Source organism: Isorropodon fossajaponicum endosymbiont JTNG4 (assembly GCF_016592615.1).
In the GTDB taxonomy this organism is placed as follows: Bacteria; Pseudomonadota; Gammaproteobacteria; order PS1; family Pseudothioglobaceae; genus Ruthia.
Genome location: NZ_AP013043.1, coordinates 975,158 through 1,032,216 on the forward strand (window position 1 = coordinate 975,158; position 57,059 = coordinate 1,032,216).

63 protein-coding genes, 2 tRNA genes and 2 pseudogenes (2 of these 67 running past the window's edge) are annotated in these 57,059 nt (G+C 36.1%); 33 read left to right on the forward strand and 34 right to left on the reverse strand.

What is annotated here, in order from left to right; genetic code table 11:
- Positions 1 to 286, forward strand: partial view of a hypothetical protein gene (locus CVFO_RS05770; protein WP_201339133.1) — the 3' portion only. It extends 218 nt beyond the left edge of the window; only the last 286 of its 504 coding nucleotides appear in the window; its start codon lies off the left edge, out of view; its stop codon occupies positions 284 to 286.
- 204 nt (positions 287 to 490) lie between these two features.
- Here CVFO_RS05770 and CVFO_RS05775 read toward each other — a convergent pair whose 3' ends face one another.
- The 7 genes from CVFO_RS05775 to CVFO_RS05805 all read right to left on the reverse strand — a co-directional run bounded on the left by CVFO_RS05775 (position 491) and on the right by CVFO_RS05805 (position 6,541).
- The gene (locus CVFO_RS05775) at positions 491 to 826 is read right to left on the reverse strand and encodes a hypothetical protein (RefSeq protein WP_201339134.1); all 336 of its coding nucleotides are present in this window, start codon (positions 824 to 826) and stop codon (positions 491 to 493) included.
- A 167-nt stretch (positions 827 to 993) separates the two neighbouring features.
- Positions 994 to 1,584: a restriction endonuclease subunit S gene (locus CVFO_RS05780; protein ID WP_201339135.1), complete on the reverse strand. Its 591-nt coding sequence runs from the start codon at positions 1,582 to 1,584 to the stop codon at positions 994 to 996.
- Between the two features lie 103 nt (positions 1,585 to 1,687).
- A complete protein-coding gene (gene recJ, locus CVFO_RS05785) occupies positions 1,688 to 3,403 on the reverse strand; it encodes a single-stranded-DNA-specific exonuclease RecJ (protein WP_201339136.1) in 1,716 nt (571 codons plus the stop codon).
- Entirely contained in the window at positions 3,393 to 3,944 is a 552-nt protein-coding gene (locus CVFO_RS05790) for an Lcl C-terminal domain-containing protein (protein ID WP_201339137.1), read from the reverse strand. The genes recJ and CVFO_RS05790 overlap by 11 nt, the downstream gene beginning before the upstream one ends.
- Positions 3,937 to 4,923 (reverse strand): NAD(P)/FAD-dependent oxidoreductase, encoded by a 987-nt coding sequence (locus CVFO_RS05795; protein ID WP_201339138.1) that lies wholly within the window; start codon positions 4,921 to 4,923, stop codon positions 3,937 to 3,939. Before CVFO_RS05795 ends, CVFO_RS05790 begins: the two co-directional genes overlap by 8 nt.
- Positions 4,920 to 5,378, reverse strand: a complete 459-nt coding sequence (gene lspA / locus CVFO_RS05800; protein WP_201339139.1) for a signal peptidase II — start codon at positions 5,376 to 5,378, stop codon at positions 4,920 to 4,922. Before lspA ends, CVFO_RS05795 begins: the two co-directional genes overlap by 4 nt.
- Positions 5,375 to 6,541 (reverse strand): MFS transporter, encoded by a 1,167-nt coding sequence (locus CVFO_RS05805; protein ID WP_201339140.1) that lies wholly within the window; start codon positions 6,539 to 6,541, stop codon positions 5,375 to 5,377. Before CVFO_RS05805 ends, lspA begins: the two co-directional genes overlap by 4 nt.
- Positions 6,542 to 6,632: 91 nt before the next feature.
- Between CVFO_RS05805 and CVFO_RS05810 the strand changes: the two genes are divergently transcribed.
- Entirely contained in the window at positions 6,633 to 7,415 is a 783-nt protein-coding gene (locus tag CVFO_RS05810) for an enoyl-ACP reductase FabI (RefSeq protein ID WP_201339141.1), read from the forward strand.
- 198 nt (positions 7,416 to 7,613) lie between these two features.
- On the opposite strand, the gene CVFO_RS05815 is transcribed toward CVFO_RS05810, so the two are convergent.
- The 10 genes from CVFO_RS05815 to CVFO_RS05860 form a co-directional block, all read right to left on the reverse strand.
- Positions 7,614 to 9,461, reverse strand: a complete 1,848-nt coding sequence (locus tag CVFO_RS05815) for a SurA N-terminal domain-containing protein (protein WP_201339142.1) — start codon at positions 9,459 to 9,461, stop codon at positions 7,614 to 7,616.
- 162 nt (positions 9,462 to 9,623) lie between these two features.
- Positions 9,624 to 9,700: transfer RNA gene (locus CVFO_RS05820), tRNA-Asp, on the reverse strand.
- Between the two features lie 11 nt (positions 9,701 to 9,711).
- Positions 9,712 to 9,787 (reverse strand) — tRNA-Val (locus CVFO_RS05825).
- Between the two features lie 53 nt (positions 9,788 to 9,840).
- Entirely contained in the window at positions 9,841 to 10,116 is a 276-nt protein-coding gene (locus CVFO_RS05830; protein WP_201339143.1) for an HU family DNA-binding protein, read from the reverse strand.
- Positions 10,117 to 10,245: 129 nt separating this feature from the next.
- On the reverse strand, positions 10,246 to 10,776 hold the full coding sequence (locus CVFO_RS05835; protein WP_201339144.1) for a DsbE family thiol:disulfide interchange protein: 531 nt from the start codon (positions 10,774 to 10,776) through the stop codon (positions 10,246 to 10,248).
- The gene (gene ccmE, locus CVFO_RS05840; RefSeq protein ID WP_201340420.1) at positions 10,773 to 11,198 is read right to left on the reverse strand and encodes a cytochrome c maturation protein CcmE; all 426 of its coding nucleotides are present in this window, start codon (positions 11,196 to 11,198) and stop codon (positions 10,773 to 10,775) included. The genes CVFO_RS05835 and ccmE overlap by 4 nt, the downstream gene beginning before the upstream one ends.
- Complete coding sequence (gene ccmD, locus CVFO_RS09140; protein WP_201339145.1) at positions 11,198 to 11,368, reverse strand: heme exporter protein CcmD; 171 nt, start codon at positions 11,366 to 11,368, stop codon at positions 11,198 to 11,200. The genes ccmE and ccmD overlap by 1 nt, the downstream gene beginning before the upstream one ends.
- Complete coding sequence (locus tag CVFO_RS05850) at positions 11,365 to 12,108, reverse strand: heme ABC transporter permease (protein WP_201339146.1); 744 nt, start codon at positions 12,106 to 12,108, stop codon at positions 11,365 to 11,367. Before CVFO_RS05850 ends, ccmD begins: the two co-directional genes overlap by 4 nt.
- 38 nt (positions 12,109 to 12,146) lie before the next feature.
- Complete coding sequence (gene tsaB, locus CVFO_RS05855; protein ID WP_201339147.1) at positions 12,147 to 12,806, reverse strand: tRNA (adenosine(37)-N6)-threonylcarbamoyltransferase complex dimerization subunit type 1 TsaB; 660 nt, start codon at positions 12,804 to 12,806, stop codon at positions 12,147 to 12,149.
- Positions 12,807 to 12,810: 4 nt separating this feature from the next.
- Positions 12,811 to 13,467, reverse strand: coding sequence for a biosynthetic peptidoglycan transglycosylase (locus tag CVFO_RS05860; protein WP_225879229.1), 657 nt, complete (start codon positions 13,465 to 13,467; stop codon positions 12,811 to 12,813).
- Between the two features lie 181 nt (positions 13,468 to 13,648).
- Here CVFO_RS05860 and rpsF point away from each other — a divergent pair, with 181 nt between their 5' ends.
- The 9 genes from rpsF to CVFO_RS05905 all read left to right on the forward strand — a co-directional run bounded on the left by rpsF (position 13,649) and on the right by CVFO_RS05905 (position 20,480).
- On the forward strand, positions 13,649 to 13,990 hold the full coding sequence (rpsF, locus tag CVFO_RS05865; protein WP_201339148.1) for a 30S ribosomal protein S6: 342 nt from the start codon (positions 13,649 to 13,651) through the stop codon (positions 13,988 to 13,990).
- The gene (gene rpsR / locus CVFO_RS05870; protein WP_201339149.1) at positions 13,990 to 14,244 is read left to right on the forward strand and encodes a 30S ribosomal protein S18; all 255 of its coding nucleotides are present in this window, start codon (positions 13,990 to 13,992) and stop codon (positions 14,242 to 14,244) included. Before rpsF ends, rpsR begins: the two co-directional genes overlap by 1 nt.
- 9 nt (positions 14,245 to 14,253) lie before the next feature.
- Entirely contained in the window at positions 14,254 to 14,706 is a 453-nt protein-coding gene (rplI, locus tag CVFO_RS05875) for a 50S ribosomal protein L9 (RefSeq protein WP_201339150.1), read from the forward strand.
- A 42-nt stretch (positions 14,707 to 14,748) separates the two neighbouring features.
- Positions 14,749 to 16,194: a replicative DNA helicase gene (dnaB, locus tag CVFO_RS05880; RefSeq protein ID WP_201339151.1), complete on the forward strand. Its 1,446-nt coding sequence runs from the start codon at positions 14,749 to 14,751 to the stop codon at positions 16,192 to 16,194.
- A 14-nt stretch (positions 16,195 to 16,208) separates the two neighbouring features.
- Positions 16,209 to 17,258, forward strand: a complete 1,050-nt coding sequence (gene alr / locus CVFO_RS05885; RefSeq protein WP_201339152.1) for an alanine racemase — start codon at positions 16,209 to 16,211, stop codon at positions 17,256 to 17,258.
- Complete coding sequence (locus CVFO_RS05890) at positions 17,255 to 17,956, forward strand: metallophosphoesterase family protein (RefSeq protein WP_201339153.1); 702 nt, start codon at positions 17,255 to 17,257, stop codon at positions 17,954 to 17,956. The genes alr and CVFO_RS05890 overlap by 4 nt, the downstream gene beginning before the upstream one ends.
- 244 nt (positions 17,957 to 18,200) lie before the next feature.
- Complete coding sequence (locus tag CVFO_RS09510; protein WP_425352128.1) at positions 18,201 to 18,398, forward strand: DUF1249 domain-containing protein; 198 nt, start codon at positions 18,201 to 18,203, stop codon at positions 18,396 to 18,398.
- Positions 18,383 to 19,288: a 5'-nucleotidase gene (locus CVFO_RS05900; RefSeq protein ID WP_201339154.1), complete on the forward strand. Its 906-nt coding sequence runs from the start codon at positions 18,383 to 18,385 to the stop codon at positions 19,286 to 19,288. The genes CVFO_RS09510 and CVFO_RS05900 overlap by 16 nt, the downstream gene beginning before the upstream one ends.
- A gap of 283 nt (positions 19,289 to 19,571) precedes the next feature.
- Positions 19,572 to 20,480 (forward strand): tetratricopeptide repeat protein, encoded by a 909-nt coding sequence (locus CVFO_RS05905; protein WP_225879230.1) that lies wholly within the window; start codon positions 19,572 to 19,574, stop codon positions 20,478 to 20,480.
- A 342-nt stretch (positions 20,481 to 20,822) separates the two neighbouring features.
- Here the strand turns inward: CVFO_RS05905 and CVFO_RS05910 are convergent.
- The 7 genes and pseudogenes from CVFO_RS05910 to hflK form a co-directional block, all read right to left on the reverse strand.
- Positions 20,823 to 21,615: pseudogene (locus tag CVFO_RS05910) on the reverse strand (DNA cytosine methyltransferase); the annotation flags it as partial.
- Entirely contained in the window at positions 21,564 to 22,034 is a 471-nt protein-coding gene (locus CVFO_RS05915) for a hypothetical protein (RefSeq protein WP_225879231.1), read from the reverse strand. The pseudogene CVFO_RS05910 and the gene CVFO_RS05915, both read right to left, overlap by 52 nt.
- Positions 22,035 to 22,309: 275 nt before the next feature.
- A complete protein-coding gene (rnr, locus tag CVFO_RS05920; protein WP_201339156.1) occupies positions 22,310 to 24,427 on the reverse strand; it encodes a ribonuclease R in 2,118 nt (705 codons plus the stop codon).
- 4 nt (positions 24,428 to 24,431) lie between these two features.
- On the reverse strand, positions 24,432 to 25,748 hold the full coding sequence (locus CVFO_RS05925) for an adenylosuccinate synthase (RefSeq protein WP_201339157.1): 1,317 nt from the start codon (positions 25,746 to 25,748) through the stop codon (positions 24,432 to 24,434).
- 55 nt (positions 25,749 to 25,803) lie between these two features.
- On the reverse strand, positions 25,804 to 26,760 hold the full coding sequence (locus tag CVFO_RS05930) for an ATP phosphoribosyltransferase regulatory subunit (RefSeq protein WP_201339158.1): 957 nt from the start codon (positions 26,758 to 26,760) through the stop codon (positions 25,804 to 25,806).
- Positions 26,761 to 26,765: 5 nt separating this feature from the next.
- Complete coding sequence (gene hflC, locus CVFO_RS05935) at positions 26,766 to 27,623, reverse strand: protease modulator HflC (RefSeq protein WP_201339159.1); 858 nt, start codon at positions 27,621 to 27,623, stop codon at positions 26,766 to 26,768.
- The gene (hflK, locus tag CVFO_RS05940) at positions 27,623 to 28,795 is read right to left on the reverse strand and encodes an FtsH protease activity modulator HflK (RefSeq protein WP_201339160.1); all 1,173 of its coding nucleotides are present in this window, start codon (positions 28,793 to 28,795) and stop codon (positions 27,623 to 27,625) included. The genes hflC and hflK overlap by 1 nt, the downstream gene beginning before the upstream one ends.
- A 107-nt stretch (positions 28,796 to 28,902) precedes the next feature.
- Between hflK and CVFO_RS05945 the strand changes: the two genes are divergently transcribed.
- Genes CVFO_RS05945 through rlmB form a run of 3 tightly spaced genes read left to right on the forward strand, consistent with a single transcriptional unit; the run spans position 28,903 to position 32,773 of the window.
- Positions 28,903 to 31,131: an LPS-assembly protein LptD gene (locus tag CVFO_RS05945; RefSeq protein WP_225879232.1), complete on the forward strand. Its 2,229-nt coding sequence runs from the start codon at positions 28,903 to 28,905 to the stop codon at positions 31,129 to 31,131.
- Between the two features lies 1 nt (position 31,132).
- Positions 31,133 to 32,029 carry a peptidylprolyl isomerase gene (locus CVFO_RS05950; RefSeq protein ID WP_201339161.1) on the forward strand — a complete coding sequence of 299 codons (897 nt, stop codon included), beginning with the start codon at positions 31,133 to 31,135 and terminating at the stop codon, positions 32,027 to 32,029.
- Positions 32,030 to 32,773 (forward strand): 23S rRNA (guanosine(2251)-2'-O)-methyltransferase RlmB, encoded by a 744-nt coding sequence (gene rlmB / locus CVFO_RS05955; protein ID WP_201339162.1) that lies wholly within the window; start codon positions 32,030 to 32,032, stop codon positions 32,771 to 32,773.
- Between the two features lie 62 nt (positions 32,774 to 32,835).
- On the opposite strand, the gene CVFO_RS05960 is transcribed toward rlmB, so the two are convergent.
- Positions 32,836 to 33,177, reverse strand: coding sequence for an IclR family transcriptional regulator (locus CVFO_RS05960; protein WP_201339163.1), 342 nt, complete (start codon positions 33,175 to 33,177; stop codon positions 32,836 to 32,838).
- Here CVFO_RS05960 and CVFO_RS05965 point away from each other — a divergent pair.
- The 5 genes from CVFO_RS05965 (at position 33,171) to CVFO_RS05980 (ending at position 34,438) form a co-directional block, all read left to right on the forward strand.
- Positions 33,171 to 33,407 carry an isocitrate dehydrogenase kinase/phosphatase-domain containing protein gene (locus CVFO_RS05965; protein ID WP_245394570.1) on the forward strand — a complete coding sequence of 79 codons (237 nt, stop codon included), beginning with the start codon at positions 33,171 to 33,173 and terminating at the stop codon, positions 33,405 to 33,407. The genes CVFO_RS05960 and CVFO_RS05965 overlap by 7 nt on opposite strands.
- The gene (locus CVFO_RS09145; protein ID WP_281064391.1) at positions 33,404 to 33,703 is read left to right on the forward strand and encodes an RraA family protein; all 300 of its coding nucleotides are present in this window, start codon (positions 33,404 to 33,406) and stop codon (positions 33,701 to 33,703) included. Before CVFO_RS05965 ends, CVFO_RS09145 begins: the two co-directional genes overlap by 4 nt.
- The gene (locus tag CVFO_RS09150) at positions 33,684 to 33,893 is read left to right on the forward strand and encodes an RraA family protein (RefSeq protein WP_281064392.1); all 210 of its coding nucleotides are present in this window, start codon (positions 33,684 to 33,686) and stop codon (positions 33,891 to 33,893) included. Before CVFO_RS09145 ends, CVFO_RS09150 begins: the two co-directional genes overlap by 20 nt.
- An 82-nt stretch (positions 33,894 to 33,975) precedes the next feature.
- Positions 33,976 to 34,203 (forward strand): hypothetical protein, encoded by a 228-nt coding sequence (locus tag CVFO_RS05975; RefSeq protein ID WP_201339164.1) that lies wholly within the window; start codon positions 33,976 to 33,978, stop codon positions 34,201 to 34,203.
- Positions 34,175 to 34,438, forward strand: coding sequence for a hypothetical protein (locus CVFO_RS05980; protein ID WP_201339165.1), 264 nt, complete (start codon positions 34,175 to 34,177; stop codon positions 34,436 to 34,438). Before CVFO_RS05975 ends, CVFO_RS05980 begins: the two co-directional genes overlap by 29 nt.
- A gap of 68 nt (positions 34,439 to 34,506) precedes the next feature.
- Here CVFO_RS05980 and CVFO_RS09035 read toward each other — a convergent pair whose 3' ends face one another.
- The 6 genes and pseudogenes from CVFO_RS09035 to CVFO_RS06015 all read right to left on the reverse strand — a co-directional run bounded on the left by CVFO_RS09035 (position 34,507) and on the right by CVFO_RS06015 (position 38,516).
- Positions 34,507 to 34,797 (reverse strand): rhodanese-like domain-containing protein, encoded by a 291-nt coding sequence (locus tag CVFO_RS09035; RefSeq protein WP_201339166.1) that lies wholly within the window; start codon positions 34,795 to 34,797, stop codon positions 34,507 to 34,509.
- Positions 34,798 to 34,801: 4 nt separating this feature from the next.
- Complete coding sequence (locus CVFO_RS05990) at positions 34,802 to 36,121, reverse strand: vWA domain-containing protein (protein ID WP_201339167.1); 1,320 nt, start codon at positions 36,119 to 36,121, stop codon at positions 34,802 to 34,804.
- Entirely contained in the window at positions 36,118 to 36,372 is a 255-nt protein-coding gene (locus CVFO_RS05995) for a hypothetical protein (protein WP_201339168.1), read from the reverse strand. Before CVFO_RS05995 ends, CVFO_RS05990 begins: the two co-directional genes overlap by 4 nt.
- Positions 36,373 to 36,561: 189 nt before the next feature.
- Positions 36,562 to 36,819 carry an NnrS family protein gene (locus CVFO_RS09515; RefSeq protein WP_225879233.1) on the reverse strand — a complete coding sequence of 86 codons (258 nt, stop codon included), beginning with the start codon at positions 36,817 to 36,819 and terminating at the stop codon, positions 36,562 to 36,564.
- Positions 36,774 to 37,413 (reverse strand): annotated as a pseudogene (locus CVFO_RS09520) (NnrS family protein). The gene CVFO_RS09515 and the pseudogene CVFO_RS09520 overlap by 46 nt, the downstream one beginning before the upstream one ends.
- Positions 37,414 to 37,475: 62 nt before the next feature.
- Positions 37,476 to 38,516 carry an AAA family ATPase gene (locus CVFO_RS06015; RefSeq protein ID WP_201339171.1) on the reverse strand — a complete coding sequence of 347 codons (1,041 nt, stop codon included), beginning with the start codon at positions 38,514 to 38,516 and terminating at the stop codon, positions 37,476 to 37,478.
- 62 nt (positions 38,517 to 38,578) lie between these two features.
- On the opposite strand from CVFO_RS06015, the gene CVFO_RS06020 reads away from it, so the two are divergent.
- Genes CVFO_RS06020 through lipA form a run of 3 tightly spaced genes read left to right on the forward strand, consistent with a single transcriptional unit; the run spans position 38,579 to position 40,403 of the window.
- Positions 38,579 to 38,857: a YbeD family protein gene (locus tag CVFO_RS06020; protein WP_201339172.1), complete on the forward strand. Its 279-nt coding sequence runs from the start codon at positions 38,579 to 38,581 to the stop codon at positions 38,855 to 38,857.
- A 6-nt stretch (positions 38,858 to 38,863) separates the two neighbouring features.
- On the forward strand, positions 38,864 to 39,478 hold the full coding sequence (gene lipB, locus CVFO_RS06025) for a lipoyl(octanoyl) transferase LipB (RefSeq protein ID WP_201339173.1): 615 nt from the start codon (positions 38,864 to 38,866) through the stop codon (positions 39,476 to 39,478).
- Complete coding sequence (gene lipA, locus CVFO_RS06030) at positions 39,456 to 40,403, forward strand: lipoyl synthase (RefSeq protein ID WP_201339174.1); 948 nt, start codon at positions 39,456 to 39,458, stop codon at positions 40,401 to 40,403. The genes lipB and lipA overlap by 23 nt, the downstream gene beginning before the upstream one ends.
- Positions 40,404 to 40,689: 286 nt before the next feature.
- Here the strand turns inward: lipA and CVFO_RS06035 are convergent, their stop codons facing one another.
- Positions 40,690 to 44,181, reverse strand: coding sequence for an efflux RND transporter permease subunit (locus CVFO_RS06035; protein WP_201339175.1), 3,492 nt, complete (start codon positions 44,179 to 44,181; stop codon positions 40,690 to 40,692).
- Positions 44,182 to 44,188: 7 nt separating this feature from the next.
- Positions 44,189 to 45,364 (reverse strand): efflux RND transporter periplasmic adaptor subunit, encoded by a 1,176-nt coding sequence (locus CVFO_RS06040; RefSeq protein ID WP_201339176.1) that lies wholly within the window; start codon positions 45,362 to 45,364, stop codon positions 44,189 to 44,191.
- Positions 45,365 to 45,561: 197 nt separating this feature from the next.
- On the opposite strand from CVFO_RS06040, the gene pdxA reads away from it, so the two are divergent.
- From pdxA to CVFO_RS06060, 4 genes are read left to right on the forward strand one after another with little or no spacing between them, the layout of a single operon-like run.
- Positions 45,562 to 46,560, forward strand: a complete 999-nt coding sequence (pdxA, locus tag CVFO_RS06045; RefSeq protein ID WP_201339177.1) for a 4-hydroxythreonine-4-phosphate dehydrogenase PdxA — start codon at positions 45,562 to 45,564, stop codon at positions 46,558 to 46,560.
- Positions 46,553 to 47,305, forward strand: coding sequence for a 16S rRNA (adenine(1518)-N(6)/adenine(1519)-N(6))-dimethyltransferase RsmA (gene rsmA, locus CVFO_RS06050; protein ID WP_201339178.1), 753 nt, complete (start codon positions 46,553 to 46,555; stop codon positions 47,303 to 47,305). Before pdxA ends, rsmA begins: the two co-directional genes overlap by 8 nt.
- A complete protein-coding gene (apaG, locus tag CVFO_RS06055) occupies positions 47,289 to 47,660 on the forward strand; it encodes a Co2+/Mg2+ efflux facilitator ApaG/CorD (RefSeq protein WP_201339179.1) in 372 nt (123 codons plus the stop codon). The genes rsmA and apaG overlap by 17 nt, the downstream gene beginning before the upstream one ends.
- Complete coding sequence (locus CVFO_RS06060; protein WP_201339180.1) at positions 47,660 to 48,457, forward strand: symmetrical bis(5'-nucleosyl)-tetraphosphatase; 798 nt, start codon at positions 47,660 to 47,662, stop codon at positions 48,455 to 48,457. The genes apaG and CVFO_RS06060 overlap by 1 nt, the downstream gene beginning before the upstream one ends.
- On the opposite strand, the gene dapF is transcribed toward CVFO_RS06060, so the two are convergent.
- Positions 48,454 to 49,269, reverse strand: a complete 816-nt coding sequence (gene dapF / locus CVFO_RS06065) for a diaminopimelate epimerase (protein WP_201339181.1) — start codon at positions 49,267 to 49,269, stop codon at positions 48,454 to 48,456. The two genes, CVFO_RS06060 and dapF, sit on opposite strands and share 4 nt — an antisense overlap.
- Positions 49,270 to 49,359: 90 nt before the next feature.
- Between dapF and CVFO_RS06070 the strand changes: the two genes are divergently transcribed.
- The 7 genes in view from CVFO_RS06070 to murJ are tightly spaced (at most 47 nt apart) and all read left to right on the forward strand, a layout consistent with a single transcriptional unit that may run on beyond the window.
- A complete protein-coding gene (locus CVFO_RS06070; RefSeq protein ID WP_201339182.1) occupies positions 49,360 to 49,713 on the forward strand; it encodes a gamma-butyrobetaine hydroxylase family protein in 354 nt (117 codons plus the stop codon).
- Positions 49,714 to 49,719: 6 nt separating this feature from the next.
- Positions 49,720 to 51,057, forward strand: coding sequence for an RIP metalloprotease RseP (rseP, locus tag CVFO_RS06075; protein WP_201339183.1), 1,338 nt, complete (start codon positions 49,720 to 49,722; stop codon positions 51,055 to 51,057).
- Between the two features lie 47 nt (positions 51,058 to 51,104).
- Entirely contained in the window at positions 51,105 to 53,396 is a 2,292-nt protein-coding gene (gene bamA, locus CVFO_RS06080) for an outer membrane protein assembly factor BamA (RefSeq protein ID WP_201339184.1), read from the forward strand.
- A 41-nt stretch (positions 53,397 to 53,437) separates the two neighbouring features.
- Entirely contained in the window at positions 53,438 to 54,436 is a 999-nt protein-coding gene (gene lpxD, locus CVFO_RS06085; protein ID WP_201339185.1) for a UDP-3-O-(3-hydroxymyristoyl)glucosamine N-acyltransferase, read from the forward strand.
- A 1-nt stretch (position 54,437) separates the two neighbouring features.
- Entirely contained in the window at positions 54,438 to 54,881 is a 444-nt protein-coding gene (gene fabZ, locus CVFO_RS06090) for a 3-hydroxyacyl-ACP dehydratase FabZ (protein WP_201339186.1), read from the forward strand.
- 26 nt (positions 54,882 to 54,907) lie between these two features.
- Positions 54,908 to 55,699, forward strand: a complete 792-nt coding sequence (gene lpxA, locus CVFO_RS06095; protein ID WP_201339187.1) for an acyl-ACP--UDP-N-acetylglucosamine O-acyltransferase — start codon at positions 54,908 to 54,910, stop codon at positions 55,697 to 55,699.
- 17 nt (positions 55,700 to 55,716) lie between these two features.
- Positions 55,717 to 57,059: the 5' portion of a murein biosynthesis integral membrane protein MurJ gene (gene murJ, locus CVFO_RS06100; protein WP_201339188.1), read on the forward strand. It continues 187 nt past the right edge of the window; the window shows 1,343 of its 1,530 coding nt (coding positions 1-1,343); its start codon is at positions 55,717 to 55,719; the stop codon falls past the right edge of the window.

The window sequence follows — 57,059 nt, forward strand, 5'->3', positions numbered from 1 at the left end:
AAATGAGCAGAAAATTCTAAGAGGTATGGCGACTAGCGCCATTGTTACAGCATCATTTTCTCATGAATTAGGAAATTTAAGTAGTGTATTAAATAGTAGAATAAATAACTTAATTGAAATGTTAGAAGAAAATCAACCTCCTAATCTTTATCAAGATACGCCAGATTTTTTAAACCCATATGTATTAATTGAGGAAATGAGAGGGCAAGATGCCAAATTACAAAGCTGGCTAAAATTTTCATTAACATCGGCACGAAAAGATAAAAGAAGAAAAAAATTATATTAGACCAGTATTTTAAAAACCTTCAATCCACCTGGGAAAATGTCCTAGCAAATAGAATGATTTCTTTAGAATATAATCTGAATAATAAAGAATTAGACTTAAGGGCGTTAGAAATAGATTTAGATAGTATATTTAACAATCTAGTTGTTAACTCTATAGATTCTTTTATGAAAAACAAAAGCACTCAGAGGGATATTAAATTAAAAATTAGTAATAATTGTAATAGCGTTCTGTTGCTTTTGAAACATCTAGCATAATAGAAGTAAAGACTTTTAATATGGGAAGTGAGACAGCCAATTCAAGAATAATAGAGCCCGTGGTCGCACCTACAATCTTTATATCTTTTGCTGCCCCTTTATTAGCAATAGTTATACCGCTTCCAATCTTAAACCAAATAATCGCCCATTTTTTAAGACTTTCTATATCATCAATTGAAGCTTCGGATTTAAAGCCAACACGCATAAGTGCATTGTTTTCCAAATCATATTGCTCCTCATCAATATGCCCATCTAAATTAGAGCCAAGAATATCTAATTTTTTCATTCCTTGTTCCATTTTGTCAATTGCAAATTGATTTATATTTTGCAAAATATTTAATTTATCAAGAAATATTTTTTATTCTTTGCTTAATTTTTCTAACTCAATGTTTCTTAAAATGTCAAACAAGGCTTCTTTTGCACTTTCAAAAGATTCTTCATAATTAAGCCTGTCTAAAAGTTCATGATAGTTATTAAGAATGATATTAGTTTGGGTAGTAGTGTATCACGCAATTTTATTAGAACCTGAGTTTGTTTTTGGTTTAAAAGGTTTTGATTATTTATTAATTTTACTTTTAATTCCAAATATCCTAATATTTTTGTTGGTGGTTTAATGATTAAAATATTTTTCAGCATAGTGCTAGAAATTTCTGCAAATGTTGAACCTGTGGCAATGTTCTTTATTTGCTCTGTATTAAACTTTAGAAATTGAAATAAATATTCAGTAAGGATGCTTTTATTTGGCACTAAAGACTTAAAACCTTGATTAGTACATATTTCATTTTCTGCTATTGCCATATAGCCTATCGGTGCTCGTGATGAAAACAAAATTGTTCCTTTTGGCATTAATTTTGCACTACTTTTTTGCAATCCTAATCTTGTAATATCAACCCTGCCTTTTTCAATATACCTCCAACCATAATTAGATAAATCCTTAGGGGATAACCAAGCAATGCCGTTCTTACAATAATATTCCTCTATTTTCGTAGATGGAGTTCCACCACCAATAATGGTTGAAACCCCTTCAATGATTGTTACCTCCAAACCCCCAGGAATCCATTTTTTGAGTTTGTCGTTGAAAACAAAACGATTGGGGAATAAGTCTTGTGCGGTTTTGGGAGAATGGATTTTATGGTTTATGGTTTAATTATATATTGTGAATTTGTTCAATCATAAGTTGTAATGAAGTGCTACCTCGCCATTCATTAATGGACAGTTTGTAGGCAATTTGTACTTTCGTGTCCTTAACAGGTACTTGAAAAAATGCAATGCCGTCATATACAGTGTTATTGTTTGTAAGTTTTAATCGGCATTTTAAGTGTTTTTCACCAACCACTCTTTGCTCAACCAACTCAAACTCACCATAAAAAATTGGCTCGTCAAACCCTTGACCCCAAGGTCCAGCATCAACTAATAATTGTGCGTTGTCTAAAGACAAGTCAAATACTTCTAATTCGCCATCAGTTAATAATTCAACTTTGGGCATTTGATTGTCTAAATGGGCTTGAATAGCATTTGCAAAAGCTTGCTTAAAATCAGTGAAGTTTTCAGACTTGATACTTAACCCTGCTGCCATAGCATGGCCACCAAATTTTAAAATTAAATCAGGGTTTTGTCTATCTACTAAATCTAACAAATCTTTAATATGTACACTAGGAATAGAACGAATAGAGCCTTTTAAGTCACTACCTGATTGGGCAAATACCGCAACTGGACAATGATAATCCTCTTTAAGTTTGCCAGCGACAATGCCGACAATGCCCTCATGCCAAGAGGGGTCAAATAAACTAATGGCAAACCTATCACTGCTTGTGTCTTTTTGTGTACTAGATAATTCTTGCGCATCAACAATAGCTTGTGCTTGGTCTTGCATACGAGCTTGCTCTTGTTTGCGCTGTTGATTGAACACCTCTAACTCTTGAGCGTAGCGCCTAGCATCATTAATATCTTCAGTTAACAAGCATTTAATGCCACGGGAAATATCACTTAAACGCCCCATTGCATTTAGGCGAGGTGCGACTGAAAAACCTAAATCACTAGCGCGCAAAGTGGCACTTGGTCGATTTGAGATTTCCAGTAGTGCCAAAATACCAGGGGCGCATTTTTTTTGCTGGATACGCTTAATACCTTGGTCAACCAAAATTCTATTATTTTGGTCAAGTTTTACGACATCAGCGACTGTGCCAAGTGCAACTAAATCCAGCACATTTCGCAAATCTGGCAGGGTGATTTTATGATTGGTAAAATAATCACACTTAATCAAATGAGTTTTAAAAGCTGAAAACAAATAAAAACACACACCAACGCCTGCTAAATTTTTGCTTAAAAATTCGCAACCTTTAAGGTTAGGGTTGATAATGGCATCTGCTTGTGGCAGGGCTTTACTGGGCAAGTGATGATCAGTGATAATCACTTGAATATTTGATGATTTTGCCAGTTTTACTCCGTCAAAACTTGAAATGCCATTGTCAACCGTAATAATCAAATCTGGTTGTTTTTCTTGAATCGCTAATTTTACAATTTCCTCACTCAAACCATAACCATGCTCAAAACGATTAGGCACTAAGAAATCAACAAATTTTGCCCCCATCATGCGCAATGACTTAACTGCTACAACAGATGCAGTTGCTCCATCACAATCAAAATCGCCAACAATTAAAATACGTTTTTGATTAACTAAGGCTTGTTCAAGTAAAGTAAGTGCGACATCTAGTTGGAGAAAATTAGGTTTTAAAAGATGGTTAAGACTCAAAGACAAGTACGACTCATTAATACCACGAGCGGCGTAAATTTTCTTTAAAAAAGTAGGCATATCATCTGAATATGCATCAAATAAATCTTGGTCTATTGTTCTAGTAAGCATCGCTCACTGCTCGAATATGAGCATCAAAAGATTTGTCAGAACTTTTACTACCACCATAGAAAAATGGCACGTCAATTGCGATATCAACATCTTGCTCGTCTGCACTCCAGTAAGATTTACGCTTGGTGTTTGGAAAAAAATCCGGATTGATAAGCAAATCATCATCGCCATAAATCAATAAAGTTCTGAGTTCTGACTCGCTGGGTAAGCGCCAAGCACTTTGTTTACATAACTTAACTATATTTAACGCCTTAATAAACGCTTGAGTATTGCAATTTTTGCCCCAATGGCAATGATGGCTATAGTCACCATTATCAACCCCTGATTTAGCATCAAACCAAGTATAGGTGTTGTTCGTATCTTGCAATCCTTTATCGCTTAATTTAACCTCCCATACCAACTTAGATTGCTGATCAAGTACACACCGATGATTTTTAGCGTCGCTTTTAAGAATATTTCCTTGCGCTGAAACCTTAATTAACTGCGCATTGACAATTAAAGCACAAGCAAAGAATGACAAAAAAGTGATTATTTTATGCATTGATAATCAGTTGTTTAATTTTATCTGCACTGGCAGGTGCCATATTTAAGCCATTACGAAAATGCCCAGTATTTATTAATAAATGCTCAAATTGCTCATGCCTGCCCAGTATAACTTTACCAGAAAGGCTCGCTGGTCTAAAGCCAGCCCAGTGGTGTTCAATTTTTGCATTAAGTAGGGCTGGAAACCTTTGATAAGCAAATTCATGGAGTGATTTTTTCACACCAATATCAGTACGACCATCAAAACCAACATTTTCCATGGTAGAGCCCACCAATATCCTCCCATCTGCCCTTGGGATAATGTACCTGCCTTGATCTAGCACAATATTCTCTACCACGCCCTTGGTTGATTTTAGAACAATCATTTGCCCTTTCATCGGAAAAACCTCATCAGTAAGTTTTAGCCATTTTGAGCTCCATGCGCCAGAACAAACAACAACGTCCTGTGCAAAATAATCTTTATTTTTGGTTTTTACACCAATCACTTGGTTGTCTTTTATCAATAAATCATTTGCCTGAGCATGCTCAATGATATTCACGCCTTTATTTAAAATATCAACCTTCAAGGCTTGTAATAATCTTGGATTTCGAACCTGAGCGATATTGATAAACAATGCGCCATCAGCATGATGTTGGTAGTTAATGTTGTATTTATCCATCCATTGTGTCGCTAATAACGAGTCATATTCATTCATCATTAACAAGCCAGATTGAATATATTGCGGGTTAATGCCTGTATCTTCAAAAATTTGCAAACATAAATCTGCATACACTGCTTGTGAGGCAAAACTTAATTCATTGGTCAAATCATCATAATGCCAAGGGTACAGTGGGCTAATAATGCCACCACCCGCCCAAGATGACTCTTTGCCACACTCACGCTGGTCTAGCAAGGTGACACTAGCACCTGCCATTGCTAATGTTCTCGCACTCATCATGCCAATAACACCACCACCAATCACCAAACAATCACTCATTTTTTCAAATCCACTGTGATTAATAATATCACACCAATACTGATAAAAACATCAGCAAAATTAAAAATTGGATAATTAAATCCAGAGTAATGAAAATCAATAAAATCAACAACAAAGCCATTGGCAATTCGGTCAATCATATTGCCAATTGCGCCTGACAAAATTAGCACCAAACTGATAAGTTTAAACCGATGCTTTAAAGGGGTTTTTAATATCCAAACACTAATAACAATACTGGCAAGTGCAGAAACACTTGATAAAAAATAACGTTGCCAACCGCCACTATCAGCCAAAAAACTAAATGCTACACCATAATTATGAGCAAAAGTAAGTGACAAAAATTCATTAATAGCAATCGAGTTACCAATGCCTAAATATTCATAAGCCAACAATTTTGTTAATTGATCAAGAACAACTAGTAGAACAACTAATAAAAAATAATGTTTTGTTTTCACGCTTTATTTGGGTTAAATTTTAATATAACAGCAATGGGTATCACAAACCATGTACCAATAACAATCCAAAGCAAACCACCGAGCTCTGTGTAATTTTGTACACTAGTGACAACACCATCTGTAATAATTTTTCTACTGACAACAAAAAATTTGTTTAAGTATTTGGCGAGTAAACCACCAGCAGCAAGTGCAATACCACCACCAATAGCAGACAACTTAGCAAAAAAAGACTCATCAAAGCCAAGTACATCAATTTGCCACCAACTAAGACTAGTATCCACTGATGGCATGGCTCGATAAACAAAAATAACAATCATTGCCATTTTAATATGCCTAATGGTTCGAGTATCCAAATCATTAATTAACCCTCGAAGTAAATACAGAACCACGCCAAGAGAAACAATAAAGACAATTTCTTGCGAATAAGGCACATCGTTATATCCCATTAGCACAATAAAAATAGCAAATACCAAACCACCGAATAACACTTGTTTATTCACAGGTGAAATGGTAACTGTATTCAATTTAACCAAGCTCACACCTAAAATTGACAACAAAGGCACAAATAAGGCAATCATAAATACCGCTTCACGATTATCACTAAAAACATCGGCCAATTCACCGCCAATCCAACCCGTTAAAAAAATAGCCAATCCTAATGAAAGCCTTGATAAAACCTGAATCGTGGCAAGTTCTTGATTAATTTTATCCTGACTTTGAGATTTATCAACAACCTCTGTTGTCATGGTATCAGCAACCACATTTTGTATGACAAATCCTACAATGGCAATGATACTGGCAATCACATAAATAAACTTTTTAGAAAAACCCTGCACAATAGCGTAATCACCAACAACAGTAATCATAAGTACAGAACTCAGTGCAATTAGAATAGCGCCGATATAAACACAAGACTTTCGATTAGAGTCAAAAATTTTAATACTATCGACCATCTGCCCAAAAATCATCTTAACAGTCCACGGGACTGTCAGCCATACAGCAAGCTCGGCCAAGTCAGATGCTGACATGTCCAAAGCATCCTTCACCCAAAAATTCTCAGCAATAGCAGTAAAAACACTACTACCATAAGAAAAATAAATCAATAGTATAGGGATATAGCGCATTCTAAGCGCTCGAATAGGCGTTAAGAAAATATCTAACATTTGTAAAATAATAATAGCAAGAAACAGTTAGTCATTATAGGTGTTGTGTAGGTTATAATTTATTTTTTATAAATAACAAAATTGGAGATTTATGGGCTTCTTAACTGGAAAAAAAGCACTTGTTGTTGGTGTTGCATCAAATCGCTCTATTGCTTGGGGCATTGCACAAGCTATGGCTAATCAAGGCTGTGAGATCGCACTTACTTATCAAAGTGAAAGACTTAAAAAACGAGTTGATAAATGCGCTGTAGCTTGCCACTCAACCATTGTTATTGAATGTGATGTTGCTAGTGATGAAGGCATTGAAAAAACCTTTAAAGAATTAAAAACTTATTGGGATAATTTTGACATCATCATTCATTCAGTTGCCTTTGCACCACGTGAAGCATTAGATGGTAACTATATCCAAGCAACCACTCGTGAAAATTTTGCCACGGCGCATGATATTAGTTCATACAGCTTTACTGCACTTGCAAAAGCCGCTTATTCCATGCTTAATGACAATGGTGCTTTATTAACAGTCAGTTATTTAGGCAGTATTCGCGCCATTCTAAATTACAATGTAATGGGTGTGGCTAAGGCTTCACTTGAAGCTAATGTTCGTTACATGGCAGCAGCCTTAGGACCTGAAAAAGGCATTCGCGTTAATGCAGTCTCAGCAGGACCAATTAAAACTTTAGCGGCATCTGGTATTAAGGATTTTAACAAACTGCTTGATTATGCTGCAGACAGTTCTGCACTTAAACGCAACGTAACCACTGAAGAAGTGGGCAATGCTGCTGCATTCTTATGTTCTGATTTAGCCTCAGGCATCACTGGTGAAGTCACTTATATTGATTCTGGTTATAACTTTTATGATAAGGGTCCAAACTAATAAATAAAAACAAGTGCCCATCAAATAAACCCTTCCTCCTAAAAAAATACAGGGTTTTTTATTGTCTACTGATATCTCTAAAAACCTATAGAGACTAACAAAAGGTTGCTGTTTTAAAGATTCTTTAAATTATATTATAAGAATATAATTATGTTTAAAAAGTTAAAAAAAAAATTAAAGCAAATAACTAATTCTAGATTATAAATTTTTACTAAAAATTTTAATTTTTGCTTGAGATTTAAGCGTTTCAAGGATATTTGCAAATACCTCATTTGACTCAAAACTTAATAAAGACCTTTCAAGAGTAGTGTTAACTGCCTTTGCATCTGTCGTTTTAACACCTGATAATTTGATTACAACCGCATTACTCCCATCCAAGTCTTGAGCGCTATAGCTAGAATTGCCATTAGTTGGTTTAGCCAATGCAAACACTTTATTGATAATAACCCTCTCAACCTTGCTAGAATCTCGTTTCACCCAATTAACATGATGCCATTTAAGTTTGCTCTTATTCATTAATTTTTTAAGTGTGTCTTTATCATTATGAGCCAATAAATCAACAACATTCTTAGCAAGATTATCAACAAAAGTTTTGGCCAGTAGTGTCGTTAAATGTGCATTAATCTCATATTCAACTTCAATAAAGGGTTTTTGTCTTTGTGCTAATTTTTCTCGCACACGGATAACCATTAATTTATCTTTTGATAATTCTAAAATTTCTGAGTTTTCATTTTTGTTAAGAATCACATCACTAAATGCAGTAGCAACAATTTTTTGGTTTAATTGAGTGTTGGCTCTGTCAAAAAAATCACTCACCTGAAGCTTTAAATCCATTTGATCAACAATTTCCTCTAAACTTGCCTCGTAAGCCAAGTTGGCTAATTGTTCAGTTAAGCTGTAAAACACCTTTTGTGCCTGTGCTTGAGTGTATAAATCAAGTAATTCTGATTTAACTAAATCAAATGGTTTAAGTGTTTTAGCTTTAATATTGTTAAGTTTAATAATGTGATAACCAAACTCAGATTTAACCAAATCACTAACTTCACCAAGCTTCATAGCAAATACTTTTTTCTCAAATTCCGGCACCATAACACCACGAGTAAAAAAGCCTAAATCTCCCGCATCAGCTTTAGAGCCTGTGTCTTGAGAGTATTGTTCAGCAAGCTTGGCAAAATCATCACCACCGTTTAATAGGGTGATAACTTTTTGCGCAATTGATTCATCTTCAAGCAAAATATGTTGTGCTTGCCTTTCTTCTTCTGTGGTAAAGCGCTCTTGCTCATCTTCATAAAAAGCAAGTAATTCTTCATCGCTTACTTTAATATTTTTTGAAATTTCACTTAATGACAGTTCGATAAATTCTATTTTTACTTGCTCTGGTGCGAAAAATAACGCCTTTTTGTTATTGTAAAAATCTTTAACACTTTGTACGTCAACCTTAACTTCTTTAACATAATCATCAGCCCGAATAGTAATATAACTAAACTGTCTCTGTTGATCGTTCAATTTTTGTAATCTTACAAGCTGTGATGGCGTTACAAAAGCAGAATCTAATAAATTGTATTTGATTTGAGTTTGGGTTAATTCTTGTAACTTTATCGCCTCATATTTTGCTGTTGTATAGCCATTAAGCCTCAATAATTGCTTATACATTTCTAATGAAAACTGTCCTTCTTCTTTAAATAAATCATTGGCTTGAATAATAGCGTTAAGTTCACTGGCAGTTGTTTCGTACGACAATTCACTGGATAATTGCTCAAGTAAGCGCCTATCAATCATTTGATTAAGAATAGATTGCTTGAGCATAGCATCAAATTCTGTGTCATATTTTTTGTCTAGTTCTTGTTGCAGGCGTCTTTTTTGTGGGTTAAATTCTGCAAGAAATTCTTCCTTCGAGATATCAGTACCATCAACAGAAGCAATAATAATATTTGAAGCACCAATGAAGTATTCACTAATGCCGAATAAAGCAAAAGGAATGGTAATCAAACCAACGATTAAATAAGCGACCCAGCCCTTGGTTTTGTTTCTAATTGAACCTAGCATAATGATATGTATTAACGGCTAATCGATTAATAATCTAAAAAACCATTTTTTTAATAAAAAACAGGAATTATAAACGAAAACCTTTGTATTCTTACATGGGTTTTGTTATGTTTTTAAAATTCGAATGTTGGATAAATCGGAAGCCATAACAAAGAAAAGTTATGGCGGAGCGGACGGGATTCGAACCCGCGACGTCCTGCGTGACAGGCAGGCACTCTAACCAGCTGAGCTACCGCTCCGAATTTTTTTTTGGTGGGCGCTACAAGACTTGAACTTGTGACCCTCGCCTTGTAAGGGCGATGCTCTACCAACTGAGCTAAGCGCCCAAAAAAAAATACCCAGTACTGTGGAAGTACCGGGCACATTATACTTAAAAATCCTAAGAATTAACCGATTCTTTAAGTAATTTACCTGCTTTAAATGCAGGCACTTTAGAGGCCTTAATTTGGATTGCTTCGCCCGTTTGAGGATTGCGACCAGTACGTGCTGCACGATCACGAACAACAAAACTACCAAAACCTGTAATGGCTACATTATCACCACTGGCTAATGCTGAGGTAATTGCGCCTGTCATTGCATCCAATGCACGAGCTGCATCTGCTTTTGTTAAATTGGAAGTTTGTGCAATTGCTGCAACTAAATCTGACTTATTCATTGACTTTATTCTCCTGTGTGTGAATCTTATTTTGATTAAAAAAATATCAAGCTTTAAATTAAACTTCGGTTGAATTATCCATTAAATATCAGCACTGTCAATGGACTTTGATAAAAAATATACTAGATTTTATCTTGTGCTATTTTTTAGTTGGCTAATTAGTGGCAAAATTTGCCTTTCCCAAATTCGCAGCGTTAATTCACCAATACGCTTAAAACGAATAATGCCTTGTTGGTCAATGATAAAAGTTTCAGGCGTGGCATACACGCCTAACTCAAGGCCAAGTTTGCCTAATTGGTCAAATACAATTGAATCATACGGGTTGCCAAGTCTGGTTAAAAAAATGTTGCCATCCTTTTTGGTGTCTTTATAATTGATACCCAATATTTGCAATGAATTAGTTTTGGCTATTTGCATGAGCATTTCGTGCTCTGCTCTACAAGTAACGCACCAAGAGGCCCAAACATTAACCAGAGATATTTTTCCTTGTAATTTATCTTGAATAGCATAAATTTCAGCAGTATTAAAGTCTTCAACTTGTAAATTTGGAAATGTTTTACCAATCAAAGGCGAGGGCAATTTTTTAGGATCAAGCCCAAGACCTATATATAAAAATCCAGCCAATACAACAAATAAAACTAGAGGTAGAAATTTTTTCATTGTTTGTTTTTAGCTTTTTCTAATGCATCAGCCACTTCTGGTGGCATGTAGTTCTCATCGTGCTTGGCGAGCACTTCAGTTGCCATGAAAACACCATTAATTAAAGAACCGGTTGTAATAATACCTTGACCTTCTTTAAATAAATCAGGCAAAATCCCTGAATAATTAACACGAAAGGTGTTGGCATAATCGGTAACATCAAACGTAACTCTAATGCCGTCACGTTTAACACTATCCTTAGTAACCATACCGCCTAAACGAAAGCTTTTACCTTTTGGCGTCTTGCCTTCGGTAACATCAGTAGGGGAAAAAAAGTACAATAAATTTTCGTTAAAGGCTTTTAAGCCGAAATAACCTGCCAAGCTCACACCTATTACCAGTAAAGCAACCAATGTCATTCTATTTTGTCGTTTTGTCATAATTATCCTTCTCTTAAATATTTAATGCGCAACTGTTTGATTGCATTTTTGTGGATAGAACGTGTGCGTATAAATAAAGTTGCAATCACAATCAAGGTTGTCAAATAAGAAAACCAAATATAAAAGGCATACTTTCCATACGGGAGAAAAGAAAAATATTCTGCTAAGGTCACTGTTTATACTCCATAATTATTTTTTTAACCCAACTAGAGTTTTGCTCTGTCACCAACACCTCATCTCTAGCCCTCATCAACATAAGCGCACCATATAAAAACTTAAATGCCATACCCATTAATAATAGTGCGATCAACATATCAGCATCTTGAATGGTCACTTTACTAACACTGACTGACGCTCCTTGGTGTAATGTATTCCACCACTTAACCGAATAATGAATAATAGGCAAATTAACCAAGCCCACAATAGCCAACACTGAAGAGGCCTTAGATGCGGTTTTAGGGTTGTCAAATGCATTGTTAAGTGACATATAAGCCAAATACAAAAACAGCAAAATTAACTCTGAAGTTAAACGCGCGTCCCACACCCACCAAGTGCCCCACATCGGCTTGCCCCAAACTGCGCCAGTAACCAAAGCTAAAAAAGTAAACGCCGCCCCAATGGGTGCTGACACCTTGGCAACCACATATGCTAATTTAATTTGCCAAATCAGACCAATACCGCCCGAAATCGCCAATACCAAATAAATAAACGTACTCATCCATGCAGCAGGCACATGAATAAACATAATGCGATAACTCTCACCTTGCTGGTAATCAATGGGTGCCACAATCAATCCCCAGTACAAACCAACCAGAGCTAAAACAATAAAAGGAAATAAAAACCAAGGGATGATTTTTTGACTAATTTGATAGAAGTTTTTAGGCGAAGCAAACGCTTGAATCCATTTCCACATAAACCAATCCTGTTAGTTATTTAAACTTATAAAACACATTATTTTAGCGACTTATGTGCAACATTATTACGTAAATAAGTTGGCAATGCTAACTTATTGCTAAAATTGATGTTTTTGTTAACATAGATTAAGTAAAGCGCTATAAGGTTTTCAGCCTTTGGATAAAAATCGGCAATATAAGTGTTAATACCTGTTTGTTGAATAAGTTCATTTTCATAAGCACCCCATCCACTGCCCACACCAATAAAATCTTTTCCAAGTGTATCCACCTCATTAGGCTTTTGTAAGCTTTCTTTAGATAGGGCTTGATTTTGATAAATACCCCAATATATCTCGCTCATACGCGCGTCAAGTGCAATCGCAATCTTGTTAGTATTGTATTTTTTAAACGCACCAAATCCAAGCAACTCAAGTGTTGAAAACCCCATTGTCGGAATATTATGTGCCAATGATATACCCTGAACCACACTAACGCACATCCTTACTCCTGTAAAAGCACCAGGGCCTTTGGTGTAAATAATACCATCCAAGGCAGATGGTGATAATTGACCCAACTCAAAAATCTCATCACAAAGTGATAATATTAAACCTGAACTTTTCTCCACACCTTGAACCAAACGAGAAAATGTTTCACCTTGAGTATGTAGACTCACTGAGCACGTATTAGTACACGTATCAATTGCTAATAAATTCATCATTTTGCTATTTTACAATTTTCTCAAACTTATGATAGATAGATAAAACCAATTGCTTGCGTTTAAGCAGCCTTAACGAATGCCTAACTGGATGGTAGTAATCAGGGCCTTTAACCAAAGCCACAAGCATGACCATTTCTTCTAATGATAACAATACTAGATCTTTATTAAAATAAAACCGAGCAGCATTGGTAAAACTATGAATACTTATATTGCCTTTTTGACCTAAATACACAGTATTTATATAACGATTGAGTATGAATTTTTTATCAAACGAATGTTCCAATAATAATGCCATCAATGCTTCTTTGACTTTTCGCCCCAAACTTCGCTCTCTATTTAGTAAGGTATTTTTGATTAACTGCATCGTTATGGTACTCGCCCCGCGAAGCGGCTTGTCATAAAATATATAATCACGAACAACCCTGCTAATTTCTTTAAAATCTACACCAGAATGTTCAAAAAATGATTGGTCTTCCATCAGTAAAAGCATATTAATCATCACTTTCAGCTGCTGCTCAAAACTCAAAGTATCTGTGCTTACCTTGTCAGAAAACGCATCATCAAGTAACTGGCTTAAATGACTTAAATACACAGCAAAAATTACCGTACTTAGCAAAATTAAAATGATGAAAAATTTAGCAATGGTTAGTTGTTTAAACAAAATAAAAACACAAGATAATAAATTAACTGAGTTTTAACAAAATCCATCTGTAAAAGATTTTTTCATGCAATATATAACGTTAAACGATTGTTAAAAACAAATAACTAGTATAAAATATCCCTTCCTTGCTTGAGGGCGCGGTGTTCCAAGCTACTATAATAACCATAAGGAGATACAACTCATGAGACATTATGAGATTACACTTATTGTCCACCCTGACCAATCAGCTCAGGTAGGCACAATGATGGACAAGTACAAAGAAATTACCACCACTGGTGGTGGCAAAATTCACAGAGAGGAAGACTGGGGGCGTAAACATTTAGCCTATCCAATCAAAAAAATTTATAAAGCACATTACTTAATGATGAATATTGAGTGCGACCAAGAAGTGCTTAATAAACTTAATTATAATTTTCGTTTTAATGATGCTATTCTTAGAAATTTAGTCACTTCTGAAGATAAAGCAATCACCACACCTTCAATCATGATGGTTAATAAAGACAAAGAAAAGGGGAAATCATAATGGCCAAACAAGTAAAAAGAAAACGTAGACCTCAAATTAAAATTAACACTTTTTGTCGTTTTACGGCAGCAGGCGTTACAAGAATAGATTATAAAGATGTTGATACACTACTTAAAAACATTGATGAAAGTGGGAAAATCACACCATCAAGAATGACAGGCACCAGTGCTAAATTTCAACGCCAACTAACAACCGCCATTAAAAGAGCTAGATTTTTAGCCCTTATTCCTTATACTGACAAGCACAAGAAATAGGAGTCTATCATGCAAGTAATTTTATTAGAAAAAATCCAAAAATTAGGCAACTTAGGCAATTTAGCCAATGTTAAAGCGGGCTATGCTCGTAACTTTTTAATTCCTCAAGGTAAAGTTAAGCCTGCAACTAAAACAAACTTGGCTGAATTTGAATTGATTAAAGCCGGGCTACAAGCTAGCGAAGCTGAAACACTTAAAAATGCACAAGCGATTGAGGCTAAGATGACAGGTACTGTTTGTACCATTCAAGTTCATGCAGATGAAGAGGGCAAATTGTTTGGCTCTATCAATACCACTAACATTCAAACAAGCCTGGCAACAAGCGGTTTTGAAGTTGAAAGACGCAATATCAACATGCCTGAGGCAATTCGCCATACAGGTGAGTATGAAATTAGTGTTGATTTGCATACAGATATTACAGTGAGTATTAAAGTTGTTATTGAGGCCTCTCAAAAAGCGTAAAAAGCCAACTCATTGTTCATTGTGCGTTAAAATTAAAATCCAATGGATATCAAAAACGCCAAAATACCACCCAATTCAATCGAATCAGAGCAATCTGTTTTAGGTGGCTTATTGCTACACAATGAAGCATGGGATCGTGTTGCAGATATTTTAACCGAGGCAGATTTTTACAACGCCTCGCATAGAATTATTTTTAATGCCATTAGTACCCTATTGCAACACGACCAACCTGCTGACATTCTTACGGTTAAAGAGCAAGTTAAAAAAACAGGCTCTGAAGAAACCATTGGTGGCTTTGTTTATTTAGCCCAAATTGCTGAAAACACCCCCAGTATTTCTAACATTGAAGCCTATGCTAAACACGTACGTGAATTATCAGTTTATCGTCAACTGATTGTTGTTAGTCACGAAATTGCTGACACCGCCTATCACCCAAAAGAAATGGAGGTTCAGGAGCTTATTGATCTTTCTGAGAAAAAAATATTTGAAATTGCCGAACAGGTGACTCGTGGAAAACAAGACATTACCAATGTAAAAGACATTATTAAAGATGTTGTCAATCGCGTACACGAAATGCAAGAATCTAGTGGTATAAGTGGTTTAGAAACTGGCTTTAGCGAATTAGACAAATTAACTTCTGGCTTGCAAAATGGTGATTTAATTATCATCGCCGGACGCCCTTCTATGGGCAAAACTGCTCTTTCAATGAACATTATTGAGCACGTTGCTATTACTGCTAAAGAGCCTAAACCAGTTGCAGTATTTAGTTTAGAGATGCCAACCGAACAGTTAGTAATGCGTATGATTTCATCATTTGGCCACATTGAAGGCTCAAAACTACGCAACACCATGACTGAAACTGACTGGAACAGCTTTAATCATGCCGTATTAGCTTTGGAAAAATCCACTGTTCTTATTGATGAAACCCCTTCCATTACACCAACAGAAATTCGCGCAAAATGTCGGCGGCTAAAACGCCAATATCCTGACTTGGCACTAATTATGGTAGATTACTTACAACTGATGACCGTACATGGAAAAAGTGAAAATAGGGTGCAAGAAATCTCTGAAATTTCCCGTTCACTCAAAGCTTTGGCCAAAGAAATTAACGTACCTGTGCTTGCTTTGTCACAACTTAATCGTGCTGTTGAATCACGCCCTAAAGCTGGTAAAGGTCGTATGCCACAAATGTCTGATTTACGCGAATCAGGCTCAATTGAGCAAGATGCTGATATTATTGGTTTTATCTATCGCGACCAACAATATCATGATGACACCTATTCAAACCCAGAAGAGGTTGGCAAGGCAGATTTAAAAATTGTCAAACATAGAAACGGTGCTACCGGGCTAATTAAACTAGCTTTTATTGGCGAATATGCACGATTTGAAGATTTAGCTAACGAGGACCAATTTCACGACATGGTTGATGAGCAAATAGACACAGCTTATGCTCATAATATGGCTGATTTTGACCAAGAGCCTTTTTAATAAAGACCTTACCTATGCACGCCATTGCCTCAATTTCGCAATCAGCATTAAAACACAATCTCTCAATTGTAAAAAAAAATTCGCCTAATGCTAGAATAGTTTCTATGGTGAAATCCAATGCTTATGGTCACCATATTGATTTAATTAACCCAATTATTAATCAGTCTGATTTGTTAGGTGTTAGTGAAATCTTGGAAGCAGAAAAATTACGAAAAACAACAAGTAAGCCAATTTTACTTCTATCAGGCGTCATTAAAGACCAAGAACTACAACAAGCCATTAAACTAAATTGCCAAATTATGGTACACGACAAAACTCAACTGCCCGTTATTAGCAACACCAAACAAGCTATCAATATTTGGATAAAAATTAACACAGGCATGAATCGACTAGGCTTATCAACTAGTGAATACTTTGATTGTATAAAGTTACTAGAAAACAACCCACTGGTTAACATCCAATGTGTCATGAGTCATTTCGCTTGTGCTGATGAAATTAACCACCCAATGAATCAATTCCAACTCTTTGAGTTTAAAAAATCAACACGCCCTACTATCAAGCGTTCAATGGCAAATTCTGCTGCAATTTTGTCAAATCCAGCCTCACACTTTGATTATGTTCGCCCTGGCATTATGTTGTATGGTGTTTCTCCTTTTGACACTATTGATCACAATCTTAAACCAGTTATGCAACTATCAGCGCCAATTATGTCAATTAAAACCATCAAAGCTGGTGATTCAGTTGGCTATGGTGCTACTTGGATAACTGACAAACTAACAACCATAGCAACTATTGGCATTGGCTATGGCGATGGCTACCCGCGCCATGCTAAAAATGGCACACCTGTACTAGTTAATAACACCTTATGCCCACTTACAGGTCGCGTATCAATGGATTTAATTTGTGTTGATATAAGTAACGTTAATGTCAGTGTTGGAGATAATGTAATTCTCTGGGGTAATCAGCAGTTACGTATCGAAACCATTGCAAAACATAGCGCTACCATTGCTTATGAACTACTAACAGGTGTTAGTTCTCGAGTGACCTTTATCAATGCCCTATGAGCCACAGTTTTATTCAAATTAGTGATTGCCATATTGATGATGTTGAACACGCTATGGGTATTAATACCCATGTCAATTTAAAAAAAATTATCAATAAAATCATCAACATCAATACCGATGCCTTATTAATTAGTGGCGATCTTACCCACAATGGCACAATCACCGCTTACAAAACTTTACAACAAATACTCTCTCCTGTCCAAACAAGGTTGTTAGTTATATCTGGCAATCATGACATTAATAACAATCTGAATGCTATTTTTTCTAAAAATTTATTCAGCCAATTCACACTTGGAAAATGGGCAATTATCAGTGCAAATTCAGTGCAAACATCAAAAACCAGTGGATTTTTAACCAAAGATGAACTCATAAAACTAGACTTTAGTTTAGCGCAATCAACTGCCAAACATATACTCATTGTCTTGCATCACCCGATCGTACCAATGAATAGCGCTTGGGATGATTCACTGTCCTTAGAAAACCCAAAGGCATTGTTTAACATGCTTGATAAATACCCTAAAATACAAGCCATACTATTTGGTCATGCGCATCAAGCAGCTGAATTTAGCAGATTGGGAGTAAAAATTATTTCATGCCCATCAACTGCCTTACAATTTAACAATGAAACTAGGATTGGCTTTAACCATTACACGCTGCATGATAATGGACAACTAACAATTGACACACAATGGATATAGAACAACATTTTTTATAATCTTTATACAATCAGCAAGAGACAAAAAACTTACATCCAAGTTTCGCAGTTGTTTGAATTTAACTATCAAAAAAATTTAAAACTTATGCCACTATTAAAGCAAACCTCTGATGATTGTGTCATTAAGCACAATAGCGAAAACGACTTACACCTTATTGTAGAAGACAGGTGTTTTCACACTAACACACAAACCCAAATCTGACACTGGCAACATCAACAAACCAGACATCAAATTTAAAATCTACTTTGACGCACAATTATTAGAAGTCACCTCTGTATGCAATCAAACCACCCTTAATCGCGTTCACCCATATTTAGCACAATGCTATAATATGAATATACAATTGGAGTTAAATACTTTTATCGACAAATGGATGGATTATTGCTTAAATAAATACCAAGGAAAATCATGGCAAACACTGTAAAAAAAAATCAAACAAAAAACAAATTGGTCATTGCCATTTCGTCAAGGGCCTTATTTAATCTTGACGAATCGCACAAAATCTTTAAAGGGCAAGGGGTTGAGGCTTACGCCAAACATCAAGAAGAAAATGAAGAGGTTGTTTTACAACCTGGGGTTGGTTTTTCGCTAGTTAAAAAGTTACTCGCACTCAACACCAAAAAAAACCCCATTGATGTCATTCTGCTTTCACGCAATAGTGCTGACACGGGCCTGCGTATTTTTAATTCCATTGAACATTACGGCTTAAACATTTCAAAAGCAGCCTTCACTCGTGGTGAAAGTACGCACAATCTTGTGGGTGCATTTGAAGCAGATTTGTTCTTATCAAGCAATTATCAAGATGTACAAAAAGCCTTAGAATCAGGCTTTGCAGCAGCATCAATCATTGGCTCTGGCTCACAAGAATCACACGAAACTCAACTGCGCATTGCCTTTGATGGTGATGCCGTTATTTTCTCAGATGAATCAGAGAGAATTTTCCAAGAAAAAGGCTTAGAAGCCTTTGCAGAAAATGAAAAAAACTCAGCCAACATTGCACTCAAAGCTGGACCATTTAAGTGCTTTTTAATGTCATTACAAAAAATACAATCTGCCTTCCCAGCAGCAAACAACCCAATCAGAACCGCCCTAGTAACCGCACGCTCAGCACCATCACACAAACGCGTTATTCACACCATGCGTCAATGGGGCATTCGTATTGACGAATCCTTCTTTCTAGGCGGGCTAGACAAAGGCATATTTTTAAAAGAATTCGGCGCTGATATCTTTTTTGATGACCAGCACCAACACTGCCAATCAGCCTCCCAATACGTACCTACAGGACATGTTCCTAACGGTATTAGTAATCAATAAAATAAAAAATATCACCACCCCGATCCACAAAAAATCTATGTCTACAATTACAAGAAATTATAAGATTTGAGCTGGACCAAACAACTTTACTGTTTCAGCTATTTTTAATAGCACGATTTATATAAAAATCATACCGGTTTGCTAAGAAAATGGCTACCAGAAATATCCGCATAAATCAAAGAAATTAGCAGTTAAAAAGTTTAGTGTTAATTATTTCTTTTTTAGATTTTTCCTATTTTTATTTGTTTGCAGAAATAGGACTATAAGCTCACAAAGTGTTAGAATGACATCTTTACAAACGCTCAAAACTCAAGTGAAAAAATACATTCTAATACTGGTTATTGTAGCTTTAAACACTCTAAGTCCTACACAAGCCGAAAACACAAATAATAAAAATTTGACCTTAGCAGAAACGCCCATTACAAAAGCACTATACAAACCTTTTATAGAGCGATATATATTGGATGACCTTAAACTATTGCGCCAAGAGCAACAACAATTAAGGGTTGATTTTGTTGAAAAAGTCGCAAACGCAAGGCTAGATGTTTCTGACAGGGCACTTAGATACACAGCAGATACCACGACTAATATTTTCTACATCATCACCATTGCTGCTACCTTGTTAGTACTACTAGGATGGCGCTCATTACAAGATGTCAGAGATAATATTAAGACCATCACTTCAAAACAAATATCAGACTTAACAAAAAAATACGAAAAAAGACTAAGTGAAATAGAAGACAAAGCCAGAGTTCGCTCTGAACAAATCATCAGCACGCAACAAGATATTGCCAACACCAACCTGATTCATTCATTATGGGTGCGCTCAGGCATTACCAAAAGCGAACAAGAAAAAATCAATATTTTTGATGAAATTTTAGATCTAACCCCGGATGATATTGAGGCATTAACCTACAAAGCCGATACTTTGCTAGATATCGATGAGGATACTTGGTCGCTATCTCTATCTAACCGCGCTATAGAAATAAACGATAAATATGCATTGGCTTACTGGCAAAGAGCCTGTGCAAAAGCCAAATTAGGGCAACATGATGATGCGGTAGCGGACATAAAATTAGCCATTGATTTAACAGATTCACTGAAAGCAGAAGTTATGAATGAAATTTATTTCGAAAATTTAAAAAATAACAAGAAATTTCGAGTTTTGACTGGGAAAATTGAAAATAATTAGAGAATAAGGGAAGTAATGAAACAAGTTTTAACTGAATATAACAAAAATATTGCACTTGCAAGTTGAATTCAAGGCGTCCCTTTTATTACGAAAATTTATTTTTACTGTAAATAGAATTGAGACATTTTCTAACAGGGTTGTAATGTGATTTTCTATGCCGAAGAATATTATCTCCAGAATTTGTAACTATATGCTCAAACTCCTCATTTGATACTGGGCCACTTTCAAATAAATCTAAGTATGCCCCCATATCTTATCGTTTTTCTTGTGTATCCAATTTAATATATCTTTACGCATTATTTACTGAACAAACGGTCAGGTGGAATGATTTGTTATGTGCTTTTATAGTTGCTCCTTAATAGTTTTTGCTAAACAATAGGCTAAATTACAAGGAACTGCATTACCTACCATTTTATAGCCATCTGCTAAATTGCTATAATGAAATATATAATTATCTAGAAAAGTTTGAATTCTTGCACACTCTCTAATACTTAATCTTCTGTACAACTTCTCTTTTCCTTCAACAAAAACCCTTTTATTTTGATGAATAAATTGCATTTTTGGTGCCTGTGGATGTAGTGGTGCATGCCTACCACCTGCTTGAATAGTGAAAGATGATTCATCCCAACTTCTGACTCTATTTCTAGACATATAAATTGTTGAAAAACCTCCTATCATATATTCGTGATTAGGCAATAAGCAATTACCATTATTTGTTTTTTGTTTGTCTTTTGCAGGTAATACGCTTTCTTGAATATCCGAAATTATATCGTTTAAAACCCGCTTATTCTTTAATGGGCTAGGGAATATAAAGTTAAAATCCAAATCTTTTCTAATACCAATAAAAAACACTCTTTTTCTTGTTTGGGGAACACCATAATCAACAGCATTTAAAAGAGAAAAAGATAAGTTATAGCCGCTTTCACTGAATAGTTTTTTAATATTTTCTAATGCATCTTTATGTCGTATTGCCAACATTCCAGAAACATTTTCTGCTAAAAAAAAAACTTAGGTTTTTTACCTCTTAAGATTCTAATGAACTCAAAGAACAATTGCCCTCTCCTCTTTGGTCTTTAATTCCTCTTAATGCACCTGCTTCATTCCAACTTTGACAAGGAGGGCCACCGATAATCCCATAAATCTTTGAATTGTCAGAGCTGCTATTTGCATTTGCACACCAGACACTGTTAATCCTTGGGATATTTTCTCAGCTAAATCTGGCTTAATGCTTGAGCCAACTAGAAGCCTAATCCATTTTGGATCTAGAGAAATGTTTTTATCTAAAATATCAGGAAATTGCTCTATTATTTGATTTTTTCCAAGCAGATAATCTTCTAGTTGTTTTAAATGTATATTGCTTAACTCCCCAAGTTTAAGTTCAACTACGCCAATATATTCATTGGAATATGTCAAAAGAATGTCAATTCTTCCATCAGTATCTTTACTTGTTCGACTTTGCTTTAAAGTAAGTTCTTCTTGAATAATAGCAACATCTGAAAAAGTGTCCTTATCTAACGCTAACACGCCTTCGTTTTCTACTAAATATGACTCCATTGAAAGTTCCCGCCTAAAAGGAAAACTTTCGGGTCGCTCTTCATTTTCAGTTAGGTGTCTAAGTAATTTCATATTTTCCTGTACGGCTACTATTAGTATAAGGACATATTCTCTTATACACTCTATTAAAAATAAAACTATGTAAAAATAATGGCTTTCACCTCTATTTAAGATAAAAATACTATTTTTTATCTAATATGCTATATTATAATGAAAAAAATATTACTACAAAGATTCAGTTTTTAATCGTTTTACTAGGCACAAATTATAGCACCTTATTTAGCTGGTACAAACACCATCTGTCTATCGTCAAGATTAACAGAAGCGACTTGAATTTTAATGGTATCGCCTAGTTGATAAACTTTGCCAGTACGTTCGCCTTTGAGTTGATGGTGAATGTCATCAAAAATATAATAGTCATCTTTCATGTCACGCATGGCAATCATGCCTTCGACAAATACGTCGGTGAGCTCGATAAAGATACCAAAACCAGCAACGCCAGAAATAACACCATTAAAGGTATCGCCTACTTTGTCGCGCATGTATTCACATTTTAGCCATTGTTCAACATCGCGTGAGGCGTCGTCTGCTCGGCGTTCGGTCATAGATAAGTGCGCGCCAATTTCAGGCATTTTTTTGCTGGGTTTTCTGCTCTTTTTGTCTAAAACGCGTTTAATAGCGCGATGTACCAAAAGATCAGGATAACGCCTGATGGGTGAGGTGAAATGGGTGTAGTCTTCAAATGCCAAGCCAAAGTGTCCTTCGTTGGCAGGAGTGTAAACGGCTTGTTTCATGGTGTGTAAAACAACGGTTTTAATGATGTTTTCATCGTCTCTGCCTTTGGCACTTTCAAGTACTTTGGCAAAGTCTTTAGAATCTGGTTGCGCACCACCTTCAAGTGTTAAGCCAATGGCAGTTAAAAATTGGCGAGTGACCTCTGCTTTTTCTGCCGTGGGTTTGGGATGAATTCGGTATAAAAAGTCCTCATTATGATGGTTTAAAAATTTAGCACTTGATTGATTGGCCATTAACATGCACTCTTCAATCAGCTTGTGAGCATCGTTGCGAGAGCGGGCAACAATATTATCAATTTTGCCGTTATCATTAAATAAAATTTGTGATTCGATGCGATCAAAATCCATGACCCCACGCTTAATTCTGGCGTGCTTAAGGGCTTTGTATAAATCATACAATGCGTTTAAATTATCCATCACTGATGTGTACTGTTGAGTCAAGTCGACATCATGGTGTTCTAAAATTTGGTTCACCTTGGTGTAGGTTAATCGTGCGTGTGAGAACATAACGGCAGGATAAAACTTATAATCCAACAATTTGCCATGAGTATCAATATTCATCTCACAAGTCATGCACAAGCGCTCAACATCAGGGTTAATTGAACATAGGCCGTTTGACAAAGCCTCAGGTAACATTGGTACAACGCGGCGTGGAAAATATACCGAATTGCCACGATCTGTGGCATCTTTGTCTAAGTCTGAGCCTTCTTTTACGTAGTGTGATACATCGGCAATAGCAACAACCAATTTCCAGCCTTTGCTGGTGGCTTGTGCGTAAACGGCATCGTCAAAATCGCGAGAATCTTCACCATCAATCGTCACTAATCTCATTTTAGTGATGTCAATTCGACCTTTTTTATCGCTATCGGTTACTGTGCTTGGTAATTTATCGGTTTGCACAAGTGCTTCGGGTGAAAAATCAACTGGAATGCCATTGCGATAAAGGGCGGAATCTGTTTCTACGCCTTCATCCATGTAGCTGCCTAAAATTTGGACAATTTCGCCCACTGCTTGGCTTTCTAGAGTTGGGGACTTGGTGATTTTAACAATCACAATTTGCTCATCAAGATGTTCTTTATTAATATTTGAAATATTAATATTATGCTTAATACGCTTATCGTCAACCACAACATAAGCTTCTTCTTTTTCAAGATGTAGGCGCCCTACTACAGTTTCAATACTTTTGATAACTTTAACAATTTGTGCATCACCGCGCTGGTTAAGCAAGCGTGCTTTAACTCGGTCGCCATGAAAAACCAATTGCATTTGCTTTGATGATAGTCTTAAATCTTTACCACCTTCATCTAATGCAATAAAACCAAAGCCTTTTGGATTGGCAATTACTGTACCAGTCATCACCCCACTTTTTGCACTAAACTTGTGATACACGCCACGCTGATCACAATTTAGCTGTTGGTCACGAACCATGGCCTTAAGGCGGTGCGTTAAGGGTTTTTTTTGATGGTGGTCAATGGCCAACAAATCGTATAATTCATGTAACTTATGTGATTTTTTTTCAAAAAAACTAAGGATATGCTCTCTTGAAGGAATTGGGTTATCGTATTTTTCTGACTCTCTTTTATAATGGGGATCTGACATTTAATTACTCGAATGGATGGTTTAAAATTAGGGTTTGTGCGCGGTCTGGACCAGTGGATAAAATATCAACTGGAAGATTGGCTAATTGTTCAATTTTGCGAATGTAGCTTTGCGCTTCAACGGGCAATGAATCAAACGAATCGGTGCCAATGGTTGAGGTTTTCCAGCCGGGCATTTCAATATAGATTGGCTTGACTCTAGCATAGCCTTCGGCAGAAAATGGAGGGGTGATTGTTTCAACGCCATCAATTTCATAAGCTGTGCAAATTTTGATTGTTTCCAAGGTATCCATCACGTCAAGCTTGGTTAGGCAAATACCCGTCACTGCATTTAAGTTAAATGAGCGTTTGAGCGTTACCATATCTAACCAGCCACAACGGCGTTGACGACCTGTGGTTGCGCCAAATTCATGGCCAACCGTACCCAGCACTTTACCAATTTCATCGCCCTTATCAAGCTCAACATCATAAATCAACTCAGTTGGGAATGGGCCGCCACCCACACGTGTTGTATAGGCTTTAACAATGCCCAATACATAATCAATATCTGTTACGCCAACACCTGAGCCAGTGACTGCACCACCAGAGGTTGTATTTGAGGAGGTGACAAATGGGTAAGTGCCTTGGTCAATGTCTAATAATGCACCTTGTGCGCCTTCAAATAGTATGTTTTCATCATTAGCAATGTGTTTATGAATTTGCTCTGTTACATCAACAATCATATGTTTGATTTGCTCTGCTTGAGATAAGGCTTCATCTAATGTGGCTTGATAATCAACAGGGTCTGCATTATAGTAATGAGTCAGAGAAAAGTTATGATACTCCATCACCTCTTTAAGTTTTGAAGCAAACAGGGCTGAGTCTAATAAATCACTAACACGCAAACCACGACGGGCAACTTTGTCTTCATAAGCAGGACCAATGCCATTGCCTGTAGTGCCAATCGCAGCCTTGCCACGCTTTGCTTCACGGGCATTATCAAGTGCAATGTGATATGGCAAAATTAAAGGACAGCCTGGGCTAATTTTTAAGCGCTTTGTTGTATCAATATCAGCAGCTTTTAACTCCGCCATTTCTTTTAACAAAGCAGACATTGACAACACTACACCATGACCAATTAAACATTCGACATGGTTGCGTAAAATACCCGAAGGAATAAGGTGTAATACCGTTGTTTTACCATTAATTACCAAGGTATGACCTGCGTTGTGTCCGCCTTGAAAGCGCACTACGCTCGCTACTTTATCTGTGATTAAATCAACCGCTTTGCCTTTGCCTTCATCACCCCATTGGGTGCCAATAATGACTACATTTTTTGACATGCTAATTCCTAACTATACTAATGTTTTTTAAAATAAATTTACTCAAAGTCATTTACTAAAAATGACTTTGAGATAAAAATTTCAAATCAAATGAAAAACCAGTGGCTGCTCTTGATTTGCCAAAAGACTTGCCAATACCATTATAACGACCACCTTGTGCCAATGCTTTAGAGTAGTTTTCGTTATAAGCTGAAAACACAATGCCGGTGTGATACTCATGAACTTGCAATTCACTAAGGTCAAAAATGGCTTTAATACCTTTGGCATTAAGTTGTTTATCAATGGCAATTAAATCTTCAATGGCTACCTTGGCTTGATCAAGATGGCTAAATATTGTCAATGCCTCGCTTAAAATATCCGAACCCCCCTCTAGTTTTATCAAACGAATAAATAAATCAGCATTTTTAAGCGCATTATTGTTTAAAAATACTGATAAATCTGGGGTTGAACGGTGTGAAAAAATTGCTCGTAATTGTACAACAGTCTGTATTGAAATGTCCTCTTGTACTATCAGTGCATCAAAAATTGCAACATTGCCCAAACTAAGTACGATTGGATCAATTGATAATAACCTTAAGCTTTCCTGCATTAGCTCAATCACTTCAACATCAGCACTAATTTCATTTGATCCATATAATTCAGCACCCGCTTGAATAGGAGAGCGCGAGGCGTAAAAATCATCCGCCTTAGTTTTTAGGATTGAATTGATATAACAATATTTTTCAACTGAATTACTGCCACGTTTGGCATCAATGCGTGCAATTTGTGGGGTGATATCAGCATGCACACCTAACATCTTGCCACTGATAGGATCTAATAATTTAAAGGTTTTCTCATCAATAGCATCACTGGTTAGCAGTAGTGAATTAACATGCTCCACCATAGGTGGAATGACCAGACCAAAACCCTTATCAGCGTATAAGTCTAAAAGCCGACGGCGCAGAGATTCAAAAACTAATGCTTGATCGTTAGTGAATTCATCTATGCCTTCAGGTAGTTGCCATGCCCCCATTTTAATTATTTAATGGGCGGGTTGAAGTGACGGAAAAATTCCGTGTTTGGATCGAGTACTAAAATATTGTTTTGATTGGAAAATGACTTTTTATATGACTCTAGCGCACGATAAAAAGCGTAAAAATCTGTGTTCTTATTATAGGCTTGTGCGTAGTTATTTGCACTAACCGCATCGCCCTCACCTCGAATCTTCTCAGAATCACGATAAGCATTTGCTAAAATAATGGTACGTTTTTTGTCAGCTGCCGCTCTGATGATTTCAGCCTCTTCTGCACCTTTGGATCTAAACTCTTTAGCCACTCGTTGGCGCTCTGCCTGCATACGACGATAAACCGAATTAGACACCTCTTGTGATAAATCAATTCGCTTAATACGCACGTCAATAATTTCAATACCAAATTGAGCAATGTCTTTTTTAGCAAGCCTGACAATATTGGACATGATTTCACTACGTTCGCCAGAAACTACATCAGCAATCGTACGTTTTGAAAATTCACTTTTAAGACCAGTTTTAATAATCTGTGTTAAACGATTATTAGTTCTTGCTATATTACCACCCGTTGATTTGTAGAACTGCTCAGCATCAATAATGCGCCATTTAACATAAGAATCAACAATGACGTTTTTCTTCTCACCTGTTAAAAACCGCTCGGCTGGTGCATCCAAAGTTTGAATACGATTGTCAAATTTTACAATATTATTAACAAATGGCATTTTGAATTTAAGGCCTGGAGCTTTCTCAACAGTGACAATTTCACCTAAACGTAATTTAATAACGGTTTGGGTCTCGTTAACTGTGTAAAGTGTTGAACTTAATACTAAGAATAAAACAGCAATTATTGCTAAACCTATTTTTTGCATTATCTACCTCCTCTATTGCGGAAAATGTCTCTAACATTACCACCTTGATTGTTTTGTCGTATTGATGATTCTTGAGTCGTAGTCGTAACTTGGGTATTTGCTTGTCTAGCATTAATCAGTTTGTCAATAGGCAAGTACATCATACTATTAGCCTTAGAATCGACCACTACCTTACTGGTAGAGGCCAGTACATTTTCCATGGTTTCGCGATATAAACGTTCCCTAGTAACTTCAGGTGCTTTTTCATACTCGGCTAAAATTTGCTTAAAGCGTGATGCCTCACCTTCTGATTTAGAAACCACTTCAGATTTATAAGCCTTTGACTCCTCAAGCATACGCGCAGCTTTACCGCGAGATTTTGGCAAAATATCATTGGCATAAGTTTGTGCTTCGTTAATCAAACGTTGTTTGTCTTCACGAGCTTTAACTGCATCAGAAAAGGCAGATTGCACCTGCTCTGGTGGCTGTGCATCTTGCATATTAACGGTTGTTATCAACAAGCCAGTTTTATATCTGTTGAGTAAACTTTGAGATTTTTCTTTAATATCATCAGCGATATTCACTCGACCCTCAGTTAAGATGTAGTCCATAGTATTTTGACCAACAACTTGTCGAATAGCACTTTCAGAGACGTGGCGAAGTGTCATGTCTGGATTGGCAACATTAAATAAATAGGCTTGAACATCATTGATTTTATATTGAACCGCAAACTTAGCTTCAATCATATTTTCATCTTTAGTCAGCATTAAAGATTCGGATGAAACATTACCGCCAAAGCGTCGATTGCCGTTAATCACATTACGATAACCAATTTCAGATGTTCTAATTTGTTCAACATTAACTCTATTTAAAGTTTCAATCGGATAAGGGATGTGCCAATGAGGTCCTTGAGAAGTTTCTTCTTGGAATGCACCAAAGCGTAGCACAACGCCTTTTTCAGCTGGATCGATAATATAAATACCTGACAACAGCCAGACTAATAGAACCAAAATTAATATATATTTAAAGCCACCACTTGAGGGTATTTTGGATGTGCCAGCACCTGATGATTTTTTATTATTAAAGAAGCCATCAAATTTATTTTTAAAGTCTTTAATCACTTCCTCTAATTCTGGTGGTGTTTGATTACTACCAGCCCAAGGGTTTTTATTGTTGTTGTCATTCCAAGCCATTTTATTTACGTGTGTCCAAATTATAGTGAAAATCGGAGTTATTTTACCCAAACTAAAGCAAGCCTATGTAATTAATAAGCGGTATATTAATGTTAAAATAGCAAAATTTGAGAAAATATACAACCATCATGAAAAAGCAATTAGCTCTTTATTCATTATTCACCCTACTATCTAGCACTATTAGCGCCGAAAGCTTAGTGTTAAACTGCCAAAACAATGCCTTACTTTTTCCGAAACAAATCCTTTCAGACAAAACCAAAGATCTTGATGTTCAAGCAGATTATAGTGAAGTTGTTAAAGGCGGTAATTATCTTTTAAAAGGCAATGTTTCACTAAATTCAAGCGCATATTTTCTAAGTGCTGACGAAATCAGTATTAACAAGTCTAGTAAAATATCTAGCTCAACTGGCCATGTTAAATTTCAAGACAACGAACTTATGCTAATTGGTGATAAGGCTGTGGTTGAAAAACAAGGCGAAGTAACTCATACAACACTAAATCAGGTCAAATTTCATTACCCTAATTCAAGGATAAATGGTCGTGCTCAAGTTGTGACTAATGATGGCACTAAGCAAGTATTTAGCTCAGGTAGCTACAGTTTATGCCCGCTTGGTAATTCTGACTGGCAAATGAAGGCTGACAAAATCACATTAAATTCTTCAACAAACAAGGGCGTAGCAGAAAATGTTATTATTGAGTTTTTAGGGATGCCTATTTTTTATTCTCCCCATCATGAATGGGCATTGGAAGGTCGTGGTTCTGGATTTTTAGCGCCGGCATTTGGTAGTTACAATGAATCAGGTGTTAATAAGGACAACAACTACCAAGTTAGAATTCCTTATTACTTTAATATTGCTCCTGATCGCGATTTTCTTTTAACACTTAACCAGCTGTCAAGTCGTGGCAGTGTACTTGAAGGCAAATATCGTCAACTTATTACTAATAATAACTATCTAGGTGATGGGCATTTTGAAATTGAAGGTCATTATTTAAACAAAGATAAAATTACCAACAATAGGCGCTGGCTATTAAATTCAAAATTAGACTTATCACTTAATGCCAAAACTGATTTAAGCATTGTTACCAATCGAGTGTCAGATTCGGATTATTTTAAAGAAATTGCGCACAGTAATACTTCGGATTCAGAATTACAATCTCATGTTAATTTATCTTACCAAGATCAAAAGCAAAATTTAACAATGTCTTTATTTTCTGAGTCAGAGCAACTTATTAATAATGGCAGTGCCTCGTACACGCGCGCACCAGAATTATCTATTAACAAAGGCTATAAAGGCTTAGGTGGACGTCATGTTAATTTATCATTGGTTAGTACAAAATTTACACACAAAAACTCAAATACCACAGCCAACAAAACTGGAGTGCGCACTTACGCACAGGCAAAATTTAGCCGCTCATTAAGGACTAATAACTATTCGCTCACCCCAAGTTTGAATTTATCGATGACCGATTACACAATGGATGATGTTGCTAATCAAAAGCGTAATATTGCTAGTTTTAACCTTGATTCTAAATTATTTTTAGAAAGGAAAATATCCTCATTTGGTACGAATTTAACCCAAACTCTAACCCCAAGACTGGCTTACAATTACACACCTAAAAAAGACCAAAGCGCACTGCCTAATTTTGATTCAGATGATAAAAATGACTCATATGAAGGTCTGTTTTCAGGGCAAAAATTCACAGGTATTGATAGAATTGCCAGTGCCAACGATCTTACCTTTGGCCTTGAATCAGATTTTATCGATGAAGAAACGGGTGATACTTATTTAAGTTTAAAAATGGCTCAAGCATACCGATTTGATGACATAGGTATGAACAGCAATGGCGCCTTAGTTAGTCAAAGAAAATATTCTGATATTACCATGTCGACTAATTTAACGATGCGTGACTTTTCTTTTAATAATTCATTGCAATACAATCCAAAAACCAACAAAATAAGTAAGCGCAATAGTTCGGTTAGCTACATTCTAAACCCTAGAAGGTTTTTAACTTTAGCGCATCATGATGATAACGGCAAAAAATCAGCTGAATTATATGGCGCCTATCCACTAACGAAGAAAATACATGTGTTTGCTGGCATTAATCGATCCATTAGTGATTCAATTTCTAACAAAGAAACCACAGGCATTACTTATGAATCTTGCTGTTGGGCGGTGCGTTTAGCACACTTTAAAGAACATGTTAGTGGCAATGACTATGATTATGTGACCAAGTTTGAGTTAGTGCTCAAAGGATTGGCCACTACCTCTTCAAGCTTATACAAACGCCTAGAAGAAAACGTACCTAATTACTTAGCCAACCTTGATGATTTTTAAAATGAAAAAAACTTTACTACTAATCTGTGCATTTTCATTGAATGTATTTGCCACACCTAACAGTATTATTGCTATTGTTAATGATGATTTGGTCACTTTTGACCAAATTAGCGCTAACATTAAACCTAACCATACCAAAGTACAAAAATTAGCCTTGGTCAATCAAAAAATAGACTTAATTTTGCAATTACAAAAAATTAAGCAACTAAACATTACGCCAAAAGCAAATGCAATTAATAGTATGTTAAGCAACATTGCCTCAAATAATGATTTAAGCTTAATGCAATTACAGTCTCTACCTAATTTTGATGAAATTATTGACCATGTAAAACAGAGTTTATCGCTAGAAGGTCTTAGACAATTTATTGTTGAAAATCTTGATACTAAGCTTACTGAGACTGAAGTAACTAAGCAATTACTTAAAACCCCTAATCATTCAAACAAGTTAGAGCAACAAATAAAAATTGCACAAATCACCGTTAATTCTATTGATCAAGCAGACTCATTGTTGCGGTCAAAAGATGGTTTGATTAAAGACTTCTTAATTGACTTAAGCGAAAAAATTAACAAAGGTGATTCATTTTCTACTTTAGCAAAACTTCACTCGCAGGACGCTTCTTATAAAAATGGTGGCGAATCTGATTGGCTTAATCTATTAAAATTGCCGGAAATTTTTAAACAGAATTTAAAAGACCTTTCAGTAGGTGGTTTATCACCACCATTTAAAATAGGACAAGTTTGGAGAATTGTTAAAATTATTGATAAGCGTAGTGTTGATAACGACTTGTTTGAACTTAAAGCTAAATTAGTACGTCAAAAAGAAAATACCTATTTTAATGACTGGATAAAAAAATTAAGGAAAGAGGCTTATGTTGAAATTTTTGACAGTAAGCTATAGATGTCAAAATCAATTATTATCACTGGCTTTCACGCTATTCAAGCACAGTTAGAGTCCAATCCTGAATGTTTTATTAAGGTTTTTACATTAAGTAAACGATGTGATAAACGCTTAAATACCCTCACCTCCGAGCTTAACAATTTTAGCATTAGTGTTCAGCAGTGTGCCAAAATCCAACTAGATAAATTAAGCAATCATCAAACCCACCAAGGCGTTGCCGCTGAAATATTATTACCCGCCCTGCCCAACCAAGGCGAATTAATCTCTTATGTGTCTAAATTGGATAATACTGGTTTAATTTTAGTACTTGATTCTATTCAAGACCCTAGAAATTTGGGTGCTTGCTTGCGTAGCGCCAACGCAGCTGGGGTTGATTGTGTGGTCATTAACAAAGATGGATCAGCACCCATTAATGCACTGGTACACAAGACTTCCGCAGGTGCGCTGAACCAACTAAAAATTTTCCAAGTAACTAATTTATCTCGCACCATTAAAGCACTACAACAACAAAATATTTGGGTAATTGGCTTGGATGGCTCGACCAATACCTCCATTTATCAAATAGACTTAACCACGCCAAGTGCTATTATTATAGGTGCTGAAGGCTCTGGGCTTAGAAGGTTAACCAAACAATCTTGTGACCAATTGGCTAAAATTCCCATGCAAGGCAAGGTGGAGAGTTTAAACGTGTCTGTCGCCACAGGAGTGACACTCTTTGAGATAAATAGACAGCGCCTTTTATAGGCTCAAGGTATGTGAATATTACGCACATATTTGGGTTAGCAATGATAATAATTCTTTCTGCCTTATATCGCTAAAACGACTAATAGGTCCAGATACGGTAAAGCCCCCACAAAATGACCATTATCAGCAATAACTGGTATTGAAATTGCAAACAAAGAAATATTATGTTCATTAACTGAAACATAATAACCCTTATCACGAATATTTTTAAAAAAGCCGCTGGGGTCGTTTTTACGCTGACCATAGGCCAAAATTATTCGCCCTGAAGCGCCCCGATTAAGCTCTAATCTAGTGCCTTGGTCAATATTGTGACGAATTTTGTCAAAAGAATGAGCGCGATATAGACAAATACGGCGTAACTCGACAAAATCGAGTGGTTTTTTATGATTACGATGAAATGGCATCTGAACCTTGGTATTATGTAGGTCCAAATGATGTGTTTCTAGAAGAATTTAAAATTTTTATGTTTTCTAATCATAAAAACAGACAAATATTTAACCAGCATTATAAAAAATTACTAGATGTTAATTATTGGCAAACAATACAAAACAGTCTTAGACAAGGAAATACTAAGGGTTATTACCCTTGCAAACCTGAAGACAGAATGTCTGAAATCTACACTATAAAACAATGATGCAACTAGCAACAGCAGACATATCAGACAAATTACACTCTGAGATGCAATACGTAGAACCAATTTATAACACTTATGACGCTTTGACAAGCTTTTCAGGACAGGTTGAAACGGTTAAATGTTTTGAGGATAATTCACTGGTCAGGGAAATACTGGGTACTAGTGGTGAAAACAAAGTACTGGTTGTTGATGCTGGAGGCTCTAAACATTGTGCTATGCTTGACGATCAATTAGCAACCAAGACCATTAATAACCACTGGGAAGGTGTTGTTATTTATGGTCTTATTAGGGATTAGGGATGCTGAAGTGATTAGTTCAATGCCAATTGGCATACGCGTACTAGGAACACACCCTTTTAAAAGTGTTAAAAAAAATGTAGGGGAAGGCAGTTTTTCGGACGTTGATTTTATACCTGGTGCTTATTTATACGCCGACCAAGATGGTATCATTGTCATTAAGGAAGATATCGAATCATTCGCAATTTAAGCATTAATCAAGATTTATATCAATTTATAGACCAAGAAGTAATGCCAGGTTTGAGCATTAAAACTGATGATTTTTTTCATCATTGACTAATATTGTTGACAGTATGCAAGATGCAAATATACAATTATTGCAAACACGTGACAACCTTCAAAAGAAAATTGACCAGTGGCATATTAAATATCAATCCAATTTTGACTTTGCAACCTATAAACAATTCTTACAAGAGATTGACTATTTATTACCTGAGCCTGCTGATTTTTCGATTCAGGTGGACAATGTAGATGATGAAATTGCAATTAATGTTCGCTAGGGAAGTTTGTATGATGTATTGCTTTATTAGCAATGTTATTGCTAATAAAGATAAAACTGCTATTGGCTCTAGTTACAATCCAGTTCGCGCTCAATCTGTTGTTCAGTGGGCTAATGACTTTTTAGATAAAACAATACCCTTGACTGATGGTTCTTATTCACAGCTTAAATTCATCAACATACAACAAAACAAATTAGAATTTACACTGGTCAATGGAAATCATACATTGGTATAACAGAAGATGGAAACGCTTTAATTAAATAATAACAACTTACACATTGAGCTTGTGATTAATCAAGATACTCACACCATTAAAGACGTAGTATTAGAATCAGCAGTGACAACTATTATTGATTTTGAAGATTCTGTTGCCACCGCTTGCATTGAACGAATACCATGGTGGCAAATAAGTACCGTTTCTTCTGACTTATCCAAGGGGGGGTTATCTAGGCTGGTCATAATTTCCCCCATGGGCAGTAATCTTGCCTTGTCAAAATGACACTTGTCCCACTCCCATTGTTCGCGAACATCCAGCATTAATGGATGATTGTGTTTTAAATGTGTTTCTAACTCAGATGGCGTGAAGTCTTTCATGTGATTAATTTAATTGAATGCGATGACCCCACGGCACACTTTCCTTGCCTTTAACAAGCCACATGACTGGATAGCTTGGTTCAAATTCTGGAAACCTACCTTTGGCATCAGTAAAATAAATTAGCACACTGGAAGCAGTGTCTTGCGCATTAACATAATCAAACACAGGATTAAAGTTAGTACCTTTGCCACCACCTAATGATACTGGAAATGTTAGCTCGCCCCAAGCTTCAAAATGCCATATTAGTTCTTTACTGACTTTTTCATCACAAGCAATTAATATAATTGAGGCGCGTATGTTGCTTTTAATGGCATTAATTTCTGTTACAAACTCATCAATTTCATCTTTAGAGATTGAGCCAGAAGTGTCGATGGCAATAGTCATATCAATTTGGTTAGATCTAAGTGATGGCAATATTGCATTGCCACTACGACGTGATGGCCTAGCATAGGAGAAATCGTCACGTGCAAAACTAGACATATATTGCGATAACAAAGACTGCCAAGAAAACTGAGGTTGCAAGAAAAAATCAATTAATTTAACAAATTCGCCGTCTAATTTTCCTGCTCGTTGTGCAAGTTGTGCGCTTGAGGCAAGATTTTTTTGCCATTTGCTGCTTAATTGTTGAATTTCATCTGGTGTTAAAGGGCTAGGCTTATCTGCCAAGCTAGAAGAAGTTGTATTGTTTTTGTCATTGTCTTTTGCTGAATTATCTTGTAAGTCGTCCTCGCGTAATCCACCATCAGACTCACTCGCATCATCTTTTGGATTGTCATCATATAAATGCTGGTCCATAGGTTCAGTATCAATACTATCATCAATCATTGGGTAAATTTCTTCTGCAATCATGCCTTGATATTTATGAAAAATAGGCAAATCAAGGGGTGGATGAAATCCTTCTTTTACCAAAAGCGGATTAATGGCAAAATCACAAGCCAAATCCCACTTATGTTTAAGCCGATTGCCACGGCGAGAAAAATGCGTTAATGCACAATGCAGAGCCTCATGAATAAGCACAAACTTAACTTGATGATTATCAAGCTGGTCAATAAAACCTGGGTTGTAATAAAAACTTTTAGCGTCAGTTGCACTCGTCCTACACCAAGAGCCAGCGGCTTTAAGCGGTAGTCGAAGTACTAAATTACCCAGAAAAGGTTTGTCAAGAATAAGTTGTGTGCGTGCTTTAGTTAGCTTTGTCTCAACTGCTTGTAAGTCAATCTTGTCAATGTTATTTTCAATCACAACATCTTCGCCAATAACTCTTACCTGCGGCTCAAGTTCAATATTACTGTTTTGCCAAAATTGATAGTCTGATTTGCTCATATTTTAAGCATGGGTGTATAACATGAACTTGATTTAATAATAGTGAGTTTTTCACTGTCTGATAATAAATCAATCCTTGGAAATAGCTGCCTGTCTTCTAATCGAGAATGAGATTTTAACAAGCTACTAAAGGTTAATAAGTATTCTGGATGATTGGGTAAATCTTGCGCCAATTGGTACAACTGTTGATGCTCATCAATCAACTGGTTGCATAATTTCAAAAGCGGGTCTGATTTATATTTTAAAGGCATGAAAATTATTAGCTATTCTGTTTCAAAATGCTCAGAAAAAGTAGATTTAAATGTTTTTGATATCTGTTAAACACAAATCTTTAATATTAGAAGCATTGTTTGATTTTACCGTGTTAACGCACTTATTTGCTAACGATAGTGATACGTGATGTTCTTTAGTCAAGATTAAAAGTTCATCAGCTATTTTCATTATCCAAATTGGCCATCAATTCTGGGTTTAAAAAACAGTGGCATACAAATAAGTAAAAACCCCATAAAAGCACTAATCCATAAAGCTTGTGCTATCAAAATCCATTCATGATAATAGGTCATATTTAATACTGGGAAAATAACTCTAAATACAAAGGACAATGACAATAATACAAAAATTAAACTGTGAATGTCTAAATTAGGTGGCAAGGTTATAAAATAAGACAAACTCTTAAATCCAAAACCCGTAAGCCACATAAAGCCCCCACAATAGAGATTTTGTCCAAAATTTTAGCGTGGTGGTACCAGCACATCAGTCTGATACTATGAATGAGCAGTAAAGCTAAAGCAAGAACAGTACTAATAGGCGTGTTAAAAAATACTTCAATGGGTATAAATATCACCAATAAAATTAGGCTTGATAAATCTAAGAATTTAGAATTTTTTAACTCATGATCAAGCCCTAATCCACGTTCAATAAAAAAAGGAATCAGTCTTCTTATCATCATAAGAATAAGACTCAATACCAAGTAAAAACCCAAATACAAGCCCCAAGTCACGCCCTGCTCAACAATGCCCAACAAGCCTAGATAAAACAAGCTGTGTGCAATTGTCATTAACAATAACTTAGCAACAACACCAATGTGCTGCCATTGGTTTGATTTTAATAATAGGATAAGTTATTGCAACAAAGGCGAATAGTAAAAAGCCCACAATAACCGCCATTGTATAGGCAAAAATCATTTCATGTGCATGCCAAATAGTGCTATTAATGTGACTAGTCAATATTGACATGTGAAAAAATACATCCCACAACAGCATTGAAACAACACTAGCCAAGCCTGCTGCCATAAAAACACTCTAAACCCTGAGCGTAAAAATGGTGCTATTTTGATTAAGGTTAATCATTAGTTTTAATCAAATATAACATCAGCAATTTTATTTGCCCAATCAGCAAATTCAGGGATGGTAAAAATATCGCCACCAATGCTACGTTGCATATCTGATACCAGCATAACACCCAATTCTTTTTGGGGGAAATTTTTAGCAAAATTAAGAATATGGCCCCATACTTTTTCAGCACAATCAGTGCCTTTAACACCGATTGCTCTACCTGCTAGTGCTGCACAAATTGCATATTGCAAATCAAGCTCTTTGGGAATTGAGACATTTTTGCCATTAATAATAGCATCAAGATCAGGCAAATCAGCCATATGTTCAACAAATGTGGTAATTTCAACCCCTGCTACTTCGCCAACACAAGCACTAGCAGCTTGCCTAAATAAAGACAAATCAGTGCCAAATTTATTCAATGCCCGATGTACAAATTCCCAAGTTCTTGGCGAGGGAAAGGCAACTGGGTTATATTTAACATCAAACTCAAACAAATGCTCAGGACGATAGCGTAAAAAACCAATAATACGTTCATCAATGTTGTTTTTATATGCCCACGTCACCCAATCATCTAAGTTAACATCGAGCTCAAAATGCGAAAAGCGATTTGCCAAAGGTGCAGGCATGGAATAAGTAACACCCCGATCACCTTGACGATTACCTGCAGCAAATATCACCCAACCCTTAGGCACAATATAATCACCCAAACGACGATCAAGAATAAGCTGATAAGCCGCTGCTGATACAGTTGGTGGTGCTGAAGTAATTTCATCAAGAAACAAAATACCTTGCTTACCATGACGCTTTGAATCGGGTAATAATGAAGGCACTGACCAGTCAACCAAATCTCCATTTTTAAACGGTATACCACGAAGGTCACTAGGTTCCATTTGTGATAAACGAATATCAATAATATTAACCCCATTCTTAGTTGCCACTTGAGAGATGATTTGGGACTTGCCAATTCCTGGCGCACCCCATAACATAACGGGTGTATGATGGCCTTGCATCACTGATATTAACTCTTCATTAAGAATTTTACTGACTTGTTCTGGACGCATGAATACTTGAAATTATTAAAACAGACCCTATTTTACAGTAACAAAAGATAAAATCACTTGATATGACTACTACTAATCCCACTTCAGAAACACTGTTTAATTTTCCTTGCGATTATCCTATTAAAGTACTTGGTAAAGATTGCAAAGCACTTCAGCGTACTATTTGCAGTATTATTGAGCACCATGCTGACAAATTAAACCCCAATCAAATAACAAAAAAGCACAGCTCTAAAGGCAGTTATGTGTCTTTTACTATTCGTATTATTGCCAGTAGTAGAGTTCAACTGGATGCCATTAATCAAGATCTGCAAGACTGTCATCTAGTGTCTTATGTTTTATAAATTTTTATGCGTGTTATCAACCTAGGGCGTCAAGATTATTTAAACATTTGGGAACAGATGAAAATATTTACCAATGCTCGTGATAAAAACACCCAAGATGAGCTGTGGATTGTAGAACACAACCCTGTATTCACACAAGGTATTTCTAGTAAACCAGAACATGTTTTATCAAGTAGTGATATTCCTATTATTCAAACTGATCGTGGCGGACAAATTACTTATCATGGCCCTGGTCAAGTGGTTATTTATTGTTTAATTGACCTTAAGCGTCTTGGTATTGGGGTTAAAAAAATGATTGAAATCATTGAAAATTCAATCATTGATTTAGTAAAAACCCACGCTATTAAAGCACATCTAAAATTAGGCGCACCGGGCGTGTATGTTGATAATGCTAAAATTGCAGCACTAGGCTTAAAAGTTAAACAATCAAGAACTTATCATGGCTTGAGTCTTAATGTGGATATGGATTTGTCTCCGTTTATGCAAATTAACCCTTGTGGATATCAAGGCTTGAAAGTAACACAACTTTGTGATTTAACGGATAATAGCGATACCTTAAATACCGTTGCTGAGAAACTTAGCCAAATACTTATTAACCATGTTGCAAGAAATAGACATTAAAAGCCTAAAAGGTAAATCTAAAGTGGCACGTTTAAAAATTAAGCCCGATGCTGACAGGGCACCCATTAGAAAACCAAGTTGGATTCGCATTAAGCATGCTGCCGGTCCAAAAGTTGACCAATTAAAAAAAACACTTCGATCACAGAAGCTATTTACAGTTTGTGAAGAGGCACAATGCCCAAATTTGAGCGAGTGTTTTAACCATGGTACGGCCACTTTTATGATTATGGGGCAAATTTGCACGCGTCGCTGCCCATTTTGTGACGTTGCTCACGGTAAGCCTAAAGCACTTGATGTAGATGAGCCTAAACATTTGGCTGATACCATTAAAAAAATGCAGCTTAAGTATGTGGTAATCACTTCAGTAGATAGGGATGATTTACGTGATGGTGGCGCTCAACATTTTAAAATGTGTATTGATAGCATCAGGCTCAGTACTCCTAAAGTGAAAATTGAAATTCTAACACCAGACTTCAGAGGTAGGATTGATAAAGCACTTGAAGTCTTTAAATCTTGCCCGCCTGATGTGTTTAATCATAATCTAGAAACAGTGCCAAGCCTATACCCAAAAGTCCGCCCTGGTGCAAGTTATGAGTATTCATTGGGACTGCTTAAAGAATTTAAACAACAACACCCGTTTGTCATTACTAAATCAGGATTAATGTTAGGGGTGGGTGAAAGTGAAAAACAAGTGATTAATGTGTTAAAAGACTTACGCAAACACAATGTAGATATGCTGACCTTGGGTCAATACTTACAGCCAAGCAAACATCATTTAGCTGTTGAAGCGTATATTCATCCGAATCAATTTGATAAATACAAAAAAATTGCACTTAAATTAGGGTTTGCTCAAGTTGCTAGTGGGCCCATGGTGCGCTCTTCTTACCATGCTGATTTACAAGTCAAAGGCGAATTAATAAGTTAAAAATTAGTAGGAATGAAGATAGGAATATACACTGGATAGTAAGACACAATTGGTGTAGGAATTAGACAGGCAAATAAGCAATATGATTTATAGCATCTTTTCTGGATACCATTCTTTCTTTGTTAATAATCTTTCTCTTTCGTGCAACAAAGGGTGTGAATGTATGATCACCATCTATAAATTGAGCATTAGAGTATTTAACAAGTTCTGAGGCCCCAAAGAGCGCTAGCAGACTTAAATAAAAATAATAATAGCAACATTGCTATTATTATTTTAACGTTTCGAATCATAAATCGCTCTTATCTTCTTTCTTCAACAATTTGTTAGTGTCTATTTTTTTACTGCTAGCTTCTTTGGCTTGATTTTTTTTACCCAAAACCATTTTTATCCACTCCTTAGGATCTTTACCTATTTTTTTAAATTTTGATTTTTTAACTTTGACTGGTTTCTCAACATTGTATTTTGCATCTGCATCTGCATCACCAGGAAGAAGCCCCATGTTAACTGCGATATTTCTACAAGCAGCTTCACCAGCAGACAAAGTACCTAATGGGATTACAATTAGAGTAAGCACAGTAGAAATCAGCACACCGAATGATAACGAAATTGCCATACCTTGGAAAATGGGGTCTGATAAGATAACACTAGAACCACCAACCAATGCAAATGCAGTAATCATAATAGGTCGTGTACGTGAAGAGCATGAATTAATCACTGCGTCAAAAAACGGCATACCTTTGGCATATTCTTGAACAGTAAAGTCAACCAATAAAATAGAGTTTCGTACAATAATACCTGCCAGTGCAATCCAACCAATCATTGAAGTAGCTGTAAATTCTGCACCTAACAACCAATGACCCGGAACAATACCTAGCAATGTTAATGGAATTGGTGCCATAATAACAGCTGGGATAATAAAGTTACCAAACTGCCATACAACCAACATATAAATTACCACCAGTGCCACAGCAAATGCACTACCCATATCACGGAAAGTCTCATAAGTAATCGTCCATTCACCTGTCCATTCAAAACTTGGAACGGTTTGATCTGTTGGTGGTCCTAGATATTCACCTTGTAATTGCTTGCCATCAATCGTTTGGTATTTAAGTAGCAAGTCATCCACACCCATCATTGCATAAATTGGTGCGCTTAAGCGACCTTTGGGCTCGCCCAACACATATTCAACATCTGCTAAATCTTTGTGGAAAATTAAGTCATCTTGCTTTTTATAACTAAACGAACCCAACTCTGAAATTGGAATCATACCGCCATGTTGTGAAGGTACAGGCAATTGAGTTAAATAAGACAATTGAGAGCGTTTAGATAACGGTATTTGCAGACAAATATGCGAAGGTTCGAGTGCATTTTTTAATCGAATTGTACCTACATTAAAGCTACCCATGGCCATAGAAAGTGTTTCTTTAATGGTCATAACACTAACACCAAATCGAGAGGCTTTTGCTGTATCCACTTGAAAATCAATAACAGGATATTTATCACGCATTAGATTATCAACATCTGTCATTGTGCCAGATTCTTTAAATAATTCTGTCAAATCGTTTGCAAGTTTTCGACGCGTTTCTTTGTCTGGACCATATACTTCAGCAACTACGGGGCGCAACACTGGGGGACCTGGTGGCATTTCAACAATAGCATAATTAGCGCCTGCATCTTCCGCAATTTGCTTAACCAAAGTTCTTGCTTCTAAAGCAATCTCATGGCTAGAGCGGTCACGTTCTGACTTTTCAACCAGCTGAATTTGTAATTCACCTTCTGAAGGGGTTTGTCTTAAATAATAATGCCTTACCAAGCCGTTAAAATCAAAAGGCTTGGCAGTACCTGAATAAGATTGAATGGCAACCACTTCTGGCATATTACGCAACACTTGTGCCATTTTATGCAAGGTTGAAGCGGTATTCGCTAGTGCTGTACCATCAGGCATATCCAATACCACACCAAATTCAGACTTATTATCCAGTGGCAACATTTTTACAGGAACCGAAGTAGTGTAAAACATTGACATTGATATAAAAAAAGTAACCACTAATCCAATTAAGAAACTCCAACCATATATTTTTGTGTTGAACAATTTAGAAATGGTTGAATGAAAAAATGCAAACATAATCTTTGCTTCTTTTTTTTCTTTTTTATGCATTTTTCGCAACACATTTAAAGGTGGTGCAAACACCATAATAAAATAAGGCGTAAAAACGAATGCTGCAAATAATGAAAACATCATTGCAACCGATCCTAATACAGGAATTGGTGCCATATATGGACCCATCATGCCACTAACTGCCGCCATAGGTACTAAAGCCGCGACCACAGTAAAGGTTGCTAAAATTGTTGGGTTACCGACTTCACGCACTGCGTCAATTGCAGTACCAATGGTGATTTTATTATCAATCAACCATCGCCTATAAATATTCTCGGTAACAACAATGGCGTCATCCACCAAAATACCAATTGAGAAAATCAGGGCAAATAAACTCACCCTATCAATGGTCATACCCAACATCCATGCAGAAAAAATGGTCATCAATAATACAACTGGAATAACCAGTGTGACAACAATGGCTGGACGAATACCCAAAGCAAACCAAACAAGTACAGTTACTGCACCTGTGGCAATAAATAATTTTTTAATCAAAGCATTTACTTTGTTTTTTGCAGATTCTCCGTAGTTTCTAGTGACACTAACCTCTACATTATCAGGAATTAATCTACCCTTTAACGCTTCAACTTTAGCAAGAATATTTTGCGCTACTTCTACGCCATTAGTACCATATTTCTTTGCAATGGCAATGGTTACAGCTTGTTCTCCAGTCGCTTTTTTACCTGTTTTGTTTGCTTTTCCTGTGTAATAGCTAACCATGTGTTCAGCATCTTCTGGCGCATAATATACATCAGCCACATCACGCACATAAATTGGCTTACCATCGCTGACTGTAATAACTAAGTTTTCAATATCTTCAACTTTATTAAAAAAATCACCTGCATAGACCTCCATCTTAAAGCCATTTAGCTCAATATTACCTGTGTGCCCCCTGACATTAGCATTACCAACTGTACTGGCAATTTGTTGAATAGAAATGCCATATCCAGCTAAACGACCTGGATAAGCATCAATATGAAAAATTTCCTTACGCCCACCAACAATAAAACCGTTGTTAGTATCTTTAACCTTGGCAAGTTGTTGTAACAACTCCAAACCCAATGAGCGCAACTGCCCATCATCCAATGATTTTGACCACAGCGTTAAATTGATAATTGGTACGTCATCAATTTCTTTGGGCTTAATGAGTGGTTGTTTAGCACCTGGTGGCATAAAATCAAGATTTGCTAACATTTTGTCACGCACTTTGATAATAGAGGCGTTCATTTCCTGGCCCACATCAAACTCAACAGTAATAATACCCTGACTTTTATCACTAACAGAATAAACATGCTTAACGCCTAAAATATTTGATATTAAACGCTCTAAAGGCTTAACAATAATATTTGACACTTCCTCAGAAGAAGCGCCTGGATACTCGACAAATAAGTCAATAAGTGGCACAGAAATTTGAGGATCTTCTTGTCTTGGAGTTGAAATTAAACCAATAATACCCGCACCTAACATAGCGAAGAATATGATAATGGATAATGGCGAAGTAATGAAGGCTTTGGTAAGCTTTCCAGCAATACCTAACTCAAAATCTTTATAATCAATTTTTTCAAACTCTTTGTACGCCTCATCAATTTTTGTTTGATCAGCGTGATTTTTATTTGCCATAATTAAATTAAATACTCATGCCTGAAACCATTAAGATATTTGGATTGGCAACAATTTTTTCACCAATTTTCAAACCTGATAAAACACTTTTCTTATCCTTACCAACTTGTTCGCCTAAACGTATGAATCTTAACTCTGTTTTATTGGTTGATGAATTAATAACGAATACACTTGGCAGTGAAGAACGCCACATAATAGCCACTTCAGGAATGGTGGGTGTTAATACGCCAGAGTCTGTTTCAAAAATTTCTACTTCTGCATATGCGCCTGACAATACTGGCACATTAGCTGGCAAATCAAACTTAACTTTAACACTGTGTTTGGCATTATCTGCAATGGGATAAATTTGTGAAAGTTTGGCATTAACCACAATATTAGCAATGTCCAATTTAATACGGTATGTTTTGTTAAGTTTAAGACTTCTGACTAGTCTTGAAGGTACATTTACTTCAACTTGAAGATTTTTAATATTGGCAAATTTTAATAAAATTTGACCAGGCTGAACAACATCACCCTTACTAATACTTTTAGCCACAATCACACCATCAAATGGTGCGCTAATATTGGCATCTTTTAAACGTGCTTCAACTTGCTTTAAATGTAATTCGGCTTGCTTGAGTTTATTTTTAGCCTGCTGATAGTTTGTGTATCTAGAGGTTCTATTAGCAAACTTGTCAAAATCTGGATTACCTTGGCCTGATATCTTTAGCATAGGATCAGTAAACATTGAAAACATACCTGGTACGCTACCAAACATACCACCTGAGTTTGGGGATACGATTGATTGTGAATATTGAACACCCGCATTTCTAAGTGCTTCATTGGCTGAGGCAATTTCAGCATAAGCTGAATCTCTTTGCGCTTGAATGGATTCTTGTTCTAATTTGACTAAAATTGAACCTTGTTTAAACATATCACCTTCTTGACCGCCAATGCTTAATACATCGCCAGAGACCTGAGCAACTAAATTAACTTGTGAAGAAGAAATGACCGAACCACCCAATAGTGCTCTTTTGTCAAGTGACATACCACTCACAACTTGGACGTTATAAATAGATTCAAAATTATTAACACTTTGATTTACACCTCTCAAAGGCGCACCAAATGATGTGATTTGTGCCTGAGAAAACAACGAAAACATCAATAAAATTGATGTGAACAATAAGGAGACTAATGCATTCATAGTTGACCTGTTTTTAAAAATAAAAAAAATAAACTTTAGCGAGAATTTTATATGATTAAAATATACCATATTTATTTATTTTTTTAAATATGGGCAGCCTGCTTTTATCCTATTGGTACAAGTGTTTGTTTTTAAATAACTTTATTTACTTTCATGAACAAATTTCTCTTGTATAAAAATCTCACAATATTAACCTAATGACGAATATCGCTTTCACCGTTGGAGAACCATCAGGCATTGGACCTGATTTAGCTGTTATTTACGCTCAAAAAAAATCAAGTAAAAATCTTTTGTTATTTGCAGATCCAGATGTCTTATTAAATCGCGCAAAACAACTTAATTTAAACATAAAAATCGTTGAATCCGAACAAACCAGTTCAGCTTATGAACTGTCTGTCTATCCAATTAAAGTTAACGCTCCTGTAGAATGCGGCATTTTAAATAAAGACAATGCACAATATGTGTTAAATACACTTGATTGTGCAACTGGATATTGCCTTAACTCACGATGCAATGCCTTGGTTACTGGTCCGGTACATAAGGGCATTATTAACCAAGCAGGAATTGGTTTTACGGGGCATACTGAATATTTAGCCAACTTATCTAATACCGATAAAACAGTCATGATGTTGGCAACAAGTGACTTAAGGGTTGCACTAGCAACCACGCACATGCCGCTTTCAGAAGTGCCTCAAAGTATTACCACCCAATCTTTGCAAAAAACCATTAGTATTATTCATCAATTCTTATTAAATGATGGTATCTATACACCTAAGATTGTTGTATGTGGCTTAAATCCACATGCAGGCGAAGATGGCTATTTAGGCATGGAAGAGATTGAAATTATCAATCCTTTAATCAAAAAACTAAACAACCAAGGGTATAATCTTATCGGTAGTGTACCTGCTGATACAGCCTTTACACCTGATGCGCTGATTGGTGTTGACTGTGTACTTACCATGTATCATGACCAAGGCTTGCCAGTGCTAAAAACATTGGGATTTAAAAAAGCAGTTAACATTACACTGGGTTTGCCGTTTATCCGAACCTCAGTGGATCATGGTAGTGCGCTTAGTCTTGCTGGTACTGGGAATATTAACCTTGGTAGTTTAAATACTGCACTGAATTATGCACAAATACTAGTGCTCAATCATAAAAAACGTCAATCTTCACAAGTGGCATCATCTTATGCATAAAGCTCGTAAGCGTTTTGGACAAAACTTCCTTATTGATCATAGAATTATTGATCGCATTATTGCCACCATCGCTCCAAAGCGTGACGATAATTTACTAGAAATCGGCCCTGGGCAAGGCGCCATAACCCTGCCTTTATTAGATTATATTGAGCAATTAAACGTCATTGAAATTGATCGAAATTTAATTTCAATTTTAGAATCACTTGAACGCCCTAATTTAATCATTCATCAAGGCGATGTCCTTAAATTTGACTTAAACGCCCTACCCACACCAATTAGAATAGTTGGAAATTTACCTTATAATATTTCCTCTCCTGTTCTTTTTTATTTGCTTGAAAATTTAGATAAAATAAAAGACATGACCTTCATGCTGCAAAAAGAAGTTGTAGAAAGGATGGCAGCAAATAATGGCTCTAAAATATATGGACGTTTAAGTGTCATGATGCAGGCATTTTTTGATGTTCAGATGATTTTTATCGTACCACCAGAATCATTCAATCCTGCACCAAGAGTAGAATCTGCCATTGTGCATTTAAAACCTTTAAGACAACCAAAAACCAAAGACATTAAAGTACTTGAAAAAGTTGTAAAATTAGCATTTTCACAACGCAGAAAAACGCTAAGGAATTGCTTAAAATCAATACTAACTCAAGGGCAAACTGATATTGACTTATCTCAACGCGCCGAAATGCTAACAATTGATAATTTTATTACCTTAACACAAGACTATGAAAAACAACATTGAAATCAAGGTTAAAGTAGCTTATTTGGAGCATCAGTCAGATGTTTATGCAAGTCAGTACGCTTATACTTACACCATTACTATCACCAACAAAGGTCATGTTGGCGTGCAGCTTTTAACGCGTCATTGGCGCATTCAAGATGAAACTGGACATACTGAAGATGTTATTGGCGAAGGCGTGATTGGTCAACAACCTCATTTAGCGTCAGGAGAATCTTTTCAGTACGCTTCAGGTGCCATTATCAAAACCTTAACTGGCTCCATGAAAGGCTCTTATGGCATGATTGATGACCATGGCGAACGTTTTAATGTACAAGTTCCTGAATTTGTACTCAGTAAGCCTTATACGCTACATTAATGTCAGATTATTTAATTGGCGACATTCAAGGTTGCTTTGACGCCTTGCAAGCTTTGTTAAAAAAAATTAAATTCTCAAGCGACAAAGATCAGCTATTTTTTTTAGGCGATGTGGTCAACAGGGGTAAGAAATCTTTAGCTACATTGCGTTTTATTAAAGATTTAAAAAGTAATGCTTCGATGGTGTTGGGTAATCATGATTTTCACTTGTTAGCCTGTTCGCTAGGCAGCAAAAAACCCAATAAGAAAGACACGTTTATGGATGTTATCAATGCCAATGATGCAGATTCACTACTGGATTTTCTGCGCAACCAGCCTTTGATAATTAAACACAAAAATGTTCTTATGATTCATGCTGGCGTGCCACCAAATTGGGATGTTGACAGACTTTTTCAACAATCTAAGCAAGTTCAAAAACACCTTCAAGGTACTAACATTTCACAGTTTTTAGATAAAATATATGACAATAAGTCTAATATTTGGTCTAAAGGTTTAACTGAATTAGAGCAATGTCGATATACTATTAACGCCCTAATGCGGCTACGCTTTTGCAAAGCTAATGGTGAATTAGAATTTAGCCATAAAATGAATTATACGCATCCACCAAAAGGTTTTAAAGCTTGGTTTATGCACAAAAATAGAGTGTTAAAAAATACCGATATATTCTTTGGTCATTGGTCTAGTTTGTCAGGTGTTAATCAAACACGCATTTATCCTATGGATCATGGCTGTATTTGGCATGGGCGATTAAGTGCTATCAGACTAAAGGACAGACAAGTCTTTTCTGTCAATTGTTAAATGTCCACCTTGCCTTCAAATACAAATTGTGCAGGGCCTGATAAAAATACATGCCCACCCTGTGTGTATTCAATCAAAGCATCGCCACCACTTAAGTGAGCAATCACATTTTCTTTTAATAAGCCTTGATCAACACCATAAACCACTGCTGCACAGGCACCAGAGCCGCAAGCTAAAGTTTCACCAGAACCGCGTTCATAAACACGCAAATTAATTTCATGAGTATTCAAAATTTGTATAAAACCAATGTTAGCTTGGTTGGGCAGCAACTTACTTTGTTGAATTTTGGGTGCAATGCTACTAACATCAACGGCATTAACATCCTCAACTAGCATAACACAATGAGGATTGCCAATTGAAACAACACCTAAACCACATCCTTCAATTTGATAATGTGCGCTTTGTTGTGGCACGAGGAGTGGGATATCAACTGGATTAAGACTAGGCTTCCCCATATCAACACGTACTGTGTTGTCAGTATTCAAATGCAAACTAATAATGCTAGAGCGAGTTTCGACAACAATTGGGTTTTTATTACTTAAACCTTTTTCACTAACAAAACGCGCAAAACAACGCGCCCCATTGCCACATTGCTCCACTTCTAAACCGTCAGCATTATAGATAGCATAACGAAAATCAACATCTTTTGTGTTGCTAGTTTCAACCGTTAATAGTTGGTCAAAGCCAATGCCGAAATGTCGATTGGCTAAATTTGCTATTTGTTCAGCATTAAAAACAATATCACCAGCAAGATTGTCAACCACCATAAAGTCGTTACCAAGTCCGTGCATTTTTGTAAAATTAATCAACATATTTTATGTATTATCCACTTATAACTCTCAAGGTTAAGAATAATTGAATTCTGATAAAATATCACTTGATTTCCACATCCAGGCAACCAAATGCAAACACCAACTAATATTACCTTAAACAAAGAAAAAATCTTATTAACCGTCACCTTTGACAAGATTGATTATCCACTTAGCGCTGAATATTTAAGAGTTTATTCACCCTCAGCTGAAGTGGTTGGCCATGGCAAGGGGCAAGAAACTTTGCAACTTAATAAAGAAAACGTAACCATTCTACGCATTCAGCCAACAGGTAATTATGCCGTTATTTTATTTTTTAGCGATAATCATGACAGTGGTATTTACTCCTGGTCACACTTGCATAAACTTGCTTTGAATCATGACAAGCTTTGGCATGAATATTTACAAAAACTCAAAGATGCTGGACACACTCACCCACAATTATAAACCCCAATGGCGTTTATTTCTGCCCTAGGGTATTTCTTAATTACCATTGGTATTTTGGTAACTGTTCATGAATTGGGTCATTTTTTAGTTGCTAAAAAACTTAACGTCAAGGTCTTGCGTTTTTCGATTGGGTTTGGCAAGATTTTAAAATCATTTAAATATGGCGAAACTCAATACACGCTGTGCGTACTCCCTTTAGGTGGCTTTGTTAAAATGCTTGATGAAAACGAAGCACCAGTTGAAGCGTCAGAAAAACACCGTGCTTTTAATCAGCAAAGCGTTTATAAGCGCATTATGATTGTTGCAGCTGGACCGATTGCTAATTTTCTTTTAGCTATTATCCTCTACACTGTTGTTTTTGTTATCGGTGTTAATGGTGTTAAGCCTATTGTAGGCGCACTTGAAAGTCCTAGTATTGCTCAAAAGTCAGGCATTAAAACAGGCGACCAGCTACTGAGCATTAATGGCGTTTTAACACCAACCATCAGCGAATTTTCAATTAATTTTATTCAATCACTGGATGAGAATCCTCTTTATGTTAATGTCATTTCCAGCACTTCAAATCTTAAAAAATTAGAACTTAACTTATCTGGCGACTTCTTATCCAATCCAGAACAAGGTATTGAGCACTACTTAGGGTTTAAGTTTGCCATGCCTAAACTTGAGGTAATTATTGACCATGTTGTGCCTAATTCGCCCGCTTCAATAGCAGGCTTACAAACAAATGACAAAATCCTAAATGCAAACCAGATTCGTATCAATTCATGGCATGATTTTGTTAATGTCATTCAAAACAGCCCAAATAAAGAAATTAATTTGCAAGTTAAACGCAATGGTAATACTTTAAATACAATACTGACACCAAAAATTGAGAACGGTTTAGCCAAAGCGGGTATTAGCGTTTTGGTACCCACTGGTTATTTAGATAAGTGGCTCGTATTAGTTAAAAAAGATATATTTGGTGCTTTCATAGCAGCTAATGATAAAGTTTATCAACTCACCTTGCTTAACTTGAAAATGATTAAAAAAATGATTATGGGTGACGCATCACTTAATCAGATTAGCGGACCTATTAGCATTGCTAACTATGCCGGCAAAAGTGCCCAAGTTGGCTTTGTATCATTTTTATCTTTCTTGGCGCTCATTAGTATTGGCTTGGGTTTGCTTAATTTATTGCCCATTCCGCTATTAGATGGCGGGCATTTGTTTTTCTATTTAATAGAGCTCATTAAAGGTTCGGCTGTTAGCCAATCATTTCAACAAGTTTTAACAAAATTTGGCTTGCTTGTTATTATGTCACTAACAGTTGTTGCTCTGTATAATGATTTGTCACGTTTATTATAATTTATGAAAAAAATATGAGAAAAATATGAGAAAAATATGAGAAAAATATGAAAAAAATTATCACCTTATTTGTCTTAGTAGCAAGCATTTTTGCTTGTTCAGTTGCACTAGCAGCGCCTATTAAAAATATTGAAATTCTAGGTCTTAATGTTATTTCTAGGGGTACGGTCTTAGGCTATCTTCCAGTTGAAACAGGTGATGATTACAACAATCAAACATCAGGACAAATTATTCGTGCTCTGTATAAAACTAATTTTTTTAAAGACATTGAAGTTTCTCAAGAGGCTCAAATTTTGAAAATCAAGTTAACAGAAAACCCTCATATTAAATACATTGATGTGACTAATTATTCAAATAAAGTCATTGAAGAAAAGTCATTAAATCAAATTTTGAAAACTATGGGGCTTTCTCAAGGCAAAATTTTCAATAAAAGACAACTTGATAAATTAATTGCCCAACTAAAAGCTGTCTATGCATCAAAAGGTTATTACGGCATTAGCATCGCCAAAACTATTAAGATTGATACACAGAATAGAGTGGGTATTGAGCTTAATATTAGTGAAGGCAAAGTGGCAAAAATTAGCTCAATGAAAATTACTGGTAATCGTGTTTTTGATGAAAGCGAATTATTAAATTTATTTAAAATTGGGCAAGCTGACTTTTTTATTATCAATTATTTCACCGAAAAAGATCACCACTCCAAGGTGGCATTAGATGCCGGCATTGAATCTATGAAATCATTCTATATTAACGCCGGTTATCTTGATTTTAAAGTTAATGAAGTCAAAACAGATTTATCAGAAGACAAACAAAATATCAGCATTAACATTCAGATTAGTGAAGGCGCTGAATACAAAATTGGCACCATTCAATTTACAGGCGACTTGCTTAGTCATTCCATTGAAGATCTTAGAAAGTTATTGAGTTTTAAAAAAGGTGATGTGTTTGAACGCAAAAAAATGATACAGAGTTTGCAGGCTATTAACGACGTATTCGCCAATCAAGGCTATGCTTTTTCTGATGTCAAAGTTGCAACATTAGAAAACACAAGTGCACATACAATTGATTTAAATATTGACATAACGCCCAATAAAAAAGTTTACATTAACCGCATCACTATTGTTGGCAACACCCGTACTCAGGATGAAGTTATTCGTCGTGAAATTGACATTCATGAGGGGGGGGTGTACTCTAGTACTGAACTTAATGAATCTATCGAAAAAATCAAACGCTTAGGCTTTTTCTCCGATGTAAAAATGCAAGTTTCAAAACTTGAAGGCTTTAAAGATAAAATTAACCTACATTTTAGTGTTGAAGAAACCCAAACCGGTACTTTTTCAATTGGCTTATCACACTCTAATAGCACAGGTGCATCACTCAACTTAGGCGTACAAGAAAGAAATTTTTTAGGCACGGGTAATACACTAAATCTTTCCTTATCTAACTCTAAAGCAGCAAGAAATATTAGTTTTTATTTTTCTGATCCGTATTTTACTCAAAATGGGCACAGCATTAGTTACGGCGTATTTTCCAAAAAATTAGATGCATCTGAATTAGAGTTGGATAAATATAAGATTGATGAAAATGGCTTTAGTTTAGGTTATAGCATACCCGTAACAAAAGAAACAAGAATTGGCGCTGACTTAAGAGCTTCAAAGCGTGATATTACTTGTGGAACAACCTTTTCTAATAATGATCACGAGCCAACACAATGTGCCAGTAAAGATAAAACTGAACTGAAATTGGGCTTGAATTGGAGTAACAACACACTAAATGACTTTAATTTTCCAACCAAAGGGCAAAAAAATAGTTTAAATTTTAGTCTGGCCTTGCCTATGGCAGATTTTCATTATTATAAGCTAGATGCCTCTCATAAAAGTTACTACCCATTGAAAAATGATTTAACTCTTTCCTTGAAAAGTAATCTAGGCCTTGCTCAAGGTTATGATAACAAAGAACTGCCTTTCTTTAAACGCTACTATGGTGGCGGATCCTCGTCAGTGCGTGGGTTTGACTTTAACTCCTTAGGTGCAAAATATATAGGTAGTGACAAAGCCAAAGGTGGTGAACTTTCCTTCCTGACTAGTGCCTCAGTCATCTCGCCAATAAAATTTATAGATGATAGTAAAAACATGCGCATTAGTGCCTTTGTTGATTTGGGGTCAATTAGTGAAAAAGCCTCTGGGTTTGACTTAGATGAATTACGCCTTTCAATAGGTGTTGCATTTTCTTGGCTAACACCTATTGGACCATTAGGCTTTTATGTTGCCCAGCCTTTAATTAAAAAATTAGGTGATAAAACCAAAACATTTGACTTTACATTAGGCACTAGTTTCTAAATCAAGCACAGATATAACTACCTTTTGACTTAATCTGAATAATGCACACATTAGGGGAAATTGCTAAAATCATCAATGCTAAACTTGTAGGTGATGCTAATATTGAAATTACAGACATTGCCACGAGTCTATCGGCCAATCAAACACAACTAACTTATATCGATGGTAACAAGCACAAAAAAACGTTAATAAACTCCAAGGCCGGTGTTGTTATTCTTAATAATGATTTGTTAAAAAACTGCCCTACCAATGCTTTAGTGGTTGATGATGTCTACTTAGCATTTGCAAAAGCCACACACTTGTTTAAAAAACAAACTATGCATTATCAAGGCATCCATCCAAGTGCCAAAATCAATGATGCAAAAATAGCGCCAAACTGTACTATCGGTAAAAATGTTGTTATTGGCAATCACTGCGCCATTGCTTCAAATGTTGTTATTGAGGATAATGTTACTATTGGTAATCATGCTTTGATTCAGCCAAATGTGAGTATTTTGCAAGGCTGTTCAATTGGCAACAATGTTGTTATATCTCCTGGCGTAGTGATTGGCTCAGAAGGATTTGGCAATGCCCAAGATCAACAAAAACACTGGCATAGTATTGCCCACCTTGGTTATGTTGTTATTGGCAACAATGTGAGCATTGGTGCAAACACAACCATTGATAGAGGCACGATTGAAAACACTCAAATTCACAACGGTGTACGAATTGATAACTTAGTACATATTGCGCACAACGTTATTATTGGTCAAGACTCTGCCATTGCTGCCACAGTGACCATTGGTGGTAGTTGCACGCTAGGCAAAAGATGCATGGTGGGTGGCGGTGCAACCATTGCCAGCCACATCAGTTTAGCAGATGATATTATTGTAACAGGTGCCAGCACTGTTGATAAAAATCTATCTGAGCAAGGGCATTACACAGGCTTCACCTCTATTAGCAGGCATCAAAAATGGAAGAAAATACAAGTATGGCTGTTAAATCTTGATAAAATCGCTCATTATTTAAACATTAAACTTAAAGAATTAAAGGAAAAATAACATGGAAATGAACATTCAAGACGTCAAAAACTACCTACTCCATCGTTATCCTTTTTTGCTCATTGATAGAGTGCTAGAGCTAGAAATTGGCAAATCAATTGTGGCGTTAAAAAATGTGACCTTTAATGAACCTCAATTTACCGGACACTTCCCTAACCAGCCAATTATGCCTGGTGTTATGATCGTTGAAGCTTTAGCCCAAGCAACAGGCATTTTAGCCTTTAAATCTGAAGTAGGCAAACCAATTGATGGACAAATATACATGCTTGTTGGTATTGATAAAGTCAGATTTAAACGCATAGTTGAGCCTGGAGACCAGTTGCGTTTAGAGGTAGAAATCATAACAGTTAAGCGTGGTATTTGGAAGTTTAAATGCAAAGCAACTGTAGATAATCAAATTGTTACGAGTGCTGAACTAATGTGTACTCAAAAAGCAGCAGATTAATTAAAAAAAAAATTAAGGAGCGTAAGGTGGCTATAGATCCTAGTGCAATTATCGACCCTAGTGCAAAAATTCATAAAAATGCTGAAATATGCGCTTATGTTATTATCGGTGCTAATGTAGAAATTGATTCTGGCACAATTGTTGAAGCACACGCTGTTATTCAAGGTCCGACTAAAATTGGAAAGAATAACCATATTTATTCTTTCGCCTCAATAGGTGGAGACCCACAAGATATTACTTATGCAGAAGGTCAAGAATCTAGCTTAATTATTGGCAACGACAATCTCATTCGTGAATTTTGCACCATTAACCGTGGCACCGAAAAAGAAAATTCCATCACTCGAGTGGGTTCTAATAATATGTTAATGGCTTATGTTCATATTGCTCATGATTGTCAGGTAGGTGATCATATTATTATGTCTAACAACGCCTCTCTTGCAGGTCATGTTAGAATCCATGATTGGGCAATTTTAGGTGGCTTTACCCTAGTTAAACAATTCTGCATGATTGGCATGCATACCTATGTTGGCATGGGTTGTCAAATCAACAAAGACATTCCTGCTTATATGGTCGCCTCTGGTGTGCAAACTCAGGTTAGAAGTATTAACGCCGAAGGTATGAGACGACGAGGTTTTAGCCCTAATGCAATTGCCGCTATTAAACGCGCCTTTAAAGCTGTTTATCGTGAATCTGGCTTATTGGAGCAATCTCTTAAAGAATTAGAACAATCAGAATCTGGCCATCCAGAAGTGGTTCAATTTGTTAAATGCATTCGTAGTTCTAAAGTTGGTATTATGCGCGGCCCAACTGAGGAATGATATTTTAGAGATGTCCTTTGGATAAGTCTTTTTTAAAGTCCAGCAGCATTATCGCTGCCATGACTTTTCTTTCACGCATACTAGGCTTGGTACGTGATTATTTTATTGCCCGATATTTTGGTGCCAACGGTCTGACTGATGCCTTTTTAATTGCCTTTAGAATTCCCAATTTTTTTAGGCGTCTATTTGGCGAAGGTGCTTTTTCACAAGCTTTTGTGCCTATCTTAGCTGAGGCTAAAGCCAATAATACACAGGCCGAGGTTCAAAATATCATTAACCACATTGGCACAAAATTTCTTTTTGTGTTAATTGTAATCACACTCATTACAGTTATTATTGCGCCCATCATCATTTTTATGTTCGCTTGGGGTTTTTACTTTTCACCCGACCCAACGCAATTTAACCTGGCATCAGACATGCTAAGAATCACCTTTCCTTATTTGTTATTCATCTCTTTAACAGCTTTTTCTGGCGCTATTTTAAATACTTATGATCAGTTTGCAGTGCCTGCATTTACACCAGTTTTACTCAATATTTCTATGATTTTGAGTGCCGTATATTTATCTGAATATATGGACACCCCTATTATGGCACTGGCATGGGGGGTGTTTTTTGGTGGCATTGCACAACTTTTATTTCAGATACTTTTTTTATTAAAAATAAAAAAACTACCCAAATTAGCACTTGGCGACCATCAAGCAGTCAAGCTCTTAAAAAAACGCATGTTACCTGCTCTATTTGGCGTATCAGTATCACAAATCAATTTACTAATTGATACTATGATTGCCTCAGTTCTTGTCAGTGGTAGTGTTTCATGGCTATATTATTCAGACAGGCTATTAGAACTACCTCTAGCACTTATTGGTATTGCTTTAGCAACAGTGTCTTTAGCCAAACTAAGCCAGCATTTTGCTGATAAAAATGATGAGAAATTTGTACAAACAATTAATAATGCTTTAACAATTGGAGTGTTATTGGGGCTACCTGCCTGTGCTGGCTTGGTGTTGCTTGCTGAGCCTCTAATTATCACTTTGTTTCAATACGATCAATTTGATGCATTTGCTGCATTACAATCATCATCAAGCCTGATAGCTTATGGTTCAGGATTAATGGCTTTTATTTTTGTTAAGATTTTAGCGCCTATTTTTTTATCCAGAGGAGACACCAAAACACCCGTTAAAGTCGGGGTTATTGCTATGATATCTAATGTTTTCTTAAACATTGTTTTAGGTTTTTATTTTGCCCACGTGGGTCTGGCAATAGCCACTTCTATTTCTGCCTTACTTAATGCCGGCTTGCTCTATTACTATTTAAACAAGCAATCTATCTTCAATGTTTCTAGTAACTTATATCAAACTTT

What these genes read in the sequence shown, in the direction of transcription:
- CVFO_RS05775 (WP_201339134.1), bottom strand. Translation starts at nt 826, where the DNA reads ATGAAAAAATTAGATATTCTTGGCTCTAATTTAGATGGGCATATTGAT.
- recJ (WP_201339136.1), bottom strand. Translation starts at nt 3,403, where the DNA reads ATGCTTACTAGAACAATAGACCAAGATTTATTTGATGCATATTCAGAT.
- CVFO_RS05790 (WP_201339137.1), bottom strand. Translation starts at nt 3,944, where the DNA reads ATGCATAAAATAATCACTTTTTTGTCATTCTTTGCTTGTGCTTTAATT.
- CVFO_RS05795 (WP_201339138.1), bottom strand. Translation starts at nt 4,923, where the DNA reads ATGAGTGATTGTTTGGTGATTGGTGGTGGTGTTATTGGCATGATGAGT.
- CVFO_RS05805 (WP_201339140.1), bottom strand. Translation starts at nt 6,541, where the DNA reads ATGTTAGATATTTTCTTAACGCCTATTCGAGCGCTTAGAATGCGCTAT.
- CVFO_RS05810 (WP_201339141.1), top strand. Translation starts at nt 6,633, where the DNA reads ATGGGCTTCTTAACTGGAAAAAAAGCACTTGTTGTTGGTGTTGCATCA.
- CVFO_RS05815 (WP_201339142.1), bottom strand. Translation starts at nt 9,461, where the DNA reads ATGCTAGGTTCAATTAGAAACAAAACCAAGGGCTGGGTCGCTTATTTA.
- CVFO_RS05830 (WP_201339143.1), bottom strand. Translation starts at nt 10,116, where the DNA reads ATGAATAAGTCAGATTTAGTTGCAGCAATTGCACAAACTTCCAATTTA.
- CVFO_RS05835 (WP_201339144.1), bottom strand. Translation starts at nt 10,776, where the DNA reads ATGAAAAAATTTCTACCTCTAGTTTTATTTGTTGTATTGGCTGGATTT.
- CVFO_RS05850 (WP_201339146.1), bottom strand. Translation starts at nt 12,108, where the DNA reads ATGTGGAAATGGATTCAAGCGTTTGCTTCGCCTAAAAACTTCTATCAA.
- tsaB (WP_201339147.1), bottom strand. Translation starts at nt 12,806, where the DNA reads ATGATGAATTTATTAGCAATTGATACGTGTACTAATACGTGCTCAGTG.
- rpsF (WP_201339148.1), top strand. Translation starts at nt 13,649, where the DNA reads ATGAGACATTATGAGATTACACTTATTGTCCACCCTGACCAATCAGCT.
- rpsR (WP_201339149.1), top strand. Translation starts at nt 13,990, where the DNA reads ATGGCCAAACAAGTAAAAAGAAAACGTAGACCTCAAATTAAAATTAAC.
- rplI (WP_201339150.1), top strand. Translation starts at nt 14,254, where the DNA reads ATGCAAGTAATTTTATTAGAAAAAATCCAAAAATTAGGCAACTTAGGC.
- dnaB (WP_201339151.1), top strand. Translation starts at nt 14,749, where the DNA reads ATGGATATCAAAAACGCCAAAATACCACCCAATTCAATCGAATCAGAG.
- alr (WP_201339152.1), top strand. Translation starts at nt 16,209, where the DNA reads ATGCACGCCATTGCCTCAATTTCGCAATCAGCATTAAAACACAATCTC.
- CVFO_RS05890 (WP_201339153.1), top strand. Translation starts at nt 17,255, where the DNA reads ATGAGCCACAGTTTTATTCAAATTAGTGATTGCCATATTGATGATGTT.
- CVFO_RS05900 (WP_201339154.1), top strand. Translation starts at nt 18,383, where the DNA reads ATGGCAAACACTGTAAAAAAAAATCAAACAAAAAACAAATTGGTCATT.
- CVFO_RS05905 (WP_225879230.1), top strand. Translation starts at nt 19,572, where the DNA reads ATGACATCTTTACAAACGCTCAAAACTCAAGTGAAAAAATACATTCTA.
- CVFO_RS05915 (WP_225879231.1), bottom strand. Translation starts at nt 22,034, where the DNA reads ATGGAGTCATATTTAGTAGAAAACGAAGGCGTGTTAGCGTTAGATAAG.
- rnr (WP_201339156.1), bottom strand. Translation starts at nt 24,427, where the DNA reads ATGTCAGATCCCCATTATAAAAGAGAGTCAGAAAAATACGATAACCCA.
- CVFO_RS05925 (WP_201339157.1), bottom strand. Translation starts at nt 25,748, where the DNA reads ATGTCAAAAAATGTAGTCATTATTGGCACCCAATGGGGTGATGAAGGC.
- CVFO_RS05930 (WP_201339158.1), bottom strand. Translation starts at nt 26,760, where the DNA reads ATGGGGGCATGGCAACTACCTGAAGGCATAGATGAATTCACTAACGAT.
- hflC (WP_201339159.1), bottom strand. Translation starts at nt 27,623, where the DNA reads ATGCAAAAAATAGGTTTAGCAATAATTGCTGTTTTATTCTTAGTATTA.
- hflK (WP_201339160.1), bottom strand. Translation starts at nt 28,795, where the DNA reads ATGGCTTGGAATGACAACAACAATAAAAACCCTTGGGCTGGTAGTAAT.
- CVFO_RS05950 (WP_201339161.1), top strand. Translation starts at nt 31,133, where the DNA reads ATGAAAAAAACTTTACTACTAATCTGTGCATTTTCATTGAATGTATTT.
- rlmB (WP_201339162.1), top strand. Translation starts at nt 32,030, where the DNA reads ATGTCAAAATCAATTATTATCACTGGCTTTCACGCTATTCAAGCACAG.
- CVFO_RS05965 (WP_245394570.1), top strand. Translation starts at nt 33,171, where the DNA reads ATGGCATCTGAACCTTGGTATTATGTAGGTCCAAATGATGTGTTTCTA.
- CVFO_RS05960 (WP_201339163.1), bottom strand. Translation starts at nt 33,177, where the DNA reads ATGCCATTTCATCGTAATCATAAAAAACCACTCGATTTTGTCGAGTTA.
- CVFO_RS09145 (WP_281064391.1), top strand. Translation starts at nt 33,404, where the DNA reads ATGATGCAACTAGCAACAGCAGACATATCAGACAAATTACACTCTGAG.
- CVFO_RS09150 (WP_281064392.1), top strand. Translation starts at nt 33,684, where the DNA reads ATGGTCTTATTAGGGATTAGGGATGCTGAAGTGATTAGTTCAATGCCA.
- CVFO_RS05980 (WP_201339165.1), top strand. Translation starts at nt 34,175, where the DNA reads ATGATGAAATTGCAATTAATGTTCGCTAGGGAAGTTTGTATGATGTAT.
- CVFO_RS09035 (WP_201339166.1), bottom strand. Translation starts at nt 34,797, where the DNA reads ATGAAAGACTTCACGCCATCTGAGTTAGAAACACATTTAAAACACAAT.
- CVFO_RS05990 (WP_201339167.1), bottom strand. Translation starts at nt 36,121, where the DNA reads ATGAGCAAATCAGACTATCAATTTTGGCAAAACAGTAATATTGAACTT.
- CVFO_RS05995 (WP_201339168.1), bottom strand. Translation starts at nt 36,372, where the DNA reads ATGCCTTTAAAATATAAATCAGACCCGCTTTTGAAATTATGCAACCAG.
- CVFO_RS09515 (WP_225879233.1), bottom strand. Translation starts at nt 36,819, where the DNA reads ATGTGGCTTACGGGTTTTGGATTTAAGAGTTTGTCTTATTTTATAACC.
- CVFO_RS06015 (WP_201339171.1), bottom strand. Translation starts at nt 38,516, where the DNA reads ATGCGTCCAGAACAAGTCAGTAAAATTCTTAATGAAGAGTTAATATCA.
- CVFO_RS06020 (WP_201339172.1), top strand. Translation starts at nt 38,579, where the DNA reads ATGACTACTACTAATCCCACTTCAGAAACACTGTTTAATTTTCCTTGC.
- lipB (WP_201339173.1), top strand. Translation starts at nt 38,864, where the DNA reads ATGCGTGTTATCAACCTAGGGCGTCAAGATTATTTAAACATTTGGGAA.
- lipA (WP_201339174.1), top strand. Translation starts at nt 39,456, where the DNA reads ATGTTGCAAGAAATAGACATTAAAAGCCTAAAAGGTAAATCTAAAGTG.
- CVFO_RS06035 (WP_201339175.1), bottom strand. Translation starts at nt 44,181, where the DNA reads ATGGCAAATAAAAATCACGCTGATCAAACAAAAATTGATGAGGCGTAC.
- CVFO_RS06040 (WP_201339176.1), bottom strand. Translation starts at nt 45,364, where the DNA reads ATGAATGCATTAGTCTCCTTATTGTTCACATCAATTTTATTGATGTTT.
- pdxA (WP_201339177.1), top strand. Translation starts at nt 45,562, where the DNA reads ATGACGAATATCGCTTTCACCGTTGGAGAACCATCAGGCATTGGACCT.
- rsmA (WP_201339178.1), top strand. Translation starts at nt 46,553, where the DNA reads ATGCATAAAGCTCGTAAGCGTTTTGGACAAAACTTCCTTATTGATCAT.
- apaG (WP_201339179.1), top strand. Translation starts at nt 47,289, where the DNA reads ATGAAAAACAACATTGAAATCAAGGTTAAAGTAGCTTATTTGGAGCAT.
- CVFO_RS06060 (WP_201339180.1), top strand. Translation starts at nt 47,660, where the DNA reads ATGTCAGATTATTTAATTGGCGACATTCAAGGTTGCTTTGACGCCTTG.
- dapF (WP_201339181.1), bottom strand. Translation starts at nt 49,269, where the DNA reads ATGTTGATTAATTTTACAAAAATGCACGGACTTGGTAACGACTTTATG.
- CVFO_RS06070 (WP_201339182.1), top strand. Translation starts at nt 49,360, where the DNA reads ATGCAAACACCAACTAATATTACCTTAAACAAAGAAAAAATCTTATTA.
- rseP (WP_201339183.1), top strand. Translation starts at nt 49,720, where the DNA reads ATGGCGTTTATTTCTGCCCTAGGGTATTTCTTAATTACCATTGGTATT.
- bamA (WP_201339184.1), top strand. Translation starts at nt 51,105, where the DNA reads ATGAAAAAAATTATCACCTTATTTGTCTTAGTAGCAAGCATTTTTGCT.
- lpxD (WP_201339185.1), top strand. Translation starts at nt 53,438, where the DNA reads ATGCACACATTAGGGGAAATTGCTAAAATCATCAATGCTAAACTTGTA.
- fabZ (WP_201339186.1), top strand. Translation starts at nt 54,438, where the DNA reads ATGGAAATGAACATTCAAGACGTCAAAAACTACCTACTCCATCGTTAT.